48 protein-coding genes and 1 pseudogene (1 of these 49 running past the window's edge) are annotated in these 57,671 nt (G+C 65.2%); 21 read left to right on the top strand and 28 right to left on the bottom strand.

Annotation, left to right across the window (positions count from 1 at the left end; genetic code table 11):
- From CYJ10_RS22310 to CYJ10_RS22300, 3 genes are all read right to left on the bottom strand, one after another.
- Window positions 1-749 carry the beginning of a tripartite tricarboxylate transporter permease gene (locus CYJ10_RS22310; RefSeq protein WP_101683639.1) on the bottom strand. The gene continues 754 nt to the left of window position 1, outside the view, so 749 of the gene's 1,503 nt are visible here — the first part of the coding sequence; its start codon is at window positions 747-749; its stop codon lies beyond the left edge, outside the window.
- Between the two features lie 12 nt (window positions 750-761).
- Window positions 762-1,223, bottom strand: coding sequence for a tripartite tricarboxylate transporter TctB family protein (locus CYJ10_RS22305; RefSeq protein WP_101683638.1), 462 nt, complete (start codon window positions 1,221-1,223; stop codon window positions 762-764).
- Between the two features lie 213 nt (window positions 1,224-1,436).
- Window positions 1,437-2,177, bottom strand: a complete 741-nt coding sequence (locus CYJ10_RS22300) for a 2OG-Fe(II) oxygenase (protein ID WP_101683637.1) — start codon at window positions 2,175-2,177, stop codon at window positions 1,437-1,439.
- 479 nt (window positions 2,178-2,656) lie between these two features.
- On the opposite strand from CYJ10_RS22300, the gene fur reads away from it, so the two are divergent.
- On the top strand, window positions 2,657-3,124 hold the full coding sequence (gene fur, locus CYJ10_RS22295) for a ferric iron uptake transcriptional regulator (protein ID WP_101683636.1): 468 nt from the start codon (window positions 2,657-2,659) through the stop codon (window positions 3,122-3,124).
- Window positions 3,125-3,233: 109 nt separating this feature from the next.
- Complete coding sequence (locus CYJ10_RS22290; protein WP_101683635.1) at window positions 3,234-3,635, top strand: hypothetical protein; 402 nt, start codon at window positions 3,234-3,236, stop codon at window positions 3,633-3,635.
- A gap of 25 nt (window positions 3,636-3,660) precedes the next feature.
- On the opposite strand, the gene CYJ10_RS22285 is transcribed toward CYJ10_RS22290, so the two are convergent.
- Window positions 3,661-4,572: a DMT family transporter gene (locus CYJ10_RS22285; RefSeq protein ID WP_101683634.1), complete on the bottom strand. Its 912-nt coding sequence runs from the start codon at window positions 4,570-4,572 to the stop codon at window positions 3,661-3,663.
- A gap of 537 nt (window positions 4,573-5,109) precedes the next feature.
- Here CYJ10_RS22285 and CYJ10_RS22280 point away from each other — a divergent pair.
- Window positions 5,110-5,439 (top strand): PadR family transcriptional regulator, encoded by a 330-nt coding sequence (locus CYJ10_RS22280; protein WP_101683633.1) that lies wholly within the window; start codon window positions 5,110-5,112, stop codon window positions 5,437-5,439.
- Window positions 5,440-5,940: 501 nt separating this feature from the next.
- On the opposite strand, the gene CYJ10_RS22275 is transcribed toward CYJ10_RS22280, so the two are convergent.
- Window positions 5,941-8,784 (bottom strand): bifunctional diguanylate cyclase/phosphodiesterase, encoded by a 2,844-nt coding sequence (locus CYJ10_RS22275; protein WP_101683632.1) that lies wholly within the window; start codon window positions 8,782-8,784, stop codon window positions 5,941-5,943.
- 359 nt (window positions 8,785-9,143) lie between these two features.
- Between CYJ10_RS22275 and CYJ10_RS22270 the strand changes: the two genes are divergently transcribed.
- Window positions 9,144-11,132, top strand: coding sequence for a sensor domain-containing diguanylate cyclase (locus CYJ10_RS22270; RefSeq protein WP_101683631.1), 1,989 nt, complete (start codon window positions 9,144-9,146; stop codon window positions 11,130-11,132).
- A gap of 71 nt (window positions 11,133-11,203) precedes the next feature.
- Here CYJ10_RS22270 and CYJ10_RS22265 read toward each other — a convergent pair whose 3' ends face one another.
- Window positions 11,204-11,575 (bottom strand): hypothetical protein, encoded by a 372-nt coding sequence (locus CYJ10_RS22265; RefSeq protein WP_101683630.1) that lies wholly within the window; start codon window positions 11,573-11,575, stop codon window positions 11,204-11,206.
- A 240-nt stretch (window positions 11,576-11,815) separates the two neighbouring features.
- On the opposite strand from CYJ10_RS22265, the gene CYJ10_RS22260 reads away from it, so the two are divergent.
- From CYJ10_RS22260 to CYJ10_RS22230, 7 genes are all read left to right on the top strand, one after another.
- Complete coding sequence (locus CYJ10_RS22260) at window positions 11,816-12,166, top strand: four-helix bundle copper-binding protein (RefSeq protein WP_101683629.1); 351 nt, start codon at window positions 11,816-11,818, stop codon at window positions 12,164-12,166.
- A 180-nt stretch (window positions 12,167-12,346) separates the two neighbouring features.
- The gene (gene fumC / locus CYJ10_RS22255; RefSeq protein WP_101683628.1) at window positions 12,347-13,750 is read left to right on the top strand and encodes a class II fumarate hydratase; all 1,404 of its coding nucleotides are present in this window, start codon (window positions 12,347-12,349) and stop codon (window positions 13,748-13,750) included.
- Window positions 13,751-13,852: 102 nt separating this feature from the next.
- Window positions 13,853-15,505: a sensor histidine kinase gene (locus CYJ10_RS22250; RefSeq protein WP_101683627.1), complete on the top strand. Its 1,653-nt coding sequence runs from the start codon at window positions 13,853-13,855 to the stop codon at window positions 15,503-15,505.
- Complete coding sequence (locus CYJ10_RS22245) at window positions 15,486-16,166, top strand: response regulator transcription factor (protein ID WP_101683778.1); 681 nt, start codon at window positions 15,486-15,488, stop codon at window positions 16,164-16,166. Before CYJ10_RS22250 ends, CYJ10_RS22245 begins: the two co-directional genes overlap by 20 nt.
- 229 nt (window positions 16,167-16,395) lie before the next feature.
- On the top strand, window positions 16,396-16,893 hold the full coding sequence (locus tag CYJ10_RS22240) for an SgcJ/EcaC family oxidoreductase (RefSeq protein WP_101683626.1): 498 nt from the start codon (window positions 16,396-16,398) through the stop codon (window positions 16,891-16,893).
- Window positions 16,894-17,145: 252 nt separating this feature from the next.
- Window positions 17,146-17,757 (top strand): response regulator transcription factor, encoded by a 612-nt coding sequence (locus CYJ10_RS22235; protein ID WP_257993462.1) that lies wholly within the window; start codon window positions 17,146-17,148, stop codon window positions 17,755-17,757.
- 623 nt (window positions 17,758-18,380) lie between these two features.
- The gene (locus CYJ10_RS22230) at window positions 18,381-19,457 is read left to right on the top strand and encodes a porin (RefSeq protein ID WP_101683624.1); all 1,077 of its coding nucleotides are present in this window, start codon (window positions 18,381-18,383) and stop codon (window positions 19,455-19,457) included.
- Window positions 19,458-19,460: 3 nt separating this feature from the next.
- On the opposite strand, the gene CYJ10_RS22225 is transcribed toward CYJ10_RS22230, so the two are convergent.
- On the bottom strand, window positions 19,461-20,129 hold the full coding sequence (locus tag CYJ10_RS22225; RefSeq protein WP_101683623.1) for a DsbA family oxidoreductase: 669 nt from the start codon (window positions 20,127-20,129) through the stop codon (window positions 19,461-19,463).
- A 149-nt stretch (window positions 20,130-20,278) separates the two neighbouring features.
- On the opposite strand from CYJ10_RS22225, the gene CYJ10_RS22220 reads away from it, so the two are divergent.
- Window positions 20,279-20,473, top strand: coding sequence for a DUF1059 domain-containing protein (locus CYJ10_RS22220; RefSeq protein WP_101683622.1), 195 nt, complete (start codon window positions 20,279-20,281; stop codon window positions 20,471-20,473).
- A 108-nt stretch (window positions 20,474-20,581) separates the two neighbouring features.
- Here CYJ10_RS22220 and cyoD read toward each other — a convergent pair whose 3' ends face one another.
- The 4 genes from cyoD to cyoA are packed head-to-tail and all read right to left on the bottom strand — an operon-like array spanning window position 20,582 to window position 24,640.
- Window positions 20,582-20,959 (bottom strand): cytochrome o ubiquinol oxidase subunit IV, encoded by a 378-nt coding sequence (gene cyoD, locus CYJ10_RS22215; protein WP_101683621.1) that lies wholly within the window; start codon window positions 20,957-20,959, stop codon window positions 20,582-20,584.
- A complete protein-coding gene (gene cyoC / locus CYJ10_RS22210; RefSeq protein WP_101683620.1) occupies window positions 20,959-21,651 on the bottom strand; it encodes a cytochrome o ubiquinol oxidase subunit III in 693 nt (230 codons plus the stop codon). The genes cyoD and cyoC overlap by 1 nt, the downstream gene beginning before the upstream one ends.
- A gap of 2 nt (window positions 21,652-21,653) precedes the next feature.
- On the bottom strand, window positions 21,654-23,654 hold the full coding sequence (cyoB, locus tag CYJ10_RS22205) for a cytochrome o ubiquinol oxidase subunit I (protein WP_101683619.1): 2,001 nt from the start codon (window positions 23,652-23,654) through the stop codon (window positions 21,654-21,656).
- 5 nt (window positions 23,655-23,659) lie between these two features.
- A complete protein-coding gene (cyoA, locus tag CYJ10_RS22200; protein WP_257993461.1) occupies window positions 23,660-24,640 on the bottom strand; it encodes a ubiquinol oxidase subunit II in 981 nt (326 codons plus the stop codon).
- 125 nt (window positions 24,641-24,765) lie between these two features.
- Between cyoA and CYJ10_RS22195 the strand changes: the two genes are divergently transcribed.
- Window positions 24,766-26,187, top strand: coding sequence for an aminotransferase-like domain-containing protein (locus CYJ10_RS22195; RefSeq protein WP_374703294.1), 1,422 nt, complete (start codon window positions 24,766-24,768; stop codon window positions 26,185-26,187).
- Between the two features lie 10 nt (window positions 26,188-26,197).
- Here CYJ10_RS22195 and CYJ10_RS22190 read toward each other — a convergent pair whose 3' ends face one another.
- Entirely contained in the window at window positions 26,198-27,952 is a 1,755-nt protein-coding gene (locus tag CYJ10_RS22190) for an OPT/YSL family transporter (RefSeq protein ID WP_101683617.1), read from the bottom strand.
- Between the two features lie 383 nt (window positions 27,953-28,335).
- On the opposite strand from CYJ10_RS22190, the gene CYJ10_RS22185 reads away from it, so the two are divergent.
- On the top strand, window positions 28,336-29,271 hold the full coding sequence (locus tag CYJ10_RS22185; RefSeq protein ID WP_101683616.1) for a 2-hydroxyacid dehydrogenase: 936 nt from the start codon (window positions 28,336-28,338) through the stop codon (window positions 29,269-29,271).
- Here the strand turns inward: CYJ10_RS22185 and CYJ10_RS22180 are convergent, their stop codons facing one another.
- From CYJ10_RS22180 to zwf, 5 genes are all read right to left on the bottom strand, one after another.
- Window positions 29,272-30,606 carry a sensor histidine kinase gene (locus CYJ10_RS22180; RefSeq protein WP_101683615.1) on the bottom strand — a complete coding sequence of 445 codons (1,335 nt, stop codon included), beginning with the start codon at window positions 30,604-30,606 and terminating at the stop codon, window positions 29,272-29,274.
- Window positions 30,606-31,334, bottom strand: a complete 729-nt coding sequence (locus CYJ10_RS22175; protein WP_101683614.1) for a response regulator transcription factor — start codon at window positions 31,332-31,334, stop codon at window positions 30,606-30,608. Before CYJ10_RS22175 ends, CYJ10_RS22180 begins: the two co-directional genes overlap by 1 nt.
- A gap of 18 nt (window positions 31,335-31,352) precedes the next feature.
- Window positions 31,353-32,336: a glucokinase gene (locus tag CYJ10_RS22170; protein ID WP_101683613.1), complete on the bottom strand. Its 984-nt coding sequence runs from the start codon at window positions 32,334-32,336 to the stop codon at window positions 31,353-31,355.
- Window positions 32,337-32,364: 28 nt separating this feature from the next.
- The gene (pgl, locus tag CYJ10_RS22165; protein WP_101683612.1) at window positions 32,365-33,054 is read right to left on the bottom strand and encodes a 6-phosphogluconolactonase; all 690 of its coding nucleotides are present in this window, start codon (window positions 33,052-33,054) and stop codon (window positions 32,365-32,367) included.
- A 105-nt stretch (window positions 33,055-33,159) separates the two neighbouring features.
- Window positions 33,160-34,608, bottom strand: a complete 1,449-nt coding sequence (gene zwf, locus CYJ10_RS22160) for a glucose-6-phosphate dehydrogenase (protein WP_101683611.1) — start codon at window positions 34,606-34,608, stop codon at window positions 33,160-33,162.
- Between the two features lie 334 nt (window positions 34,609-34,942).
- On the opposite strand from zwf, the gene edd reads away from it, so the two are divergent.
- Complete coding sequence (gene edd, locus CYJ10_RS22155) at window positions 34,943-36,769, top strand: phosphogluconate dehydratase (protein ID WP_101683776.1); 1,827 nt, start codon at window positions 34,943-34,945, stop codon at window positions 36,767-36,769.
- Between the two features lie 90 nt (window positions 36,770-36,859).
- On the opposite strand, the gene CYJ10_RS22150 is transcribed toward edd, so the two are convergent.
- The 5 genes from CYJ10_RS22150 to CYJ10_RS22130 form a co-directional block, all read right to left on the bottom strand.
- Window positions 36,860-37,792: a mechanosensitive ion channel family protein gene (locus tag CYJ10_RS22150; RefSeq protein WP_101683610.1), complete on the bottom strand. Its 933-nt coding sequence runs from the start codon at window positions 37,790-37,792 to the stop codon at window positions 36,860-36,862.
- 184 nt (window positions 37,793-37,976) lie between these two features.
- On the bottom strand, window positions 37,977-38,873 hold the full coding sequence (locus CYJ10_RS22145) for a helix-turn-helix transcriptional regulator (protein ID WP_101683609.1): 897 nt from the start codon (window positions 38,871-38,873) through the stop codon (window positions 37,977-37,979).
- 168 nt (window positions 38,874-39,041) lie between these two features.
- Window positions 39,042-40,337, bottom strand: a complete 1,296-nt coding sequence (locus tag CYJ10_RS22140) for an MFS transporter (RefSeq protein WP_101683608.1) — start codon at window positions 40,335-40,337, stop codon at window positions 39,042-39,044.
- A gap of 191 nt (window positions 40,338-40,528) precedes the next feature.
- The gene (locus tag CYJ10_RS22135; RefSeq protein ID WP_101683607.1) at window positions 40,529-42,121 is read right to left on the bottom strand and encodes a peptide chain release factor 3; all 1,593 of its coding nucleotides are present in this window, start codon (window positions 42,119-42,121) and stop codon (window positions 40,529-40,531) included.
- Between the two features lie 128 nt (window positions 42,122-42,249).
- Entirely contained in the window at window positions 42,250-43,245 is a 996-nt protein-coding gene (locus CYJ10_RS22130; protein WP_101683606.1) for a YihY/virulence factor BrkB family protein, read from the bottom strand.
- A gap of 103 nt (window positions 43,246-43,348) precedes the next feature.
- Between CYJ10_RS22130 and CYJ10_RS22125 the strand changes: the two genes are divergently transcribed.
- Window positions 43,349-43,714 (top strand): hypothetical protein, encoded by a 366-nt coding sequence (locus CYJ10_RS22125; protein WP_146002097.1) that lies wholly within the window; start codon window positions 43,349-43,351, stop codon window positions 43,712-43,714.
- A gap of 884 nt (window positions 43,715-44,598) precedes the next feature.
- Window positions 44,599-44,934 (top strand): hypothetical protein, encoded by a 336-nt coding sequence (locus CYJ10_RS22115; RefSeq protein ID WP_101683603.1) that lies wholly within the window; start codon window positions 44,599-44,601, stop codon window positions 44,932-44,934.
- A 173-nt stretch (window positions 44,935-45,107) separates the two neighbouring features.
- Here CYJ10_RS22115 and CYJ10_RS22110 read toward each other — a convergent pair whose 3' ends face one another.
- From CYJ10_RS22110 to CYJ10_RS22100, 3 genes are all read right to left on the bottom strand, one after another.
- The gene (locus CYJ10_RS22110) at window positions 45,108-46,481 is read right to left on the bottom strand and encodes a sigma-54-dependent transcriptional regulator (RefSeq protein ID WP_101683775.1); all 1,374 of its coding nucleotides are present in this window, start codon (window positions 46,479-46,481) and stop codon (window positions 45,108-45,110) included.
- A gap of 128 nt (window positions 46,482-46,609) precedes the next feature.
- The gene (locus CYJ10_RS22105; protein WP_101683774.1) at window positions 46,610-47,083 is read right to left on the bottom strand and encodes a hypothetical protein; all 474 of its coding nucleotides are present in this window, start codon (window positions 47,081-47,083) and stop codon (window positions 46,610-46,612) included.
- Window positions 47,084-47,699: 616 nt separating this feature from the next.
- Window positions 47,700-49,061 (bottom strand): NCS2 family permease, encoded by a 1,362-nt coding sequence (locus CYJ10_RS22100; RefSeq protein WP_101683602.1) that lies wholly within the window; start codon window positions 49,059-49,061, stop codon window positions 47,700-47,702.
- A 312-nt stretch (window positions 49,062-49,373) separates the two neighbouring features.
- Here CYJ10_RS22100 and CYJ10_RS22095 point away from each other — a divergent pair, with 312 nt between their 5' ends.
- Complete coding sequence (locus tag CYJ10_RS22095) at window positions 49,374-49,577, top strand: cold-shock protein (protein WP_101683601.1); 204 nt, start codon at window positions 49,374-49,376, stop codon at window positions 49,575-49,577.
- Between the two features lie 1,630 nt (window positions 49,578-51,207).
- Entirely contained in the window at window positions 51,208-52,302 is a 1,095-nt protein-coding gene (locus CYJ10_RS22090; protein ID WP_101683600.1) for a replication protein RepA, read from the top strand.
- Between the two features lie 126 nt (window positions 52,303-52,428).
- On the opposite strand, the gene CYJ10_RS22085 is transcribed toward CYJ10_RS22090, so the two are convergent.
- Window positions 52,429-52,632, bottom strand: a complete 204-nt coding sequence (locus CYJ10_RS22085; protein WP_042880443.1) for a cold-shock protein — start codon at window positions 52,630-52,632, stop codon at window positions 52,429-52,431.
- Between the two features lie 415 nt (window positions 52,633-53,047).
- Here CYJ10_RS22085 and CYJ10_RS22080 point away from each other — a divergent pair, with 415 nt between their 5' ends.
- The gene (locus tag CYJ10_RS22080; protein ID WP_101683599.1) at window positions 53,048-53,704 is read left to right on the top strand and encodes an AAA family ATPase; all 657 of its coding nucleotides are present in this window, start codon (window positions 53,048-53,050) and stop codon (window positions 53,702-53,704) included.
- A gap of 5 nt (window positions 53,705-53,709) precedes the next feature.
- The gene (locus CYJ10_RS22075) at window positions 53,710-54,726 is read left to right on the top strand and encodes a ParB/RepB/Spo0J family partition protein (protein WP_101683598.1); all 1,017 of its coding nucleotides are present in this window, start codon (window positions 53,710-53,712) and stop codon (window positions 54,724-54,726) included.
- 2 nt (window positions 54,727-54,728) lie between these two features.
- Here CYJ10_RS22075 and CYJ10_RS22070 read toward each other — a convergent pair whose 3' ends face one another.
- Window positions 54,729-56,357, bottom strand: a complete 1,629-nt coding sequence (locus CYJ10_RS22070; RefSeq protein ID WP_101683597.1) for a phage integrase family protein — start codon at window positions 56,355-56,357, stop codon at window positions 54,729-54,731.
- Window positions 56,358-57,542: 1,185 nt separating this feature from the next.
- Window positions 57,543-57,671, bottom strand: a pseudogene (locus CYJ10_RS22065) (hydrolase); the annotation flags it as partial.

Genomic DNA, 57,671 nt, shown 5'->3' with positions numbered 1-57,671 from the left:
ATCATGCGCTTGAAGTCCTCGCGCGTCGGGAACAACCCGGTAACCTTGTCGGTAAAGGTCTCGCGCGTTTCCTTCTGCTCAAGGTTGGCGATGATTTCGGCAAACCCGAACAGGCCCATGGCCAGCGCGGTGATGCTGATGCCGTCGGTCAGCTCCGGCACATCGAACGAAAAGCGCGCGGCACCCGAGTTCACGTCAGTGCCAATCAGGCCCAGCAGCAGGCCCAGCACGATCATCGCAACAGCCTTGACCAGCGATCCGGACGCGAGCACCACGGCGCCGATCAGACCCAACACCATCAGCGAGAAGTACTCGGCCGGCCCGAACTTGAACGCGAGTTCGGACAGCGGCGTGGCAAACGCCGCCAGGATCAGCGTGGCGACGCTGCCTGCAAAGAACGACCCCAAGCCAGCCGTGGCCAGCGCCACGCCGGCGCGGCCGCGTCGGGCCATCTGGTAGCCGTCCAGCGTGGTGCACACCGACGACGACTCGCCGGGCAGGTTCACCAGGATCGCGGTCGTGGATCCGCCATACTGAGCGCCATAGTAGATGCCCGCCAGCATGATCAGCGCCGCCACTGGCGGCAGCGAGTACGTGACCGGCAGCAGCATGGCGATGGTGGCCAGCGGCCCCAGGCCCGGCAACACCCCGATCAGCGTGCCCAGCACACAGCCAAGGAAAGCGTAGGCGACGTTCTGCAGCGACAGCGCCGTGGAGAATCCCAGCGCAAGGTGGCTCAACAGTTCCATGATCGTCCGTCCTCAGTTCGTCAGGAATGCCGGCCACACCGGCATCTGCAGGTTGATGCCGTAGACGAACGCGACCGTGCTGATGATCACCAGCACGACGGCGTTCGCGCACGCCCCCTTCCACGTGAACTCATGGCTCGCCATCGACGACGTCACCACAAGCACTAGGACGGACAACACCATGCCCAGCGGCTTGAGCACCAGGCCGAACAGCACCACCGACCCCAGGATCCACAACAGCGTCTTGATGTCCCACCGTGCCACGCGGTCTGAATCGCCCTTGTTCGACGTGGCGCCGATCGCCACCGCGGCGCCGAGCAGTGCCAGCACGATCCCCAGCCAGAATGGAAAGTAGCCCGGCCCCATGCGGGCAGCCGTTCCCATCGTGTAGCCGTGGGCGATGAATGAGAATCCCAACCCGACAGCGATGAACATCAGCCCGGACAGGAAGTCCGTCTGTCTCCGTATTTGCATTTGTCTTCCCCGTTTTGTCTACGCACCGGTTCCGTCTTTCGCGGGATTGCCAGTGCATGAGGTTCGAGACGATACATCATGCTGTGATGTATTTGGACAAGGCTACGGGAAATCCCCGAGTCATTTTCGGGTGATCGGTGTCATTGAATTTTTTACATCATTCTGTGATGTAATGATGCACGGCGGGTGCCACCATCATCGGACCCCACGCCGTCAGGTCGCGTCGTGGAAGATGATGCCCAGCGTCTGGCGGCGGCCGGTGTGCAGGCGGCTGACGCCGTGCCGCAGATTCACGCGATAGGTCCCCCGCGTGCCCTGAACCGGCCGCTGACTCACGGCAAACACCACCGCATCGCCCTTGCCCAGCGAGACCACTTCGGCCCGCGACTGCATGCGCGGCCGCTGCTCGGTCATCACGAATTCGCCGCCGGTAAAGTCCTTGCCCGGCTCGGATAGCAGAATCGCCGCCTGCAGCGGAAACACGTATTCGCCGTACAGGTCCTGGTGCAGGCAGTTGTAGTCGCCCGCCTCGTACCGCAGCAGCAGTGGCGTGGGGCGCAACTGGCCGGCGCGATGGCAGCGGGCCAGGTAGTCGGCGTGCGCGGCCGGGTAATCGACGTCGATACCCATCGCCGCGTTCCAGCGGTTGGCGATCGGCGCCAGATGCGGGTAGAGCGCGGTACGCAGTGCTTCCACGGCGTCGGGCAGCGGATAGGCAAAATACTTGTACTCGCCACGGCCAAAGCCATGCCGGCGCATATCGATGCGCGAGCGGTACAGCGCATCCTGCGGATAGAGCGCGGCCAGTGCGTCGCACATCGTTGGCGCAATCAGCCCCCGGATCGCCGCGCAGCCAAATTCGTCAAGATCGCAGCCAATGCCGGACCAGTCGAGCGCATCGATAGTGTGCCGGCTGGCGGGGCGGATGGGGGTCGGGGTCTGTTCGGTCTTCATGTCAAAGCCACTTCCGGAATCAGGGACGAAAATTTTCCTTGTAATGAGATCGATTCCCATTTACTATCCAACCACTGTCTGACGTACGGCATCGCCGAAACCGGACAGCGCAGTACAGATTGCAGGGCGTGGTAGCGATGCCGATCGATACGGCGCCCGATACCGTCTTTTGTGGGGACCGCTCCGAGACACGGAGCGTTTGGTAGTAGCCAGTTGCAGGAAGATCGGGAAAACATCCAGACCCCGTTTTCCCGATCGCGTCATCCTGCAGCAAGCCAGGCCACCTTTTTATTCCGCGCGCCATGCAGGCACAGCGCGCCGTCCGGAGCGATCCGACTTGATCGATCCGACGCTTCCCGCCTGCTTCCGCCACGATCCGGCGGAAGGTCGGCCGGCCGAGGGCGCCGGCCCCAGCTTTCCGCCGTTGATCCACCGCCCGGAGTATTAACCGTGCGTCCCAGTGGGGCGCGAGCCGCCGCATGACTACTTCCACAGTGAACTCCGAAGCCGTACCACTCAAGCGCGCGGGCCTGAAAGCCACGTCACCGCGCATGCACGTGCTGGAAGCGTTCCGCAATAGCGACCGTCGCCACCTGAGCGCGGAAGATGTCTATCGGATCCTGCTCGATCTCGATGTCGATGCGGGCCTGTCCACCGTCTACCGCGTGCTTAACCAGCTGGTGCAGGCCAATATCCTGCTGCGTCACAGCTTCGAGGCGGACCATGCCGTATTCGAGCTCAACGAGGGCGGCCATCACGACCATCTGATCTGTATCGGCTGCGGCGTCGTGGAAGAATTCAGTGACGAGGGCATCGAGGCGCGACAAAAGCAGGTGGCCGCTCAGAACGACTTCGTCCTGCGCGAGCACATGCTGGTGCTCTATGGGCTGTGCCCCACCTGCCAGCAGTCGGATGTGGAAACCGCCACTGGTATCCTCCGAAAGTAGCGCGGACGTTTCTTACACAAACACGAAGTGCTGTTACAAAGGCGTGCAATCGGTAATACGCCAGATGGGTAGAGTGGAGCCATAGCAGCTCACCCACTGGTGATTTACGATGAACAAGCGCCCCCTGTATCTCTCCCTTCTCGTTGCCGGCGCCGCCGCGCTGGCCACTTCCACTGCCGCCATGGCCCGCGTCGATGTCGACGTGAATTTTGGCGTGCCCGTTGCGCCGGCTCCGGTCGTCGTGGCGCCGGCCCCGGTCTATGTGCAACCCCAGCCCGTCTATGTCGCGCCGCCGCCCCCGCCGCCGGTGGTCTATCGTCCCGCGCCGCCCGTGATCGTTGCCCCCGCACCCGCCGTGGTCATCGGCTGGCATAACGACCGCTACTGGGACGGCCGCCGTTGGTACGACCGCCGTGAATATCAAGCCTGGCACGATCACGGCCGCGGCCCCGACCACTACCGCGGGGATGACCACTATCGCGGCGATGACCGCGGCTACTACCGCCGCTGATCGCGGGTGATCGGCCAGCGTTGCATCATGATCGCGCCACGGCCGGCGCAGGCGCTGGCGTGGCGGGTCGCAGCACCAGCCAGACCGCCGCGCCAATCAGCAACATGCCGGCCGCGTGCGCCCAGGACAGCATCTCGCCCAGGAACATCCAGCCCCAGACGATGCCGAACGGCGGGATCAGGAATGTGACGGTCAGCGAACGCACCGGTCCAAGATCGGCGATCAGCTTGAAATAGAGAACGTAGGCGATGGCGGTGCAGAACATGCCCAGGCCAAGCATACCCGCCCAGACGCCCAGGCCCGCGGCCGGCAGCGTGTTCTCCCGGATCAGCGCCGCCACGCTGAACGGCAACAGGAACAGCGTGGCACCGAGCAGGCTGCCGCCCGCCACTAGCCGGCTGTCCAGCCCGCCGCGCGCGGTGATCCAGCGACGCGTCAGGAATCCGGCCAGCCCGTAACAGGACGTGGCCACCAGGCACGCCAGCGCCCCCAGCAGCACATCGTGCGAAAACACTACCGGCCCCGTACGGGTCAGCACCGCCACGCCGCCCAAGCCCAGCAGCACCCCCGCCGCCTTGGCGCGGGTTAGCCGTTCCGCAAAGAACAGCGACCCAATGACCACGCCCATCAGCGGCGTCATGGCGTTGAAGATGGCCGAATATCCAGCCGGTAGCCACAACGCGGCAACGGAATACATCACAAACGGGATACCGGAATTGATGATGCCCAGCATGACCACAGCCGGCCACTTGCCTTGCATGCCCCATTTCAGGCCAAGCATGGGCAGGCAGGCCGCCAGCGTCACGGCGCCGATCAGCACCCGGAAGAAGGCAGTCGGCAGCGGCCCCAGCACGGGGGCCGCGATGCGGATGAACAGAAAGCTGGCTCCCCAGATGGCGGAGAGCAGCAAAAGGCGAAACAGGTCGGCGGGCTTCATCAGTTCAGTTGAGGCAATGATTGGATTCAGAGATGGCAAACCGTTGCAGTAATGCGACAAATGCTGCACTTCGCACAGCTTCGCCACGATTTCGGCGCGGGTTCATGACGGTCATTTCAGCGCAAAACCACGCCCATGGCTGGCTGGAAGCGGACATGCGCCACGGAAAGCGTGTACGGCCAAGTGACGAAAAACCGGTCAACTCACGCCCAAGAACGGGGCAATAGCGGCGTATGTTGCATCTTCGCCGCAATATCGCTTTCTAATGCCTTACAGATTCACCCCCCCATGGTAGGGGGCACTACCACAGCGCGTGACATCGCGTATTCAGTTCCATTAAAATCTGCCCTGCGCCAGAGTTAATTGACCCCTCCGACGCATTCCCGACAAGCCGCCAGGCAACCCTGGCGGCTTCTTTTTTTTTGGCGTCGAGAATCACGTATCGTAGCGACTACGGAGCGTGCAAGGGGATGGGGCGCTTCGTTCACGTTGCATTTCCGCGTCAACCGCTACCCCTGGTTTTGCGTTGCCTGCCACATGAAACGACAGTTCCTCGGCTTGCTAGCCCGCGTCTACGTCATGCAATTCGCCATGGAGGTGCCTGCCACCGTGGCCATGCTTGCAGAAATGCTCATGGAATACGGATTCCAGGTAGACATCGGCACCGTACGACCTTTGCTGCGCGCACTGCAGATGGAAGGCTATCTTGAAAGCGTGCTGCGCGATGGTATCGGGCGCGTCTACCTGCTGACAGAGCAGGGTCGCGAAGAACTGGCGAGCAGCCGGTCGCGCATCGACGATCTGTACCGCCGCCTGCACAATCCCACGGGGATCGGAGAACCGGCCGCTGTCACCTCGAACACCTGAGCTCCCCCGCTCGCACCAAAACCCGGCCGCGCGCCAAGCGCCCGCCGGGTTTCTTTTTTGCCGGAGCGTACCCGTTTCTGCGTGCCTCTGCGTGCCGTCCTGGGTTGCCGAAACGCCTCGCCCGAAGCGTCAGGCGCAGGCGGCCATCAACCCAGCAGCGCCACGCAACAGACGAAAGACAGCCACAGATGCCTGCGCTCGGCTGGCGCCATGCGTTGCATCTCGAAGCGCTCGATCCGTGCGCGTCGCGGCATGCATCGTGTCAGCGCGCGCCCCACGGCCCCGATCCTGCCTAGCGTCTTTCTCATCATGGCGACCCCTCCTCATGGCTGGCGAGCTGTGATGGTCCTGCCGTGCCCGCCCCTTGCCCATGGAATACCTTGTTGGCGCATTATTGGCGATTTTGCGACCCGCAATGTCCCGAGGTGACCGGGCTTTTGGCCGCAAGCGAGCCGATTGAACGCATGGCGCCGGGGCCGCGATGACGCTGACACAGAAAGTTCACGCCGCGTCGGCAAACCCCTTGCCGCCCAGCAGGATCTGGCGCAGTGCATCGAGTCCCACGGGCTGGCAGAACAAGAAGCCCTGCACGGCATCGCAGCCTTCGCCGCGCAGAAAATCGAACTGGGCCTTCGACTCGACACCCTCCGCCACCACCTGCAGATGCAACTGGTGGCCCAGCGCGATGATCGCGGCAGCCACGGCGCGGTCGTGCCCCGGCATGGCAAGGTCATCGACAAACGACTTGTCGATCTTCAGCTTGCTGATCGGCAGCCGCGTCAGGTAACCCAGGCCCGAATAGCCGGTGCCGAAGTCGTCGATTGACAACCCCACACCAAGCTGCCGCACGCGGCGGAACGTCTCGATGGTCTTTTCGCCGCCGTCCACCAGGATGCCTTCCGTGACTTCGATCGTCAGGCTCGCCGCCGGCAGTCCGGCGGCCTCCAGGGACTGCGCCACCGTTTCCGGAAAATTCGCCTGCCGCAGTTGCAATGGCGAAATGTTGACGGCCACGTCGATGTCGACGCCCAGCGCGGTGCGCAATGACTGGATCTCGCGGCAAGCCGTGGCCAGTGTCCACGCGCCCAGCGCGCCGATCAGGCCGCACTGCTCGGCAACGGGGATGAACTCGGCCGGGCGCATTGGGCCCCGTTCTGGCGTTTCCCAGGCGATCAGGGCTTCCACGCCCACCACGGCGAGGGTGCCAACGTCGACGATCGGCTGGTAGCGCAGCCGGAACTCCTGCTCGGCCAGCGCGCGGCGCAGCAGCGCCTCGATCGTGAAGCGGGCCAGCGACGCCTGCGCCATCTCCGTGGCAAAGCGGCGCAATTGCGCCCGGCCGTCCTGCTTGGCCGCGTACATCGCCGAATCGGCCGACTTCATCAGGTTGGTCAGCGTGTCGCCATCGTCGGGATAGACGGCCATGCCCAGCGATGGCGTCACGCGCAGCGACTGCCCCGCAATCTGCAGGTCTTCCGATACCCGCGCCAGGATCTTGGCCGCCGCCAGTTCAGCTTCGCTGTCATCGCGCAGCCCGCCCATCACCACCGCGAACTCGTCGCCGCCCATGCGCGCCACCACGTCGCGCGGACGCACCGCGCCGCGGATGCGGTCGGCGATGGTGCGCAGCACGTCGTCACCCACCGGATGCCCCAGCGTTTCGTTGATGTGCTTGAAGTGGTCCAGGTCCAGCAGCAACAGCGCCACGCGATGGCCGTGGCGGCGCGCATCGGCCAGCACCGCCTCGGTGCGCGCGTTCAGCTCGGTGCGATTGGGCAGGCCCGTCAGTGCGTCGTGCTGGGCCAGGTGCCGGATGTATTCGTCCACGCGGCGGCGTTCGGTCAGGTCGTGCGCTATCGCCAGGAAACCGCCTTCGGTACTGCCGTCGGCCAGCGCCGTCACCGTCAGATGCACCGGCAGCCGCGAGCCACCCTTGCGCAGGTAGGTCCAGTCGCGGCCGTCGGTCACGCCCAGGCGGGCCTTGGCCACCAGCGTCGGCAGCCCCGGCTCGACGGTCTCGCCGATCTCGCTCGACAGTTCGCGCGCATGCGCCGCCACCTCGTCGGCATCGTGCAGGCTGGCGTAAGGCACGCGGCCGACCAGTTCCGACTCGGCGTACCAGAGCATGCGCTGCCCGGCGCGGTTGAGGCCCGTGACCATGCCGTAGGCATCGAACGTGATGACGCAGAACGGCGCGTGGTCCATCAGCCGCGCATAGCGCAGGCTGGCGGTGGCCGCGCTTTGTTCGGCGCGCGCGAGGCTTTCGCGCAGGCCGGCCGCCACCACGTTACCGGCCTGTCCGGCCAGCGATGCCTGCCGGCGGGCGTCGCGCCGCTCCCGTGCCAGGCGGAATGCCAGCCATGCCATCAGCCACGTGGCCAGCGCGCCCAGTGCCAGCACGCGCGTGCCGTAGCGGCCGGCGTGCGTGGCCTCGAAACCGGGCCGCGTGGCCGCGTGCAGGGTCCAGTTCGCCCCGGCAAACTCGATTTGCCGTTCGGCCTCGATCATCGGCTTGCGGTGGTCGTCGCGGCGTTCGGCCTCGGGTGCACTGCCGGACAGAAGGCTGCCGGTGGCGGCCGAGGGCCCTTCAAACAGCGTCAGCACCAGATCGGCCGACGCACCGCCGCTCACGCCGCGCATCAGGTCGCCGAGCCGCAGCGAGACGTACACCACGCCAGACAGCGCATCGCGCCGCTCGGCGGCCGTGGCCGACGGTACGCCGGCTGGAAACACCGGCGCGTACAGCAACGCGCCGCGTTGCGGCACCTGCGCTTCCACTTCGCGGATCAGGGCCAGCCCTGGGGTCAGCCTGGGCTGGCCGCTGTCGCGCGCCGCTTCGAGCGCCGCACGGCGAGCCGGGTCGCTGAGCAGGTCGAAGCCCAGCGCCCGGGCGTTGCGACCGCTGGTGGGCTCGTTGTAGAGAATCGGGGCGTACTGCGCCCGGTCGACCGGCGGATAGACCTCATAGTCGCTCACGCCATCGGCATGGGCCCCAGCCACCACGCTCGCCAGTTGTGCCCGCGGCACGAGCAGCGCATAGCCGATCGACTGCGTGCCGATTGGCAGCTCGTCGAGCTGGGCCGAATACAGATAGTTGCGCCACTGTGTGCGCGTGGTGTTGCCATTCGCGGCCATCAGCGCGGCGGCCCCGCGCAGCAGGCGTTCGTTTTCCTGCAGGCGGTCCGTTAGCGCATCGGCGGTACGGCCCAGCAGCGCGCCTACGTCCTGTTCGGCCACCCGGCGCTCCAGCCCGGTGGCCACGCGCCACGCCCCCGCCGTCAGTAGCCCCCCCCCTGCGGTAACCAGCAGCGAGAGCACGACGGGAGACAGCAGGCGCAATTTCATGAATGGGAAGGGGCGGAGATACACGGGGCGCCCGCCATGCCGGGCAATCCTGGCGCATACATTACGTAACATGGACCGCCGCACTATAACCCGCCGACCTGGCGCCGCACAGTGGCGCCACGCACACATGCGCGGGCCCTTCCCGGCGCGGACGGGCGCCCGTATCACGGGATTGTCAAACCCGAATTGCCCGGGCTGACCCAAACGGGTGTGCCGTGATACCTTTCGGCTGCCTTGGCGTACCCTTGCACTGGAATGTGCAGGCGCGTGCTCCGAGACCTGACGCCCACGCCTTTCGGCCGCCCTGCCCGCAGACATTCCGCCCCCCGCGCTTCCGTGCCGGCTTCGTACCTGAACCCATGCCCCGATTCCTGCCATCGCTCAAGGCGCGCATTGCGCTGATCACCACGGTGCTGGCCGCCGTGCTGGGCACCGGCATCGTGCTCGGTTCGCTCTACTACGCCCACCGCGACCTGGAGGATGTGCTGCAGAACCAGCAGGAGTCGATCGTCAAGCTGTCGGCCGACCAGCTTGATACCGCCATGGAAGACCGCATCGTGATGCTGACCCACCTGGCGCCGCAGCTAAGCGGGCCGCTGGCGGCGGCGCATGGCATGTCGCCCGACGCGCTGCGCGACCGGCTCAAGGACGTGGTGACCCGCACCGTGCCGATGCCGGAGGCGTTCGATTCCGTGCTGGTGGCCGATGCCGACGGCGCCTTGCTCAATATGGGCGGGGCGGCCCCGGCCGACATCAGCGACCGCGCCTACTTTCGCGAAGCCGCGCGCACGCACAATGTGGTGGTGGCGGCGCCGTTGCGGGCGCGCACCGATGGCTCGATGGGTGCGCTGCTGGCGGTGCCGATCCTGTCGCCATCGGGTACGTTCATGGGGCTGGTGGCCGGCTGGCTCAACCTAGGGCACTCCAACTTCCTGGTGGAGATCGGCCATAGCCGGCTGGGCATCACAGGCTTCTACTGCCTGGTGTCGGCCGGGGCGGCACCTGTGTACATCCAGCACCCCGACCCCGCTCAGGCCCACCAGCCGGCCAGCGCCGCCGGCAACACCTGCGGGATCGACGACCATGCCGCCCCGCTGGAATTCCTGGCCCCGACGCGCCCGGTGATCGCGCGGCGGCTCATGGCCACCACGGGGTGGGAACTGGTGGCCGTGCTGCCCGCGCACGAAGCCTACACGCCGCTGCGGCAACTGCAGCGGCGCTTCCTGATGATGTCCGGCATCGTGCTTGCCGTGGTGGCCCTGCTGATCTGGCTGGCCGTGCGCAAGCTGCTGACGCCGTTGTCGCGGCTGCACCAGGTGGTGCGCGACAGCGCCAGCGACCTGGACGCCTTCGAGCGGCTGCCACAGCGGCCCCAGCGCGACGAAATCGGCGACGTCACGCGTGCCTTTATCCGCCTGATGCGCGACGTGCGCCAGCGCGGGCAGCAGCTGGCCCGCAGCGAACGCCGGCTGCGCGCCGTGACCGATACCCTGCCCGCGCTGCTGGCCTTCATCGACAACGACGAGCGCTACGTCTTCAACAACGCGGCCTATGAAAGTGCGTTCGGATTGTCGGTCGAGCAGATCCGCGGCATGACCGTGCGCGAACTGCTGGGCGAGGAACGCTACCTGCGCGCCCGCCCGTACCTGCAGCAGGCGCTGGCGGGCAGCGTGGTGAGCTTCGAGGGCGAGTACGTGTTTCCGCACCACCACTGGATGGAAACCAGCTATCGCCCCGAATGGAGCGAGGACGGCAAGCAGGTGGTGGGCGTGCATATCCACGTGCTGGACATCACGCAGCGCAAGCTGGAAAACCAGCGCCTGTCCCATCTGTCCCGCACCGATCACCTGACCCAGCTGCAGAACCGAAGCGCGTTCGAGGCGCACCTGCGCGACGCCATGACCCTGAGCCGGAACGAGGATCGCCTGATGGCGCTGCTCTACCTGGACATGGACCGTTTCAAGGCCGTGAACGACATCCACGGCCATGCCACCGGCGATCTGCTGTTGCAGTCATTTGCCTTGCGGCTGCGCCGCTGCGCGCGCAAGCAGGACCACGTGGCCCGCCTGGGCGGCGACGAATTCGCGGTAATCCTGTCGGATATCGAAACCCCCCAGGCAGCGCGGCGCGTGGCCGAGGCCATCCTGGAGTCGGTGGGCCGGCAGTTCTATTTCGACGGGGTCGTTACCGATGTGGACGTCAGCATTGGCGTGGCCCTGTACCGGGGGGCGCCGCTCAGCGAAGAGGCGCTGATGCGCATGGCCGACGTGCTGCTGTATCGCGCCAAGGCGCTGGGCCGGGGCCGATACGAAATCGGCCCGGCGGAACTGCTGAAAGTGGAAGCCTGACTGGCTGCCAGCGCAGGTGAGTGCCGACTTTCGGCGCTGAAAGCCGCCACCGGGGCAGCGTCAGTGCCTAGTCAGTGCTTGGTGGATTCGTCGGACGCATCCGACGCCTGCGGGGCGTCGGCGTCGAACGGCACGTGGCGGCCGTCCGCCGACTGGTAGCCGAGCTTGGCGTTCTCGCCCATCATCCGCTCGTAGGCCAGCATGGCTTCAGCCACTGCCTTCGATTCGCCCCGGAACACGACCACGTCGTTGCCGCAATTCGGGCACTGGCCGCCGAACACTGCGTCGATGCCGTGCAGGCCCGGTGCGGGAATCGCATCGAAATTGGTGAATGCGGTCTTGCAAGATCCGCAGACCAGCTGTGCAGGCCGCAGCGCGTCGATCCGTGCCCGTGCCTGCTGTTCCCGTTCCTCGGGCGTACCCCGCCGTTTTGCCTCACCCATGATGCTGTCCTTTCCACTGGCGGATTGTGTCAATCACTGCCTTCTGCGCGCTTCGTCGGCTATCCGCCATTTCGGAGCGGCCATGAACGCCACAGAATTGATGCAGTGGCGGCCATTGTAGAACAGTCCGGCGCGGCGCCGTGAACGGGGTGCCCCAGTCCGGCGGCCCGGCATGGTCGCGGTACGCCTGCTATTGTGGATAACGGTTGCCTACCCCTTATCCCCCCTAGGAGGACACCGATGATTCGACCCACCGTGAAGGAAAACTTCAACCGTTACGCCGACTGCATTGCCGCGTGCAATGCCGCCGCCGCGGCCTGCCTGAAGTGTGCCGCTGCGTGCCTGGAAGAGCCCGACACGAAGAAGATGACCCGCTGCATCGCGCTGGATATGGACTGCGCGGGCATCGCCACCCTGGCCGCGTCGTACATGCTGCGCAACAGCGAATTCGCGCCGCTGGTCTGCGAGGACTGCGCCGAAGTGTGCAAATGGTGCGCCGAGGAATGCGAGCGCCATGACCATTGGCACTGCCAGGAATGTGCCAAGGCGTGCACCGCCTGTATGGAAATGTGCCTGAAGATGACCGCCTGACCCCGTCGCCCGGTTTGATCGCCCTATAGATCGACTCGGGCATTTCGACAGGCAACCGCCGCCGGCCGCGCTCGCAAGCACACGCCGGCGGCAGGGCTATGCGGCGCATATGTCACCGGACGGCTATCCTCTAGGTCTGCTCAGGTTCAGTTGTGATCTCTTTCCTGAAGGAGTCAGTCCATGTCCGAGAAGTCCACCGCCACCCGCATCGAGAAAGACAGCCTGGGAGACGTTGCCGTCCCCGCCGATCATCTCTGGGGTGCGCAGACCGAAAGGTCACGTCAGAATTTCCGCATCGGCAGCGAGAAAATGCCGCCCGCCCTGATCGAGGCGTTCGCGGTCCTGAAGCTGTGCGCCGCGCGTGCCAACCGTGAACTGGGCGTGCTCAAGCCGGAGGTGGCCGACGCCATCGAAAAGGCCGCCGAGGAAGTGATCGCCGGCAAATGGCCCAACGAGTTCCCGCTGGTGGTCTGGCAGACCGGTTCCGGCACGCAGACCAACATGAACCTCAACGAGGTCATCTCGAATCGCGCCATCCAGATGATGGGCGGCGAGGTCGGCAGCAAGAAGCCGGTGCACCCGAACGACCACGTCAACGCCAGCCAGTCGTCGAACGACAGTTTTCCGACGGCGATGCATATCGCGGCCACACGTGCCATCCAGCAGACACTGTTGCCGTCGCTGGAGAAACTGCAACAGACCTTTGCAAAGAAGGTGGAAGCCTTCTCCGATATCGTCAAGGTCGGCCGCACCCATCTGCAGGATGCGGTGCCGTTGACGCTGGGCCAGGAATTTTCTGGCTACATGACGCAGGTGGCCGATGCCCAGTCGCGCCTGCAGCAGGCCATGCTGCGCGCGATGCCCGTGCCGCAGGGTGGCACCGCCGTGGGAACGGGCCTGAACGCGCCACAAGGATTCGCCCCGGCATTCGCCCGGGCGCTGGCCGCGTACACCGGCCTGCCGTTTGAACCGGCGCCGAACCGCTACGCACTGCAGGCCGCGCACGACGCACTGGCCGACCTGTCGGGCGCGCTCAATACCACTGCGTCGTCGTTCCTGAAGATCGCACGCGATTTCATGCTGCTGGGCTCGGGCCCGCGCGCGGGCTTTGCCGAGTTGCAATTGCCGGCCAACGAGCCGGGCTCGTCGATCATGCCCGGCAAGGTCAACCCGACGCAGGCCGAGGCGCTGGCCATGGTCTGTTGCCGCGTGATCGGCAATCACACCACGGTCACGCTGGCCAACAGCCTGGGCACGCTGGAGCTGAACGCGTACAAGCCGGTCATCATCTACAGCTTGTTGCAGTCAGTGACGCTGATGGCCGATGCCGCCGCCAGCTTCGCCGAGCACATGGTGGAAGGTGTGGAGCCCGATCGTGCCCGCATTCAGGAATTGCTGGAGCGGTCGCTGATGTCGGTGACGGCGCTGAACCCGCATATCGGCTATGACAAGGCTGCCGAGATCGCAAAGCTGGCGGTCAAGAAGAACCTGTCGCTGCGCGAGGCGGCCATCGATTCGGGCCACCTCACCAACGAGCAGTTCGACCGGTGGATTGACTTCAAGGCGATGACCAAGGAAGTCTGATTCCGAACCACGGAGGCGAAGCGGAACGGCTGGCTGCGTTCCGCGGTCTATGCGAAACCCTGGCCGCGCGGCGCAATGCCGCGCGCAACTCAAGATCCTGCCATGTTCCGCTTCCGCCTTTCTCTTGCCTTTGCCCTGCTGGTGGCGCTGGTCTGCATTCAGGCCGGCTTTGTCTACTGGGGCGCCAATCGCGTCAACGACTACGCGCAGCACAGCCGGCTGGCCAGCGACATCCTGTCCGAACTGCTGGACCTGTCCGCCAACAAGCAGCGCCTGCGGGTGTGGGCATCGCAGCGGCTGATGAATGCCGACGCGGCGCCCGAGGTGCGTGATCGCCTGCTGGACACCATGAAGCGCGGCGCCGCCCGCCTGCAGGAGCTTGCGCAGCGTGACATCGTGCTGTGGAACGAGATCTCCGCGCTCGACGGCGTACCCATCCCGCCCGAGGTCAACGCCCTGGCCAGCATGACGGACCTGCTCGGCGACAACATCCTCGCCGTGGAAAAGCGGCTGATGGCGCTGCAGCCGTTGCCGCGCGACGCCGACTTTGGCGGCGTATGGCAGGAGCTGAACGACGTCTTCGACAAGGCGCGCGGCCGCGATTTGAGGGAACTGCTATATGGCGCGATCGATCGTCAGCGCGCCGCGGTGCCGTTGGCGCGGGCAGCCACCGAGCGCGGCCTGGACACGGTGCGTGCGCAGGCCTTTGGCATGGCGGCGGTCACGCTGCTGGCCGCCATCGTGCTGGCCTGGCAGCTTGGACGCCGGCTCAAGCGCCCGCTGGACCAGTTGCTGGAAGGCGTGGGCGCGCTGCGGGCCGGCGCACTCGACTATCGCCTGCCGATCCGCTCGGGCGACGAATTCGAGCACGTGGCCGAGGGTTTCAACGCCATGGCCGCCGAACTGCAACAGCACCGTAGCGATGCCGACGCGGCACGGCGCCGGCTGGAAGACGCCGTGCAGGCGCGTACGGCCGAACTGAGTTCCGCGCACGAAGCGCTTCAGCGTATCGACCAGCGCCGCCGGCAGTTGTTTGCCGACCTGGGGCATGAGCTGCGCACGCCCACCACCGCCATCCGGGGCGAGGCCGAAATCGCGCTGCGCGGCGGCGAAAAGCCGGCGCAGGAATATCGCCACGCCTTGCAGCAGATCGTCGGCGCCGCCGAGCAGTTGACCGGTCATATCAATGATCTGCTACTGATTGCCCGTGCCGAAGCCGACCAGCTCGTGATGCAGCCGCTCAGCGTGGCGCTACTGCCATTGCTGCAGGACGCCGCGGACTTTGCCGATGCGCTGGGCGCCGAGCATGACGTGCGCATCGCGCTGCAATGTCCCGACGCGGCCAGCGACATCACGATCATGGCCGATGCCGACCGGCTGCGGCAGGCCATCGTGATCCTGCTCGACAATGCCATCCGCTATTCGCCGCGCGGCAGTACCGTCTATCTGCGCTGCCAGGCAATGCCTACCGGCGTGCGGATTGAAGTGGAAGACCACGGCATCGGCATCGATGCCGACGAACTGGCGCAGGTCTTTGAGCGTTTCGTGCGGGGTCGGCGTGCCCGAGCGCATCGGGCCGACGGTACCGGCATCGGCCTGTCGATTGCGCAGGCCATCGTCCAGGCCCATCATGGCAACATCACGCTGACCCAGGTCGACCCGCACGGCACGCGTGCATGCATCGAGATTCCCGGCAGCCCCCATCCCGTTGTCACCGCCAATGCCACCGCACGCCATGAACATCCTGGTCATTGAAGACGACGCCCGCGTGGCGGATTTCCTGGTGCGCGGCCTGCGCGCCGAGGGCTACCTCGTCCAGTTGGCGCGCACCGGCCCCGAGGGCCTGGACATGGCGCGCCGAGGCGATGCCGCGCTGTTGCTGCTGGATCTGATGCTGCCGGGCATCAACGGCCTGGAGCTTTGCCAGACGTTGCGGGCCGAGCGCAATCACGTGCCGATCCTGATGCTGACCTCGCTCAGCGACGTGGGCGACCGCGTGGCGGGCCTGCGGCTGGGCGCCGACGATTACCTCACCAAGCCATTTGCGTTCGAGGAGCTGCTGGCGCGTATCGAAGCCCTGCTGCGGCGCGGCCGGGAACAACAGCCCAAGGCCCAGCAACTGCAGGTGGCCGACCTCGTACTCGACCGCGAACGCATGCAGGTTTCGCGCGGCGGCAATGCCATCACGTTGACCGCCAAGGAGCTGGCCTTCCTGGAGCTGCTGATGAGCGCCCCGGGACGCGTGTTCAGCCGCGAGCGCATTCTGTCCAACGTCTGGGGCGCCAACGAAGACCCGCTGACCAATATCGTCGATGTCTATGTGCGCCGCCTGCGCGGCAAGATCGACGACGGTCACGCGCTGCCGCTGCTGAAGACCGTGCGCGGGCTGGGCTACCGCATCGACGATACGCCCTGAGCCCTGAGCCCTGAGCCCTGAGCCCTGAGCCCTGAGCCCTGAGCCTAGGGTGCGCACATTGCAACACCGCTGCGACACTTTGTTCATCTTCCGTTCATCTTTCCGTCAGGCTCGCTTCATCGAACACGCCGGCTGCGGTTAACGTTGGCGCCCGAGAATAAACCTGTGCCGATTCACCGGCGCCGCACCCGCAAAGGTGCGATGACGAGTCTGATCACAGGAAACTTCGATGAAATACGTGGGTGCCGCTTCTCTTATCACCGTCGCCGCAGGCGTTCTGTTTGCTTCGATGCCCGCCACCGCACAGACTGCCGCCCAGGCGCCAGCGCCGCAGGCATGTGCGCCCGCGACCGAGCAGCAGATCGCCGGCCTGTTCGACCGCTGGAACGACTCGCTTCGTACCGGCGACCCGGACAAGGTGGTGGCCAACTACGCGCCCGATGGTGTGCTGCTGCCCACCGTATCCAATCAGGCCCGTAACACCCCGGCCGCCATCAAGGACTACTTCGTCAAGTTCCTGAAGGGCAAGCCGCAGGGCACCATCGATAACCGCTTCATCCGGATCGGCTGCAACGTGGCGCAGGACGTGGGCACCTACACCTTCCGGTTTGCAGATGGCAAGACCGTGCACGCGCGGTACACCTATGTGTATGAGTGGCAGAACGGGAAGTGGCTGATTGCCCACCACCATTCGTCGGCCATGCCCGAGCCTGTGACTGCACGCTGACCGCCCTGATGGACATAAGGACAAGGCGCCGGAGCGTATCCGGCGCCTTTTTTTGGCGTATTGGCGATCTGCCAATGTCCCTCGCCCCTGCTTGAAGGACATGCCGCGCCCGACGGATCGCTATTCGACGAAATTCGGCGCAATGCACTTGCACTCGGCACAATTCGAGTTAGTTCCATAGGCGGACATCCGACTGCTAAGCAGACTCGTCGGATTGAATTTGCGCCTCGCACTATGACAACCATACGTGTCATGCCGGCTGAAGATCATCCATTTGTTGTGTTCGGCCTGCGCGAGATGCTGGGCAAGCGGCTTGACTTCAAGGTGGTTGCCGAGGACACCAACCCGCACTTGCTGCTCGACAAGCTGGCACATATCGAATGCGATGTGCTGATCACCGATTTTTCGAAGTCCTGTGACGACGCCCCGGACGGGCTGGCACTGCTGCATTCCATTCGGGTGCGGTTTCCGAATGTTCGGATCGTGGTGTTGACCATGCTCGACAATCCCGGGCTGCTGGGCAGCATGCGCAAGGCCGGGGAGCTTTCGCTGCTGAACAAGCGCGACGGCTTACAGGAGTTGCCCAATGCCATCATTGCCCCCTTCCAGCGGCGCGAGCAGGTCAGTGCATCGGTCAGGGAGTCACTCGCCAGGCTTGGCACGGGCAATCCGGAAGCTATTGCCATTGGCAAACTCAGTCCGCGGGAAATCGAGGTACTCCGGCTTTACGTCGGCGGGATGACCACCTCGGACATTGTCCGGCACCAGAACCGCAGCATCAACACCGTCAGCACCCAGAAGCACAGTGCCAAACGCAAGATCGGCGTGAAGAACGACGCGATTGGGCAGGGGCTGAAGGCATAGTCGATCTCCTAAATCGGCACCGCAAAAAAAGCCCCCGAGCCGCGACGTACCGGCCTGAGGGTGGGAAGTGGGACTCGCGGCCGAGGGTCAATGAAGCCGCGATGTCAGGGGCCGGGGAGGCCCTTGACGAAACAGGCTACCGGCAGCCGCGCAGATCTGACATGGAAGGATTTCAAAAAAATCCGCTCTCCTCTGCGGGACAGCACGACGATTTTGAGTGCAGCCAGCGTTCAGGACGATGTGCCTTGGGCGCTGCGTTTGAGTCGTCAACCGCCCATGCGGTAAACTACGGCCCTTCGTCGCACCCGGCATGGCCAGCAGATGCCCTATCAGGCACCGGCCATCGCCGCTGTCGAAGCGGGTGTGACGGATATCCATCAGGGCCTTGCGCCCGCCCCTGGCTTGCCTGCGCCTTGCTCGCAGCATTCGCCTTCCCAGACTTCGACCCTCGATCCGGGCCCTGCGCCCTCGGCTGCATGTGGCGGCCGTATCCCGGATAACACCCCGCGTGCCTTCGCCCGAAGGACTTCCGCGCGGGACTGGAACCCCTCAGGTACTTGCCTGAACTGACCCTTCCCGACGCATGCGCGCGCCGGGCGGATCCGTATTCCGGAGGACAATTCGTGAAGAAACCAGCCAGCCTTTGGCTGCTAGCGGCCGGGCTGTTGCCTTGCGTCGCGTACGCCGACCCTGGCGTGACCCTGTATGGCATCGTCAGCTCGGCGGTGCGCTATACGTCGAATATCGACGCTCGACATCACGACCAGCTGGCCCTGGTATCGGGCGGCATGGTGGGCAGCCGTTTCGGCCTGAAAGGCTCCGAGGATCTCGGCGGCGGCAATCACTCAATCTTCCAGCTGGAATCGGGCTTCGGCAGCGACACTGGCCAGGTGGCCTACAACAGCTTCTTCGGACGCCAGGCCTGGGTGGGTCTGAACGGCGACTGGGGCAGCCTTACGTTCGGGCGGCAGTACAACGCGCTGAACAACATCGGCTGGGCGTTCGATCCGCTGGACCAGGGCTGGGGCAACTTCTGGTCCGACCCGCTCTACATCGGCGGCGACATCTTCTTCCAGGACTACCGCATCAACAACAGCGTGGTGTACCAGCGCACGGTGGGGCCGCTTTCGGTGCAGCTGGACTACGGCGCCGGCGAGCAGCCGGGTAGCATGAACCATGGCACCACGCTGGGCGGTGGGGTGAAGTACAGCCAGGGGCCCCTGGCGCTGGGCGTGGCGTACGACCAGCGCCGCAGCGACGACGGCAGCAACACGGTGCGCAACTACTCGGTGGGTGGCTCGTACTCGATCGGCAAGGCCACGGGCTACGTCGGCCACATGGGGCGGCGCGAATCGGCCACACAGGCGCGCTACAACATCTCGTTCGTCGGCCTGGGATATCAGCTCACGCCGGCGCTGCATCTGTCTGGCGCCTACTACCGCTACCAGCAGTCAGGCGACGTGACCACCCAGTTCCAGGACACACCTGTCCACCTGGGTGGCGGCAATGCAGACAGCGTGGCCTTCGTGGCCGACTATGCGTTCTCCAAGCGCACCAGCCTGTACCTGGAGACCGACGTGGTGCATGCGCGCGGCGGCACAGTGGGACGCGAAACCGAATACTGGGCCGGCACCCCGGTGACCGACGTCAGCCGCAGCACGCGCGTTGGCGTGATGGTCGGCATGCGCCATCACTTCTGATGGTCAGGCACCCGGGGCGCCCTTCCCTTCGCTCGCTTCCTTGGCGATTTCGCGGATGGCCTGCTCGAACGCCTCGACCGGCTGGCCGCCAGTCACCAGGTAGCGGTTGTTGAAGATCACCGAAGGCACCGACTGGATGCCCATGCCCTGGTATTCGCGCTCTTCGTCGCGGACTTCATCGGCATAGGCGTCGCTGTCCAGCACCTTGCGGGCTTCGGCGGCGTCCAGGCCCACCGACTGCACCGCCTCGAGCAGCACGTCGTGGTTGCTGGGGTCCTTGCTGTCGCCATGGTAGGCCTGCAGCAGCGCCCGCTTCAGCGGCAGCTGCTTGCCCTGCGTGGCCGCCCACTGCAGCAGGCGGTGGGCATCGAACGTGTTGTAGATGAAGTTGCGCGGACCGAACGTGAAACCCACGCTGGCGCCGCGCTCTCGGATCATCTTCTGGGTCTCGGCGATCTGTTCCGGCGTACGGCCGTACTTCCTGGCGATGTAGTCGAGGACGGGCTCGCCTTCGGGCCGCATCTGCGGATTGAGCTCGAACGGGTGCATCACCACCTCGGCATCCACCACGTCGCGCGTACGCTCCACCGCCTGCATCAGCGACGACAGCCCGATGGCGCACCAGGGGCAGGCGATATCCGAGACAAAGTCGATGCGGAGTGATTGAGTCATGGCTTTCTTCCCGTGGGCTGGTAGGGGGACAAACGGCGTAAAGGGCGACAGGGTAGCCCGTTTTGTCGATGACTGCAGGCGGCCGCGCAATCACCCTGCGCCCTATACTGGATCAGGCGCGCCCTCCGCGCGCGCCAGGAGGGCCTGCCATGGGACGCAAATACATCGATTGCCGCGACTATCCCAGTGATACGCACTGCACGGTCGCACTGAGCGCCGACACCGAGGACGAGCTGTTGGAAGCCGCGGTACAGCACGCCGTCCAGGTGCATCAGCACCAGGACACCCCCGAACTGCGCTCGCAGCTCAAGACCCTATTCAAGGAAGGTGCCCCGCCTGCGTGATCGCCCCGCGCGGCGGACTTGCGCGAAACGCAAAAAAGGACAGACCGTGCGGGGGCACGTCTGTCCTGTCAAGAAACCGGTCCCAGCCCGAGTCCGGTTACAGATGCCTCAGCGGCCCGCGCCTGCCCCAGCGGGCATGGACTGCATCGGCATCATGTTCAGATTGGCGTTGTGCATGACCCACAGCGATCCCGATACGACGATGGCGATCAGGAACACGGTACACGCGAAGATCGCCGTGTTGCCGCGCTGACCTTTGCGCGGCCCCAGGTGCAGGAAGAACACCAGTTGCACCAGCAGCTGCGTGACGCATAGCGCCACGATCAGCGCCAGGCCCGCGCGCGGCGTCAGCACCCGGCCCATCACGGCCCCGAACGACAGGAAGGTCAGCACCAGCGACAGCGCGTAGCCGATCAGGTGGCTGCGCAGGCTGCCGTGCGCGGCGTTGTGGGTGTGATGTTCGTCGGCAGTATGTGGATGGGACATCAGAGAAACTCCCGCAGGTAGACGACCGTGAACACGAAGATCCACACCAGGTCCAGGAAATGCCAGAACAGGCTCAGGCAGGCCAGGCGGCGGCGCACCACGGCGTCGAGCCCGAACACCTGCACCTGGTTGACCATCACGATGATCCACAGCAGGCCGGCGCTGACGTGCAGGCCGTGGGTGCCCACCAGCATGAAGAACGCCGACAGGTAGGCGCTGCGGTTCGGGCCAGCGCCTTCGTGCAGCAGTTCTTGGAATTCGTAGACCTCCATGCAGACGAAGGCCGCGCCCAGCGCGAAGGTCAGCACCAGCCAGCGGATCACCGCCTGCGGGTTGCCCTGGCCGTTCTTGCCTTCGTGCAGCTTCAGCATGGCCACGCCGAACGTCAGGCTGCTGGTCAGCAGCAGCATGGTCTCGCCCAGCACGAAGCGCAGGTCGAAGAGTTCGCGGCCCGTAGGGCCACCCGCCGTGCCGTTGAGCAGCACGCCGAACGTGGCGAACAGTGACGCGAAGATCAGGCAATCGCTCATCAGGTAGATCCAGAACCCCAGCTTGAGGGTGGATTCCGCCTGCTCGGCGTGATGGGCGTGATCGTGTGCGTGATCGCGGGCGGCTTCGTGCCCGTGGGCATCCGGCGCGGCACCGGGCGGCAACGCGGCTGCGTCACCGCGCAGTTTCAGGGTCGTCGTCATGATCAGTTGGCCCCCTTCAGATTCGCGGCGGGTTGCGTACCCAGCAGCGCAAAGCGGGCGCGCTCGATGCGCTCCACTTCGGCGGCGGGCACGTAGTAGTCCACGTCACGGTCATAAGCGCGGGCGATGAACGTGAAGATCATGGCGGCCAGGCCGAAGCCAGCCATCCACCAGATGTGCCAGACCAGCGCGAAGCACAGCACCAGCCCGAACACCGACACCAGAAAACCCGTCGACGTATTGCGCGGCATGTGGATGTCCTCGTACTGCGCGGGCGGCACGTAGGCGGTGCCCGCTTCCTTGTTGTCCCAGTGCTGCTCCAGCGACGTGATCTTCGGCACATGCGCGAAGTTGTAGAACGGCGCCGGCGATGCCGTGGCCCATTCCAGGCTGCGGCCGTCCCAGGGGTCGCCGGTCACGTCCATGTTCTGCTTGCGGTCGCGCACGCTGACGAACAGCTGCCACAGGATCGCCAGGATGCCGCAGCCGATGACCACGGCACCGACCAGCGCCACGATCAGGTACGGCTGCCAGTCCGGGTTGTTGTAGTGATTCATGCGGCGCGTCATGCCTTGCAGGCCCAGCGCGTACAGCGGCATGAAGGCCAGATAGAAGCCGATCAGCCAGCACCAGAACGCGACCTTGCCCCAGAACTCGTTCAGCGTGAAACCGAACACCTTCGGGAACCAGAACGTCATGGCGGCCAGGCAGCCGAACACCACGCCGCCGATGATCACGTTGTGGAAGTGGGCGATCAGGAACAGGCTGTTGTGCAGCACGAAGTCGGCGCCCGGCACGGCCAGCAGCACGCCGGTCATGCCACCCACGGCAAACGTCACCATGAAGCCGATGGTCCACAGCGTGGACGAATGGAAGCGGATGCGCCCCCGGTACATCGTGAACAGCCAGTTGAACAGCTTCACACCGGTGGGGATCGAGATGATCGACGTCATGATGCCGAAAAACGCGTTGACGCTGGCGCCCGATCCCATCGTGAAGAAGTGGTGCAGCCAGACGAAGAACGACAGCACGCCGATCGACGAGGTGGCGTACACCATCGACGTATAGCCGAACAGCGGCTTGCGCGAGAACGTGGAGATGATCTCCGAGAACGCACCGAAGCACGGCAGGATCAGCACGTAGACCTCCGGGTGGCCCCAGATCCAGATCAGATTCACGTACATCATGGCGTTACCGCCCAGCTCGCTGGTGAAGAAATGCATGTCCAGGTAGCGGTCGGCGGCCAGCAGCGCCAGCGTGGCGGTCAGCACCGGGAAAATGGCGACGATCAGGATGTTGGTAATCAGCGCCGTCCACGTGAACACGGGCATCTTCATCAGGTTCAGGCCCGGCGCGCGCATGCGCAGGATCGTGACGATGAAGTTGATGCCGGTCAGCGTGGTACCCAGCCCCGATATCTGTAACGACCAGATGTAATAGTCGACCCCGACAGTCGGGCTATACCCCAGCCCGCTCAGCGGCGGATAGGCAACCCAGCCCGTGGCGGCAAAGTCGCCGACGAACATCGACATCATGACCAGCACCGCGCCCATCGCCGACATCCAGAAGCTCAGCGAGTTGACGAACGGGTAGGCCACGTCACGCGCGCCGATCTGCAGCGGCACGATCACGTTCATCAGGCCCAGGATGAACGGCGTGGCCACGAAAAAGATCATGATCACGCCGTGCGCGGTGAAGATCTGGTCGTAGTGGTGCGGCGGCAGGTAGCCAACCGCCTCACCCACGGCAACGGCCTGCTGGGTGCGCATCATGATGGCGTCGGCAAAGCCGCGCAGCAGCATGACCAGCGCCAGGATGATGTACATCACGCCAATGCGCTTGTGGTCGACCGAGCAGATCCACTCCTTCCAGAGGTAGCTCCACTTGTTGTAGTACGTGATGGCACCCAGCAGCGCCGCGCCGCCAAGCATCACCACCACCAGCGTGCCCATGATGATGGGCTCGTGCAGGGGTATGGCGTCGAGAGAGAGTTTTCCGAACATGATGATTAGCGCTCCAGCGTCGTCTGCTGCGCCGGGAGCGGCGGCATGTTGGCGCCGGCAATGGCGCCGAGGGTCACCGGGCTGTCCGCACGGCAGATCTCGCCGTTGCTGGCCATGTACTGGTCCACCACGCCCTGGAACAGGCGCGGCTCGACCTTGGCGTACGCCGTGACAGGGTTCTTGCTGCTGGGTTGCTCCAGCTTGCGGTAGGTCGCTTCGTCGAGCGTATGGCCCGAGGCGCGGGCGCGTTCGATCCACGCGTCGAAGTCGGCGCGCGACGTGGCGATGGTGCGGAAGTGCATGTCCGAGAAGCCCGACCCGCTGTAGGCAGCGGAGCGGCCATCGAACACGCCGGTTTCATCGGCAATCAGATGCAGCTTCGTCTGCATGCCGGCCATCGCGTAGACCATGCTGCCCAGGCGCGGGATGAACAGCGCGTTCATCGTCGACTCGGCCGTGATGCGAAAGTTGATCGGCGTACCCACGGGGATAGGCAGCTCGTTCAGCGACGCCACGCCGTACTGCGGATAGATAAACAGCCATTTCCAGTCGAGCGCGACGACATCCACCTCCACCGGCGCCACCTTCGACTCCAGCGGACGGAACGGGTCGAGCTTGTGCGTGGTGTCCCAGATGATGATGCCGAGCAGCGCCACGATCACGCACGGGATGCCCCACACGACCACTTCGATCTTTGTGGAATGCGACCAGCGCGGCGCGTACTCGGCCTTCGTGTTCGTCTCGCGATAGCGCCAGGCGAACACCAGCGTCAGGATGATCACGGGAATCACCACCAGCAGCATCAGCGCCGTGGCCAGCACGATCAGGTTGCGCGTCTGCACGCCTATCGACCCGCTGGGATTCAGCAGGTCCCACGAACAGCCGGTCAGGATCAGGGGCGTGACGGCATACAGCCACGCACGGGGGGAACGTAGGGACGGGGGGCGCCGACGCACGCGTCTGGGGTCGGCTGGTTGCTCACGCATTTCAACACCTTCTTACAGGGGCACAGGCGGGGGTGGCCCAGACAACATCCCGGTATTTGTATGGATTTGCCTGAGTTGCACGGCATGCTAAGGTAAGACAACACCCATACAAGATGAGGCTTGTCTTGCGTACAACGAAGTCGTTGCATCCCGCGCCGCTGCATCCGAACCTGGAAGACAAACCCGGCTGGATCGGCGCATTCGCCGCCGCCGGCGGCCCGCGCTACATCCAGATCGCCGGATTCCTGGAGCGCGCGATGGCCGATGGCGTGCTGGCACCGGGGGACCGCCTGCCGCCGCAGCGCGAACTGGCGGCGCTGCTCGGGGTGGATCTGACCACCGTGACCCGGGCGCTGGCCGAAGCGCGCCGGCGCGGGCTGGTCGAGCCGCGCGGATCGCTCGGCACTTTCATTGCGGCGCCCGCCTTCGAGCTGGCCCAGGCCGTGGACCTGAGCATGAATGTGCCGCCCCCGCCGGAAGGCATCGACTTTGCCGACGTGCTGCGGCGCGGGCTGGCACAGGTCACGCTGCGCGCCGATGCCAATCTGCTCATGACCTACCAGCTTGGCGGCGGAACGATGCCCGACCGCGCGGCCGGCGCGCAGTGGCTGGCGCCGATGCTGGGCGATGTCCCGCACGACCGCGTGATCGCCAGTCCGGGCGCGCAATCGGCGCTGGCGGCGCTGATGCTGTGCCGGACCACGCCGGGGGCGGCGATTGCCGCCGAGCCGCTGATCTATCCGGGGGTACGTGGGGCGGCCGCCGAACTGGGCCGCCACGTGGTGACCATCGCCACCGACGACGACGGCATGCGGCCCGATGCGCTGGATGCCGCGTGCCGCACCGGCAATATCCAGCTGATCTACCTGAACCCGACGCTGCAGAACCCCACCACGCACACGATGCCAGAGGCGCGTCGCCACGAGATTGCGCGCGTGGCCCGGCAGCATGGCGTGCTGATTGCCGAGGACGATCCCTACTGGCTGCTGACGCCCGACGCCCCGCCACCGTTGGCGGCCATCGCCCCGGCGCAGACGGTCTACATCGCCACGCTGGCCAAGTGCCTGAGCCCGGGCCTGCGCACCGCCTACGTGGTGGCGCCCGACCGCGAACTGCAGGAGTCGATCCTGGCGGCGCTGCGCGCCATCACGCTGATGGCATCGCCAATTGCCACGGCACTGGCCACGCAATGGATTCGCGACGGTTCGGCGGCCGACCTGCTGGCGGGCATCCGCGCCGAAGCCGCCGCGCGGCAGCAGATCGCCCGGCAATGGCTGGCCGCCAGCGGCCCGTTTGCGCCGTCAGGCATCCACGTCTGGCATCCATTGCCCAGCTACTGGTCGTCGGCCGGCTTCAGCCGCGCCGCGCAGGACGAATCGCTTCGCGTCACCGCATCGGACGTGTTCTACGACGGCGCCACGCCGCCCAACGCCATCCGCATCTCGCTCGGCGGCGTGGCCGAACGCACGCAGTTGTCGATGGCTCTGAAGAAGCTGTCCGGCCTGCTGGCGCGCAAGCCACCCAATGCGTCGATGCCGGTGATCTGAGGCCGGCAGCCTAGGCCACCACCGCCAGCAACCCCGCAATGCCGAAGCCGAGCGCGACCAGTGCGTCGCCGGCAATGAGTCCGCCGCCGATCAGCGATGTGGTGCTCATGTCCTCTGGCAATGCGGCGTCCTTCGATGCCGGGAGCTGGCGGCTTTCCGCCAGGCTGGCGACCACCCCGCCGGCGGCCATCCAGGCAGCGGCTGGCAGGTTGACGAAGCCGCCGAACGACGATGCATAGGGCGACGGCAGCACCACTGCGTCGAGTATGAAATCGCACGCACGGCCGGTGCGGCTCCGGTCGGCAAACCGCCGGTAGCACGCCGACGCAAAGATGGCCTTGCGCAGGATCTCGGTAGCCAGCCCGACGACCACGCCGATCCACACGGCCAGCCGCTGGTAGGGCCGGTCCTCGGTCATGCTGCGTAGCGCGCCGACGATCTTGTAGGTCATTGCCGACGTCCAGCGCGCGGGCTGCTGGTCGGCCGGCAACACCGTCTGGTCGAGGCGCAGCACCGGATAGGCGTCCATGAACAGGCGCGCCAGCAGCACCGCCAGAATCGCCCCCGCCACGATGCCCGCCACCTGGTAGCCAAACTGCACCATGCGATTGGTGCCCAGGCGCCAGCCCGTGGAGCGGTCCTGCTGCATGTCGCAGGCTTCCGCCGTCGACACAAGCAGCACCGTGGCGGCGATGAGGCCGATGTGCGGCTCGCGCAGGCCCACGGCCGCCATCAGGATCACGGTCAGCACGAACGCCGACGAGATCGGGTTCTGGTCGACCATGCCGACCGAAATGCCATTGACCAGCGCGAAGATCAGCACCAGCCCCACGGCCATCAGCTGGTAGCCCACCGGCTGCCCAAACCACGCCGCACCGGCAGCCACCACCGCCAGCCCCCAGACCACGACCCACGCCACGATCCAGCGCTGCGGCATCGCTGGCGTATGGCCCGATGCGTCTGACGTCCCACGCGCCTGCTGTCGGGCCCGTTTCCAGGCACGCCCCAGCAACAGCAGCACATCAACGGCCGCCGCCCCCATGATCATGCCCAGCGCAAACAGGAACGTGATCTTGCGGTAGGGGTCACCGGGCGCGAGCCAGCCGATCGACACAAAATACGGCGTCAGCGCCCAGCCCGCCAGCCCGCCGACCAACGCGGCGATGCCGATGCGCGCACCGACGATCATGCCCGCGCCGAACGTCGATGCCGACAGGTCGATGGCCCCGAGCCACGCGATGCGGGTGGCTCCCACGCTGGCCAGCGCGCCCAGCCCCATCCCGCCAGCCAGCCGCGCAATCGACCGGCGCAGCAGCACGGGGTCGGTCAGCGCGCGCAGGATATTGGCCACCGCCAGCCCGGACGGGAACGTGAGCTGCATGCGATCGACCAGCAACGGCGTGTAGAGCATGCCCACGCCCACGCCGTACATGCCGATGCACAGCATGTAGCCGATCAGCTGCCACAACGGCGGCTGCGCCATCCCCATCCAGCCCATGGCCTGGATGACCACCACCATGCCGCCCATGCCGGCCACCGAGGCGGCCGCGGTCTGGATGTAGTTGGCACCGTGGCGGCCTGCGGCGCCGTACCCGGCCGTCACTGCCGATCCGAGGATGCCCGCCAGCACCTGCCCGCCCACGAAGAACCCGAGCGACAGGTTCATATAAGCCGCCGCAATGCCACCCAGCGGCCCGAGCACGAGCATGCCGGCGGCGCCAAGCAGCGCGTGGTATTGCCAGGTGTCGGGAGCGGGCAGTCGCATGCGGGTTGAAGGTTGGCGTAGTGGGTGTGGATGCGCTTGCCCTCTCCTCCGCCCCTCTCCCGCAGGCGGGACGAGGGATAAACCACGGGCAACTGAATCGCCTTCGGTTGGCTCCCCTCTCCCGCGACGCGGGAGAGGGGTTGGATGAGAGGACGGGCCTGTCCATCACCAGAACGCCCAAAGCGTACCCATTTCTGCGTGATTTCCCCAGCGGAAAATCGCAGAGCGTACCCGTTTCTGCGTGCGCCGCCACGCGGTGCCGGGCGACTGATAATCGCCCAGAACCGCCAGGCGGTCCCGAGCAGGCCGGGGCATGCGGGCATAGAATGTGGCGTCGGCCTGGCCGACCTCCACAACAAAATCTCCTTGTCTCGCTGTCACGCATGAAGCCCGCCCTGCTCGTTCTGGTCCAGCTCGAACCGGACCACCTCGCCCTTGTTTCCCAGCAATACGACGTTGTCTACGCGCCCAGCGCCACCCAGCGCACCGAGGCCATCGCCAGTGCCGGCGGCACGTTCCGCGCCGTGCTGAGCAACGGCACCACCGGCATCACCGCGGCCGAAATCGATGCCATGCCCAGGCTGGAACTGGTCTGCGCGCTCGGCGCCGGCTACGAGAACATCGACATCGCCGCCTGCCGCGCGCGTGGCATTGCCGTGGGCAATGGCGCGGGCACCAACGACAGTTGCGTGGCCGATCACGCCATGGCGCTGCTGCTGGCCACCGTGCGCCGCGTGCCGGCGCTGGACCGCGCCACGCGTGACGGGGTCTGGCGCAACACCATTCCGCTGCCGCCCAACCTGTCGGGCAAGCGGCTGGGCATTGTCGGCCTAGGCACCATCGGCCGCCGCATTGCGCAGCGCGGCCAGGGCTTCGACCTGGAGATCGGCTATCACAACCGCCGCCCCCGCGCCGACGCGCCGTTCCAGTACTTTGCCGATGTGATGGCGCTGGCCGAGTGGGCCGACTACCTGGTCATCGCCACGCCGGGCGGCGCCGAGACGCGCCATATGGTCGACACCCCGGTGCTGCGCGCGCTGGGTCCGGCTGGCTACCTGGTCAATATCGCGCGCGGCAGCGTGGTGAACACCGCGGCGCTGGCCGATGCGCTCCGTGCCGGCGAAGTTGGCGGTGCGGGCCTGGATGTCTATGAAAGCGAGCCGAAGCCGCCGGTCGAGCTGTTCGATTGCCCCAACGTCGTGCTGACGCCGCATGTGGGCGGCTGGTCGCCCGAAGCGGTGCTGGCGTCGGTGACCCAGTTCATCGAGAACGCCCGCCGGCACTTTGCCGGCGAGCCGCTGGTCGCGCCCGTGAACTAGCTAGCCCACGGCCGGGAAGACCACGCGCACGCGCAGCCCGGGCGCTGCGTCTTCCAGCGCCACGCGCGCGCCATGGGATTGCGCCACTTCGTCGACGATGGCCAGTCCCAGTCCGCTGCCCCCCGTGGGTGCGTCGGGTACGCGATAGAAACGGTCGAACACGCGGGCGCGCTCGTCGGCCGCAATCCCCGGGCCGTTGTCGGTCACCACCAGCTCGATGCCCTGCGCGGTGTGCGCCACGTCCACGTCGATGCGGCCGCCACGCGGGATGTAGTGCAGCGCGTTGTCCACCAGGTTGGTCAGCAGAATGCGCAGCGCATCAGCATCGCCCCGGATCGTGACCGGCCCGTTGGCGCCGCTGTCCTCCAGCCCCAGGTCGATGTCGCGATCGATGGCCGCCTGTGACATCTCGACCACCACATCGCCGGCCAGCACGCGCAGGTTGACCGGCTCGTGCGGCGGTGGCGCGGCCCCCGGCTCCTGCCGCGCCAGCGTCAGCAACTGGGCCACCAGGTGCGTCAGCCGTTCCAGCCCCTGGCGCAATTGCCTGACCGCGTCCTGGCGGGCCTCGGGGTTGGACGCGCGCTCCACCAGTTGGGCCTGCAATTGCAGCGCGGTCAGCGGCGTGCGTAGCGCGTGGGCGGCATCGGCCACGAAGGCGCGCTGGGTGTCGATGGCATGGGCCAGCCGCGCCAGCAGCTGGTTCAGGGCGTCGGACAACGGCGCGATTTCGTCGGGCATGTCGCGCACGGCCAGCGGCGCCAGCGTGTTGGCGTCGCGCGCCCGCACTTCGGTGGCGATCTCGCGCAGCGGCCGCAAACCGCGCCCCACGGCCATCCACACCAGCCATGCCAGCAGGGGCAGCAGCAGCAGCAGCGGTGCCACGGTACGCAGCGCCATATGCGCAGCCAGCGCGCGCCGCGCGCTAAGCGGCTGCGCGATCTGCACCACCGTCGGCCCCAACTGCACGCTGTAGATCCGCCATTCGCCCGAATCGGTGCGGGCATCGGTAAAGCCCAGTTCCGCGCGCTGTGGCAACGCCGGGTGCGAATGGGACAGATACAGGCTGCGCCCGGAGCCATCCCAGATATGGATCACCACGTCCTCGTCGGCGTGCAGAAGATCGGCGCCCGTGGCGCTATCGGGCTCGAACGGGGGTGTCACCGGCGCGCTGAACTGGCTTGGCAGCGCGGCGGCCACCTGCTTCATCTGGTAGTCGAACAGCGCGTTGGCTTCCTGTCTGGCCTGGCCGTAGATCAGCCCCGTGGCCACGGCGATGCCGGCCGCCAGGCCCGCTGCCAGCCACCACAGCAACGTACGTTGAATCGAGCGCATCAGTCCGGTGTTCCTTCCGCGCGGTCTGCGCCTTCCGTTGCCCTGCCGTCCAGCTGCGGCATCAGGTACCCCACGCCCCGGATATTGCGGATCAATGCCGCGCCAAACTTGCGCCGCAGCGCGTGGATATAGACCTCCACCGTGTTGCTGCCGACCTCGTCATCCCAGCCGTAGAGCCGTTCCTGCAACTGCGGCACCGACCAGACCTTGCCGGGACGGGCCATCAACGCGGACAGCAGCGCGTACTCGCGCGCCGACAGCCGCACCGGTGCGCCGGCCTGCGTGGCTTCGCGTGTGGCCGGGTTGAGCACGATATCGCCATAGCGCAGCACAGGCTCGGCCCGCCCTTCCGCGCGGCGCGCCATCGCGTGCATGCGCGCCACCAGCTCCTGCAGGTCGAACGGCTTGATCACGTAGTCGTCGGCCCCGGCGTTCAGGCCGGCCACACGGTCGGCCACGGCGTCGCGGGCCGTGACGATCAGCACGGGGGTGCGGACATTGCGCGCCCGCAGCGTCTTCAGGACGTCGAGCCCCGAGCGGCGCGGCAGGCCCAGATCCAGCAGCACCAGGTCATAGCCGCCATCGGCACGCGGGCCGTGCTGGTCGGACGCGGCGTCCAGCCCAGCGTCGCCATCGGTCACCCAGTCTACCGTGAAGCCCTCCTGGCGCAGCGCCACCTTCACGCTCTCGCCAATCATGGCGTCGTCTTCCACCAGCAATACACGCATGTTCGTCGGGATTCAGGATTAAGCGCGGCGCATGTCGCCTTCGAGCCGGTCTGCCAGGGCGCGAGCCAGGCCGGGCAACGCCGGGAATTCCGCCGCGATCACGTAGACCGGGATATCGGCCAGGTACTGGCCCATGCGGCCCTTGTCGACAAAGCGCGCGTTGAACGGCGAGGCGTGGAATGCATCGACAAAGCGCGGCACGATGCCGCCGCCGATATACACGCCGCCACGCGCGCCAAGCACCAGCGCGATATCGCCGGCCACCGAACCCAGCAGGCCGCAAAAGGCATCGAAAGCGCGGCGGCACAGCGGGTCATTCTGCTTCAGGGCGCCCTCCGTGACTTGCGCCGGCGTCAGCGGTTCGGCAAGAAGCGTACCCATTTCTGCGGACAGCGCGACATGGATATGGGAGAGGCCCATGCCCGACAACAGGCGCTCGGCCGACACCCGGCCAAGCTGGTCATGCGCCGCGCGCCACGCGATCCATTCGTCGTCGGTGACAGGCATCACCTCGATATGGCCGCCCTCGCCGGCCAGCGCCACGGCACCGCCACCGGGCGCCGGAACCAGCCCGGACACGCCCAGCCCCGTGCCTGGCCCGATCAACGCACGCGGCGCGGTGGCCACGGCACTGCCGGGGCGCACCTGCACGAGGTCGCCAGCGGGCAGATGCGGCAGCGCCAGCGCCAGCGACGTGAAGTCGTTGATGGCCACCAGTGTTTCCAGGCCCAGCGCCTGGCGCATGGCCTCGATCGAGAACGCCCAGTTGTGGTTGGTCAGCTTGACGTGGTCGCCGGTCACCGGGTTGGCCAGGCCGATGGCCGCGTGGCCGGGGCGCTCGCTATCGGCCAGCGTCGACATGTAGAGCCGCATCGCCGCTTCCAGCGACGCGTGATCGGCGACCTTGTAGGCCGTGACCTTGCCAATTCGCATCGGCGCGGTTTCCAGGGCGAAGCGGACATTGGTGCCACCGACATCGGCAAGCAGGCGCGGATAGGTCATGGCAGAAGCAAGGTTGCGGAATGGCGCGTCATTGCGCCTCGGTCCGGAAGATATCGATGCCACGCCGGTGGCGCGCCAGCACCACGCTGACCGGCAGCGCCGGCGTGGGCGCCTGCAGCGCGCGCTCCAGCACGGCGTTCTTTTTATCGCCGGTGATCGCCAGGAACGTGCGCTCGGCCGCCAGCAGCGCAGCCAGGTTCAGCGTCACGCGGGCATGGGGCGCCATCGACGGATGCGTGACCAGGTAACGCGGTTCGGGCTCCGACAGGGCAGTCTGCAGTTCGGGCGCGTCGGGGAACAGCGACGCCGTATGGCCGTCGTCGCCCATGCCCAGCACCACCACATCGGGCTGCTGGAACGACGCGTTGAGCCGCTGCACCGCCTGCAGCGGTGCGGCTGCCTCTGCCTCATCGCGGATCAGCGGCGCCCAGCCGGCCACGCTGGCCCCTTCGCGCAGCAGGTGGTGGCGCACCAGCGCCCCGTTGCTGTCGGGATGGTCGGGCGGCACCGCGCGTTCATCCACCAGCGTGACCGTCACGGCTTCCCAGCGGATTGGGCGATAGCGCAGCCGCTCGAACATCGGCACCGGAGACTTCCCGCCCGACACCGCCAGCACGGCCCAGCCCTTGGCCTTGACGACGAGCTCCAGCGCGTGGCTGACCGAGATCGCCAGCGACTCGGCCTGGTCCATCAACGTGGCATGTTCAAACTGGCGCATGGCAATGGCTCCTGTCAGTCGGCGGTGGATCGGTTCGGAACGGGGCTTGTGGCTTGTGGCTTGTGGCTTGGGTCTTGGGTCTTGGGGCTTGGTCTTCGACAGGCGTTAAACTTCCTCGTGCCAGAGCGCGCCGTCGCGCGACATCAGCGCGGTGGACGCCGCCGGGCCCCAGGTGCCGGCCGTGTACTGCTTGGGCGGCACGGTGCTGGCGTCCCAGGTATCGATGATCGGCTCGACCCAGCGCCACGCCTGCACCTGCTCGTCGCGCCGCACGAACAGGCCCAGCCGGCCGCGAATCACGTCCAGCAGCAGGCGCTCGTAGGCCCCGGCGCGGCGTGTCTTGAACGAATTGGCAAAGTCGAGATCGAGCGAGGTGGGCGTCAGTTCCAGCGTGTCGCCGGCCTGCTTGACCAGGAAGTACAGGCGGATGCTTTCCTCGGGCTGCAGCCGGATCACCAGCCGGTTCTGCGGCGACAAACCCAGCGGCTTGGGAAAGATGGCGTGCGGCACATCGCGGAAATGCACCACGATCTCGGCCACGCGCGACTGCATGCGCTTGCCCGTGCGCAGGTAGAACGGCACCCCCTCCCAGCGCCAGTTGGCGATCTCGGCCTTGATAGCCACGAAGGTTTCGGTATGGCTGTCGGCGGCAATGCCCTGCTCTTCCAGATAGCCCATCACCGGCTTGCCGGCGATCGCGCCCGAGCGGTACTGGCCGCGCACGGTCTTCTCGGCCACGTCGGCCGGCTGGATCGGCTTGAGCGCCTTCAGGATCTTGATCTTCTCGTCGCGGATCGCGTCCTCGCTGAGACTGGCCGGCGGCTCCATCGCCACCATGCACAGCAACTGCAGCAGGTGGTTCTGCACCATGTCGCGCAGCGCGCCGGTGCGGTCGTAGAAGTCGCCGCGCGTTTCCACGCCCAGTTCCTCGGCGATGGTGATCTGCACGTCCTGCACCCATTCGCGGCGCCACAGCGGCTCGAACAGCGCGTTACCGAAGCGGATCGCCATCAGGTTCTGGACCGATTCCTTGCCCAGGTAGTGATCGATCCGGTAGATCTGGTCCTCGGCAAAGTACTGCGCCACGGCCGCGTTGATGGCCTCGGACGACTCCAGGTCGTGGCCAAGCGGCTTCTCCAGCACCACGCGCACGTTGGGCGTGTTCAGGCCGGTGCGGGCCAGTTGCTCGCAGATGGGGACGAAGATGTGCGGCGCGGTGGCCAGGTAGCAGACCACCACTTCGGGCTTGCGGGCCAGCACCTTCTCGGCCAGCGCATCGAAGTGGGCCGGCTGGCGCGCATCGGCCTGCACGTAGCAGATGCGGTCCAGGAACGATGCCCAGGCCTCGGGCGGCGCGTGTTCCAGGCCGGGGCGCACGGTGTCTTCCAGCGTGGCCTTGTACTGCTCGGTGGTCTGCGGATGGCTGCCGGTGGCCAGGATGCGCGCCGACGGATGCAGCACGCCACAGCGGTGGGCGTCAAAAAGGGACGGCAGCAGCTTGCGCCGCGCCAGGTCTCCGGTGCCGCCAAACAGCACCATGTCGAAATCGGGCATGCTCACCCTGGGCTCCTTGCGGGATATTTGCTGCGCGCGGATGCGTGCGGAATGCGTGGGGAATGCGCGCCCCGGCATCTACTCAGTGCCGCCGGGCGGCGCATTGGTTCCAGTGATGTTACGTCACTCATGGCCGCTTGGACAGGCGCGGGCGCCGCCAGGCGGAATAGGCGTACCCATTTCTGCGTGCCGCCGGTGTGACCCAAAGCCGATGCGGAACATCCTGGCCGATCATCGATCCCACCTGCTGATAGCCAATGGCGATGACGCCGCGATGACGGTGACGTCCGGATTTTTCGGCTACGCTGAAAAGCGCCCCACAGGAGATCTGCTTATGCCCCGCCACCCCGTACTGGAGAAGGTCACGGCTCGCATCGTGACCCGCAGCGCCACCACCCGCCAGGCCTATCTGGGCCGTACCCGCGCCATGGCCGGCCAGAAGGTCGAGCGCGCCAACATTTCGTGTACCAACCTGGCCCATGCCGTGGCCGCCATGCCCGACGATGCCAAGATCCGGCTGAAGGCACAGGAACGGCCCAACCTGGCCATCGTGTCGGCCTACAACGACATGCTGTCGGCCCACCAGCCGCTGCAGGCCTACCCGCAATGGCTCAAGGAAGCCGCGCTTGAAGCGGGCGGCACCGCGCAGTTCGCTGGCGGCACGCCCGCCATGTGCGATGGGGTGACGCAAGGGCAGGACGGCATGGACCTGTCGCTGTTCTCGCGCGACGTGATCGCCATGGCCACCGCCGTGGCGCTGTCGCACCAGATGTTCGACGGCGTGCTGTGTCTGGGCGTATGCGACAAGATCGTGCCCGGGCTGGTGATGGGCGCTCTCTCGTTCGGGCACCTGCCCGCCGTGTTCGTCCCCGGCGGCCCGATGACCACGGGCATGAGCAACGACGAGAAGGCCCACATCCGCCAGCTCTATGCCGAAGGCAAGATCGACCGCGCCGGCCTGCTCGAGGCCGAGACAAAGTCCTATCACGGCCCCGGCACCTGCACGTTCTACGGCACGGCCAACTCGAACCAGATGCTCATGGAAATCATGGGCCTGCACCTGCCGGGCACGGCCTTCATCAATCCGAACACACCGCTGCGCGAGGCGCTGACGCGCGAATCGGCCCGCCAAGCGCTGCGCCTGGTGCACGGCGGCGAACGCTACACGCCGATTGCCGAGGTACTGGACGAACGCGCGTTCGTGAACGGCATCGTCGGACTGGTGGCCACGGGTGGGTCCACCAACCATACGCTGCACCTGATCGCCATGGCCCGCGTGGCCGGCATCCAGCTGACGTGGGACGACTTCCACGAACTGTCCGCCACCGTGCCGCTGCTGGCGCGCGTGTACCCAAACGGCAAGGCCGACGTGAACCAGTTCCAGGCGGCCGGCGGGCTGTCGCTGGTGATCCGCGGCCTGCTGTCGCTTGGGTTGCTGCATGACGACGTGAACACGGTGGCCGGCCGTGGGCTCGCCCACTACATGCGCGAGCCCGCCCTGCGCGATGGCAAGCTGACATGGGTCGACGGCCCGGAAAAGTCCCTCGACGACACCATCGTGCGCACGGCCGAAGCGCCGTTCGCGCCCGACGGCGGCATCAAGCTGCTGGACGGCAAGCTGGGCCGCTGCGTGATCAAGACATCGGCGGTCAAGCCCGAGCACCAGGTGGTGGAGGCGCCGGCCATCGTGTTCCATCACCAGGACGACGTGCTGGACGCCTTCAAGCGCGGCGAACTGGAGCGCGATTTCGTGGCGGTGCTGCCGTGGCAGGGGCCGGCCGCCTGCGGCATGCCCGAACTGCACAAGCTCACGCCCACGCTGACGCTGCTGCAGGATCGCGGGTTTCATGTGGCGCTCGTCACGGACGGGCGCATGTCGGGCGCATCGGGCAAGGTGCCCGCCGCCATCCACGTGTGCCCCGAGGCATTGGCGGGCGGCCCCATCGGCCGGGTACGCACCGGTGACCTCGTGCTGGTGGACGCGCCGGCCGGCGTACTGACCGTGAAGGTCAGCGATGCCGATTGGGCGGCCCGCACCCACGACGTGCCCGACCTGACGGCCAACCGCCACGGCGTGGGTCGCGACCTGTTCGGCGGCTTCCGCAAGCATGTAGGAACGGCCGAAACGGGGGCGTGTTCGCTGTTCGCGGACGAGGGCTGAGCGTCTCCCCCTCTCCCACTTGTGGAAGAGGGGGAGAAACCACCGGGAAATCAGAAAAGCGTACCCGTTTCTGCGTGCCTGCCTCTCGCCTCAATTCGGCCGTCCCGACCCCGGCGGCCTTGCCCGATAGGCCCTGCCACGGGCGTCGCCCTGGCCGGCTTCGGCGGTATCGGCCATGTCGGCATCGTCCAACTCCGGCACGCGCACTTCCTGCACCGGCACGGCAATGCGGCACCCGGCCCCTTCGACCGTGGCTTTCAATTTGGCGTAAAGCCCAAACTGCACGCTCCAGAAATCGTCGTTCGACGTCCAGTAGCGCGCGTTCAGCGTGACGCCGCGCTCGGTGTAGCGCACCGCCATGACTTCGCGCTTCGGCTGCGGCAGCAGGCGCTTTTCGCTGTCGAGCATGGCGGCCAGTGCATCCAGACCGGCCTGGATCTGGCTGTCGAAGGTCACAGTGACCTCCATGTCCATGCGGCGGGTGGGATTCTCGCTGTAGTTTATGATCGCGCTGCCCCAGATCTTGCCGTTGGGCACGCGCAGGCATACGCCATCGAACGTCTGCAGTTCGGTCATGAAGAGACCGGTCTCGCGCACCGTACCCGCCACGCCCTGCGCGTCGATGTACTGGCCCACGCGAAACGGCCGTAGCAGCACCAGCATGATGCCCGCCGCGATGTTCTGCAGCGTGCCCTGTAGCGCCAGGCCAATGGCCAGCCCGGCCGCGCCAAGCATCGCGATGATGCTGGCCGTCTGCACACCGAACTGCGACAGCACCAGCACCACGGTCAGCACGCGGATCACCCATTGCACGATGCTGGCCAGCATGGGCCGAAGCGTATCGTCGACATGGGTGTGCTGCAGCGTCTGCCGCAGCCCCCGGGCGGCCCGCGCGGACAGCCACCATCCGATGATCAGGATGGTCAGGGCGGCCATACAATTCAGGCCCTGGCTGACGGCGAACTGGGTCAGGTAGGCCCAGGTGGCTTCCAGCTTAGCGTGGTCGATGAGGTTCAGGTCCATGCGTTCGGCTCCGGGCGTCAGACCCCGAAAAACTTGCGAAGGACGTGCCAGCCGCAGCACACGGGCGGCAAAAGCGTACCCGTTTCTGCGTGGGGCCCGGCAGCGCAACGGCTGCCGGGGATGACCCCGTTGACGCACCTTGGGCATCACAACCGCAGCCGATAGAGCGCTCGGTGTGCAGGATTTACAACTTGCCGGAAATTCCTGCCGCCGCGCGCCATTGGCCCGGCGTGACGCCGAAGGCCCCGCGAAAGCGGTTGCTGAAATGGCTGGCCGAGGCAAAGCCGGCGCGGCTGGCCACCTGCTGCAGCGACAGCCGGCCGTCGTCCAGCAGCGAACGCGCGCGGTCGAGCCGCGCCCGCATGACCCAGGCGTGCGGCGCCATGCCGAACGAGACCCGGAACATCCGCGCGAAGTGGAATTCCGACAGGCCGGCCAATGCGGCCAGCGCGCCCAGGGTCGGATTTTCGGCAGGGTGGGCATGAATCCAGTCCGCCACGTGGCGTCTGGCCTGCGCCGACAACCCGCCGCGCCAGTTCGTCGAGGGCTTGCGCGCACCGTGCGACAGCAGCAGGTGGGTCACGGCCTGGTGCGCCATCGCGTTACCGACCATGCGGCTGTCCGGGTCCTGCCAGTCGAGCGCCACCAGCTGGCGCGACAGGGCCACCAGCCCTGCATCCTCGGCGAACAGCCGGTCCTGCAATTGCAGGGCCCGGGGCTCCGCATCAAGTACGCGCACGCAATGCCAGGCCAGGTGTTCCGGCTGGAAATAGAGATGCAGGAAGCGCTGCGTGCCGCCCACATGCCAGGCCGATTCGTGCCCGGCCGGCAGCAGGCACAGGCGGTCGGGGCCACCCTTGCGATCCGGCGCGTCGCGGCGATAGGTGGAATAGCCGCCTTCCAGGTACACCGACATCGTGTGGTGCCCAGGCTGGGCGTAGGCGGTGTCGTCGTGGCGGTTGCGCCAGAGCGCCAGCCCCAGGCCATCGCCCAGCACGCAAGCGCGCTCCAGCGACGCACGCGATTGTGCGAGCGCGGAAAACACAGCGTTGTCGGTGAGCGGCTGAAGGGTGTCTGCCATGGTGTGACTCTAATCCAATCCGGCTTGCCTGCGGATGGCCGTGTGAGCCCGCCTCCGCACGGTTTGCGGCGCCGCAGAAACGGGTACGCTCGGGGGTACGTCCGGGGTGCACTCCAGCATGCAAAAAGGGCGGCCAGGCCGCCCTTTGATGGTTCGTGTCGCGCGGAATCAGCGCGCCGGCGCCGCCTTGTTTCCGGCACCATCCGACGCCTGGGGGCCGGTCGGATGGTCGTGCAGGCGGTCGCGGTTGGTCAGCATTGGGAACAGTTTCATCCAGGCCGCCACCACCAGGATCGTGCCGGCGCCGCCCAGCAGCACCGCACCCACCGGCCCGAGCAGCGCGGCCGTGACCCCCGACTCGAACTCGCCAAGCTGGTTGGATGCGCCGATGAAGACCGAATTGACGGCGCCCACGCGGCCGCGCATGTCGTCAGGGGTATCGAGCTGCACCAGCGTCTGGCGCACGACCACGCTGATCATGTCCGACGCGCCCAGCACCACCAGTGCGGCCATCGACAACGGCAGCCACTTCGACACACCGAACACCATCGTTGCCACGCCAAAAATGGCCACCGCGCCAAACATCACGCGGCCCACGCGGCGGTTCAGCGGATGCCGGGCCAGCCAGAGCGCCGTCACCAGCGCCCCGATGGCCGGCGACGATCGCAGCAGGCCCAGGCCCCACGGGCCGGTGTGCAGGATGTCGCGCGCATAGATCGGCAGCAGGGCCGTGGCGCCGCCCAGCAGTACCGCGAACAGGTCCAGCGACACCGCGCCCAGCAGCACCTGGTGGCCGCGGATATAGGCAAAGCCGGCGAACAGCGTCTTGATGCTGACCGGCGCGGTCAGGCGCTGCGCGGCCTGGCGCAGCTTCAGCGTGAACACCAGCACTGCGGCGATGGCAAACAGCACGGCACTGATCGTGTAGACCACGCCCGCACCCGCCACATAGGCAAACCCGCCCAGCGCCGGGCCGATGATGATGGCAGTCTGCGCGGCCGAACTGGCCAGCGCAACGGCACGCGGCAACTGGCGGGGCGTGACCACGCTGGGCAGCAGCGCCTGCAGCGTGGGGGTCTCGAAGGCCCGGCAGCCGCCAATGGCCGCCACGAAAAAGAAGATGTGCTCGCTGGTGACCCAGCCCGAGAAACTGGCCACGGCCATCGACGCCGCGATCACGGCTTCCAGCATCTGGCAGGTCCGCACGATGATGCGGCGGTCGAAGCGGTCTGCCACGTGTCCGGACATCAGCAGCAGCACGATGGACGGCAGGAACTGCACCAGCCCCACCATGCCCAGCATGAACGGATCGCGTGTCAGGTCGTACATCTGCCAGCCCACGGCCACGGTGAAGATCTGGTAGCCAATGGTGGTGCAGAGCCGGGCAAACCAGAAATGCCGGAAGGCGGGATCACGAAAGACGGTATCCGGCTCGTCGGCCGGCAGCGCGGGGGCGTTGGACATGAGGCAAGAAGCGCCCTGAGGGCGCAGGAGGCAGGCAATGTACGCAGTCGCGTACAAAGGTCAGGATTCTAGCCCAGTCGGCGGCATTGCGCCGCGCCGGTGTTGTATCGTTGCCGACACAATGAAGTTATCAACACACCGCTTCAAGGCGCTCCCGACCCCGTCGCGGCATCGGGCCAGCGCCAGCGAGATCAGGCGATCTCGCGCGTTTCCAGGAAGCGGATGTTCGGGAAGCGCTCCTGCGTCAGACGCAGGTTGACCATGCTGGGGGCCAGGTAGACGTGATCGCCGGCACCGTCGATGGCCACGTTGTGGCCGTTCTTGTCGATCAGCTTTTCGATCTCGGCCGGATCGCCCTTGAGCCAGCGTGCCGTGGCGCATTCATGCGACTCGAAGATCGCATCGACACCGTACTCGTGCTCCAGGCGGTGCGCCACCACGTCGAACTGCAGCATGCCGACGGCACCCAGCACCAGTTCGTTCGACATCAGCGGACGGAACATCTGCGTGGCGCCCTCTTCGGCCAGCTGCTGCAAGCCCTTCTGCAGTTGCTTGACCTTCAGCGGGTTGTTCAGGCGCGCGCGGCGGAAGAATTCCGGCGCGAACGACGGGATGCCGGTGAAGCGCAGCGGCTCGCCCTCCGTGAACACGTCGCCCAGGCGGATGGTGCCGTGGTTCGGCACGCCGATGATGTCGCCGGCGTACGCTTCCTCGGTGGTGTTGCGGTCCTGCGCCATGAACGTGATGGCGTTGTTGATCGCCACGGTCTTGCCCTGCGACACGTGCAGCAGCTTCATGCCGCGGTCGAAGCGGCCCGAGCACACGCGCACGAACGCGATGCGGTCGCGGTGGCGCGGGTCCATATTGGCCTGGATCTTGAACACGAAGCCGCTGAACTTGCCTTCCTGCGGCTCGACGGTACGCGATTCGGTCGCACGGGCCAGCGGCGGCGGCGACAGTTCGCACAGCGCGTCCAGCAGCGACTGCACGCCGAAATTGTTGATCGCCGAGCCGAAGTACACGGGCGTCTGCTTGCCGGCCAGGAACGCTTCGCGGTCGAACGTATGCGACGCGCCGCGCACCAACTCGATCTCCATGCGCAGTTCGTCGGCCTGCGAACCCAGGATACGGTCGAGTTCGGGGCTGTCCAAGCCATCGAGCATGGCGGCGGTGCCCTTCTCGCCCTTCGGGTCGAACAGCTGCACCTTGTCGTCGATCATGTGATACACACCGCGGAAGGCCTTGCCCATGCCGATCGGCCAGGTCATCGGCGCGCACTGGATCTTGAGCACGTCCTCGATTTCGTCGAGCAGTTCGATCGGCGAGCGGCCTTCGCGGTCCAGCTTGTTGATGAACGTCAGGATCGGGGTGGCGCGCAGGCGGCACACGTTCAGCAGCTTGATGGTCTGGGCTTCCACGCCGTTGACGGAGTCGATCACCATCACGGCCGAGTCCACGGCCGTCAGCGTGCGGTAGGTATCTTCGGAAAAGTCTTCGTGGCCCGGCGTGTCGAGCAGGTTCACGATGTTCTCGGGCTCGTCCGGGCGCGACTGGTACGGGAACTGCATCACCGACGACGTCACAGAGATGCCCCGCTGCTTTTCCAGTTCCATCCAGTCGGACGTGGCGTGGCGGTCGGCCTTGCGCGCGCGCACTTCGCCGGCCACCTGAATGGCGCCGCCGAACCAGAGCAGCTTCTCGGTCAGGGTAGTCTTACCCGCATCCGGGTGAGAAATGATGGCAAACGTGCGGCGACGCGCAATTTCGGAAACGAGCGAACTCACGGCTTCTGGAATCGGGTAAGGGCGATGGGCGAAAGGCGCCCGGGCGGAGCGCTGGTGCCAGCGATGGCGGGCACCAGGGGCCTGGGAGCAACCCGGGACGCATCCCGGGGTCGGATTGGGGCGCTATTTTACCGGTTCGCGGTGCCGGCCGGGGCGTGAGGTGAGGAAGCACGGTTTTCGCGCGCCGGATCGTGCCCGCGCAGGCTGCCAAATTGCAACGCGTACTGCCGTGTCAGTTCGGCGCCGAAGAAGAAGATCTGTGCCGAGTAATACACCCATAGCATCAGCGCCACCACCGAACCCGCCGCGCCGTACGACGACGCCACGGCGCTGTTGCCCAGATACACGCCGATCAGGCGCTTGCCCACCGAGAAAAGCAGCGCCGTGATGATGGCGCCCATCAGCACGTCTTTCCAGGCGATCCGCACGTTCGGCAACATCTTGAAGATCGTGGCGAACAGGGCGGTGACCACGGCGAACGAGAACGCAGTGGAAATCACGTCGGCCACCGGGGCGAACCACGAGGCCGTCCAGAGTTGGCCCCAGAACCGGTTGACTACGGCCAGCGCCGCGTTGACCACCAGCGAGACCAGCAGCATGAACGCCAGGGCCAGCACGATGCTGAAAGACAGCATGCGCGTGCGCAGCAGCTTCTTCCATCCGGCCCCAATGGGCGGCGGCGCCTGCCAGATATCGTCGAGGCTGCTCTTGAGCTCGGCAAACGCGCTCGTGGCGCCGACAATCAGGATGCCGAACGCGATCATCGCCGCAATGCCGCTGCCGCCGGCGCGATGCGTGGCGGCGAGGATGCCCTGGATGGCCGCCGCACCCTGTTCGCCCACCAGGCCATTGAGCTGCGCGAAGATCTCGCCGCGTGCGGCTTCGGCGCCAAAGAACAGGCCGGCGATGGAAATGACCAGCACCAGGACCGGCGCCAGCGAGAACAGCATGTAGAACGACAGCGCCGCGCCCTTGCTGGCGGCGCGATGATCGAACCACGACATGATGGCGGCCGATACCACGCGCATGGTGCGGCTGCCGGTATGGCGATCTGGCAGCCAACTGCCGCGCCGGGGGCTAGGGGGCGATCGGTCGGGCTTCTCGGGCACGTGTTCTGGAGGCATGCCGGGGGCGTCCTTGAGTGACTGGCGTCGGGCTGATCTCAGGCCGGCCCGGTAAGGAAGGAAGGGGGGCCGGAGCCTCAAGCCCCTACCCCGAGTTTCCTCCGTGTGGCGCATCCTGTCTGTCAGCCGGCGTCTGAGGCGTACGTTCATCATAGTTCGCTTGACCGGCGGTGGAGACGTCTGCCTGCTACAGTTGATCAAGGCACACATGCCGGACACGTCGCGCCAGGTTCCTACGCTGACCGCGCTCGCCCGGCCCGAACAGGAGCCTTACGTGATCCTCACCTCGAACGGCCGGCCCCACGCCGTCCCGGTCTGCCTGATGCCTTGTCTGGTGCTCTGCCTGGCCATGTTGTCGGGCTGCGAACGCAACCAGCAACCGGGCCCAGGGCCCAAACCCATGTCGGGCAATGCCGCGACGACGCCTGCCGCAAACGGCGCCTCAGGGACGCAGGCCACGCCGCGCTAGGGGCGCACCGCCGCCGACATTCGCCGGCCACAGGCCGACGCAGGCCCCGAGGCGCACCCCCAGGCGTACCCATTTCTGCGGGCGGTTGGCGGTTTCAGTGATGCAACCGGATGCACGCGCCGGTGCGCGCACGATCCGCCTGTGCCAGATGCGCCATAAATTGGCCCCGCGTGGCACGTTCTGCCCCGAAAAGCAGACACGCGTGTATGTTTCGCGCCCCGATGGTTGTCTCGCTCCCACCCTGGCAGCCCTCTATGCCCCCTCAGCATGCTTGCGGCGGGCGCGATCCACGCTCGCATCGCGCCCCGCGCGTTTCATGACTGACCGGCCCACGGGGCCTGGCGTCCGCTTGTCGTAACAGCGGCGTAACCGATTGCCGCCGCCGGCGCGTCATGGCGCGCGGCATACAGCGTTCCGTCTCCTTGCAACCCTTGCAAAACAAGCGTTTACATACGATTGGCACACTTGTCGCTCTGTTGAGTCTGGGAGAAGTACGAGTCGAATAACAAAGATGGTCAGAACGCAGGAGAAAACACAGCCATGCGTCATCCACCAGCCCGAATGACGGCGCGCCGCCGCGCCTATCGGCTTGCGGGCCCGCCCCCGTCCGTCAGGGAATTGCTCTCGCCGCCCCTGCTTCCGTCTCCACGCCAGACCACGCGGCCCGTGACGTCGTTTTGCGCCGCGGCCCAGCGCAGCATGGCCGCGCCTGCCAGCCGGCAGCGCAACGGGCATCCCGGCTGCTGACCAATTTGGCCTGGCAAATGACGTGAAGCAGGCTTTCGGGTAAGCGTCCGTTGATTTTTGGCGCGCCCGCACCTAAACCGGTTTACGTGCTCCGTCCCCCGGCGGGCACCTTTTTCCAGCAAGGGAGGGAGCCACCCATGTACGCCAGAGTTTTCGCCGCCATCGCAGTGGCATTGCTCTCGACCGTAGCCACGCCTGCATTGGCGGGCAACTACGCCTATTTCGATCGGCCGGAGGATGCAAACCTGAACAGTCATGCGGCCGTCAGCAACGATATCTATGTGCGGGGATTCGGCTGGGCCTGGGGCGATGTCCGCTTCAAGCCTGACCAGACGCCGGCACAGCCCGCGCAACCGGCCGAACGGCAGGCGCGCGACTACATCACCGATCCGCACGACGTGTCGCCGGGGCGTCTGCAGCACGACGACAGCGCGCCCCCTCGCGGGCGCCGTGGAAAGATCAGCATGAGCTAGGCCGCTGGCCAGTCAGTTTGCGCGGGCCAAGCCGCGCCAGCCTTCCGCCGCTGTCCGGGCGAAAGGACGAAGGGGCTTCGGCGAGCGGACGTCGCCGGAGCCCCCTTGGCGCCACGTACAGATCGTGGCGGCTTGCCTGCGCCAGTCTTCCTTCGGTCTCGTTACCCTTCCCGCTAGTCTCCCGACGCCCCCGCCTGCAGGTCCACGCGGATGTTGTGCTTGTGCATCAGCCGGTAGAGCGTCACGCGCGAGACGTTCAGTTCACGCGCCGCCGGCACCACGTGGAACCCATGACTGGCCATCACCGTGCGGATGGCTTCGCGCTCGGCCTCCTCGCGAATGGCGTCGAGCGTCTTGCGCGGGACTTCCACGCCACCGTGCAATTGCAGATCCTCGGCGGTGATCTTGCGGTTGTCGGTCATCACGATCGCGCGCCGCACGCGGTTGATCAGTTCGCGCACATTGCCGGGCCAGCCGTATTGCATCATGCCCTGCGTTGCACACGTGGAGAACCCGCGGATGCGGCGATGCGCCTCGTGCCCATGTTCGGCCAGCACCGCGTTGGCCAGCAACAGGATGTCTTCGCCGCGCTCGCGCAGGGGCGGGATGGTGAGCGTCAGCACGCAGAGCCGGTGAAACAGGTCTGCGCGGAAGCGGCCATCGGCCTGCGCCGCCACCAGATCCACGTGCGTGGCGGAGATGATGCGCAGGTCCAGCGGAATGGACTGATGCCCGCCCAGGCGCGTGATCGTGCCCTGTTGCAAGAAGCGCAGCAGCGCCACCTGGCTTTCCAGCGGCAGGTCGCCAATTTCGTCCAGGAACAGCGTGCCGCCCTGCGCCTGTTCGATCCAGCCGATCTTGCGCTGGTTGGCGCCGGTAAAGGCGCCCTTCTCGTAGCCGAACAGTTCGGACTGCACCAGGTGCGACGGAATGGCGCCGCAGTTGATGGCCACGAACGGCCCCTTGCGCCGGCTCGATGCTTCATGGATGGCCTGCGCGGCCAGTTCCTTGCCGGTGCCCGACTCGCCCGAGATGAACACCGGCGCATCGTTATGCGCCACCTTGGCCAGCGACCGGAACATGATGCGCATGGGCTGGCATTCGCCGATCATCGGGCCACGCGTGGTCTGTTCCGGCAGGCGCGCCCCGTGCAGGCAAGCCATGCCGTGTGCGTGCTTGAGCGTGTAGAGCAGTTCGTCGAATGAAAACGGCGTGCGCACGTAGTCCACGCAATAGTCGCGGATCAGCCGTCGTACACGTTCGTCCTCGAGCATGGCCGTCGACGTGATGGCCACCCACATGACATGCAGATGCTGCAGACCCTGCTCCAGCTGGGTCAGCTCGGCGTCCGTATAAGGCGCCTGCAGGTCGATGATGCCGGCCATCGGCGCGCTGCCGCGCACCGCGCGCTCCAGGTCTCGCACCTGTTGCACGCGCCGGATCTCCCAGCCTGAGCCAAACTGGTTCGCACTGAAACCAAAATCTTCATAGCGCGACACGAGCACGATCTGTGCGGTGCGTGCCGGCGCCTTGCACAGTCGGTCCATGACGTTCTCCCTGACGTTGGGCTTCTTGTTGGTAGCAACGGAACCGGCGGCACGCGCGGCCGCGGGCCATTCGGCCCGGTCCGGTTCCGCTGGCTGCGCGGGCTGGCCCGCGCGCAACGTCTGGGGGATCACGGTGTGGACAGACTGCGTGATGGGTCTTCGAGCACGCTGACACGATCGCCGCCCGCGCACAGTTCGTCGCGGATGCGTCGGCGCACCATATCCTTTTCACGCATCAGCTCGATGTTTGGCGACTCCGGCTTCTGGCCCGAATACTGGTAGTACAGCGCCTTGTATGTAAGCTGGCTCAGGATCCATTCCTGCAACAGCACGCGCTGGCGACACAGTTCGTCGGCCAGCAGGCGATGGCGCTGCAACAGCCCTTCGACTGCGGCGCGCGTGCGCGGCGAGACCTCCTGGTCTGCGGCAAGCACGGCGGCAACGTCGGTGATGGCGTAGTCCTCGTGCCCTCGATCGCTCCCTTCATGCAGCGCGATTTCTGCGGAGGCTTCTCCCAGGGCTTTCCATTTGCCATGCACCGGCTGGCTGCCAGGCTGGTTGATGGGCCCGATGGCGGGACGCCGGATTTCTCCTGCGGTCATGATCTGTTCCCCGTTGAACAACATCCCCCGGCACTACACGTTCGCGTTTACCACTTTCTGTTCTGGATTTGAGCTGTCTTTGTCTGGTGCGCATGTTTGCCGCGCACTCTTTCTTTCGTGGTGGCGAAGCCGTCCTGTGGGGGACGGTCTCATCGTCGGTCGGCCCGGTTATGGTGCTGCCGTGGGCCTGGCCGCTTCTCTCGCGGGTGCGTTCGATGCGGGTCGACCGCGCCCGGATCCCGGAGTCAACAAAGGGCGCTCTTGCGCGCCCTCAAATTTTTGCCACGCCTCTAGTTCAGTGCATTTCACCCCTTTTGTCCAGCCCGGAATGTTGGCTTTCAGCCAAGTCTCATACTTTTGCATGAGACTTGAGAGGGGCTTTTGGACTCGCTTATTAGGTTAATGAGTCCTTACATTCGCCGCAGAAACGGGTACGCCGTCTACTTGCCCGACACCCGTTTGATACGCAGAAACGGGTACGCATACAACCAGCCTCATCCTCGGATGTCATCGTTTTCATTTTGAATGTCGAGAACGGCCCGCACCAATGAAAAAGGGATGGCGGTTCGGCCATCCCTTCTTGTTTCATGAAACCTGCACGGCGCGAGCCGCCGGTTTAGTGTCCGGGCAGATAGTAGAACTTGAACAGGAAGACCGCGGCGATGATCCACGCCATCAGCGGTACGTCCTTGGCGCGGCCGGTCAACAGCTTCAGCACGGCGTACGAGATGAACCCGAAGGCCACGCCGTTGGCAACCGAGTACGTGAACGGCATGGCCAGCGCCGTCAGTACGGCGGGCACGACTTCCGTGACATCGGTCCAGTCGATATCGATCAGTTCGCGCAACATCAGGCACGACACATACAACAGCGCCGGTGCGGTGGCATAGGCCGGAACCGTCCCGGCCAGCGGCGCGATAAACAGACACGCCAGGAACAGCACGGCCACGGTGACCGCCGTCAGGCCAGTGCGGCCGCCCGCCTGCACGCCCGACGCGCTTTCGATATAGGCGGTGATGGACGATGTGCCCAGCAGCGATCCCGCCATGATCGCGGTGCTGTCTGCCATCAGCGCCTTGTTCAGGCGGTCCATCTTGCCGGCCTTGAGCAGCCCCGCCCGGTTGGCCACGCCCATCAGCGTACCCGTGGCATCGAACAGCTCCACCAGGAAGAACACCAGCACCACGTTGATGATGCCAATCGACAGCGCGGCCGAAATGTCGAGCTTGAACAGCGTGGGCGAGATCGACGGCGGGGCCGACACCACACCGTGGAACTGGTTGCCCGCGAAGACAAAGCTGAGCACCGTGGTCAGCAGAATGCCGATCAGGATGGCGCCCTTCACCTTGAGCCGATCCAGCGCCACGATGGCAAAAAAGCCAATGATCGCCAGCACGGCCTGCGGCTGGTGCAGGTCGCCGATGGTCACCAGGGTGGCGGGGTTACCGGTAATGATGCCCGCGCTATGCAGGGCAATGATGGCCAGAAACAGGCCGATGCCGGCAGTGATCGCGCCGCGGATCGCCAACGGAATGCCCTTGACGATGGCTTCGCGTACGCGGAACAACGTCACCACCAGGAACAGGCAGCCCGAAATGAACACCGCCCCCAGCGCGGCCTGCCACGGCAGGCCCATGCCCTTCACCACGGTATAGGCAAAGTAGGCGTTCAGCCCCATGCCCGGCGCCATGGCAATCGGGTAATTGGCGTAGAAGCCCATGATCAGCGTGCCGATGGCGGCGGCCAGGCACGTGGCGACGAAGACGGCATCCTTCGGCACGCCGGCATCGCCCAGGATGCTCGGGTTCACGAAGATGATGTAGGCCATCGTCAGGAAAGTGGTCACCCCGGCCAGCACTTCGGTGCGCACGTTCGTGTTGTGCTCGCGCAATCGGAAAATGCGCTCTACAAGGCTCGACGGCGCCGGGTGGGATGCGGAATGGCTGGTTGGCCGTGGGGCCTGTTCAGGAGTGGACATGGTGTCTCCAGGTGCTCGAGCGACGCGTGCGACACACGTCGCCAGGTGCCGTGTTGACTCGACAATGCGGAAAAGGCCGGATCATCCCACAAGGCGCCAAGTGCATCCAGCCCGGGCCGGGGAATTCCCCGCCTTGACGAGACCGGCAATCCCCCGTATAAATCTCGGCCAGATTCAAGCGACGAGGCAACAGTTCATTCGTTAGCCAACGTCTTGGTACTTCGGTTGTCCATGGTGTCCTTTCCTTGAGTTGGCAATACGGTGGTGTGCGCACCATCGGTTTCTTTTTTATTTTTTTTGGAAAGCAATACCATGCAAACCGGTATCGTAAAGTGGTTCAACGACGCCAAGGGCTTCGGTTTCATCAAGCCGGACGCTGGCGGTGACGATCTGTTCGCGCACTTCTCGGAAGTTCGCTCGGAGGGCTTCAAGTCCCTGCAAGAAAACCAACGCGTGTCGTTTGAAGTGAAGAACGGCCCGAAGGGTCTGCAAGCGGCGAACATCACCCCGATGTAAGTCCGGGTCACGCGCGCTTCTGCGCGCGTCGAGCCAAAAAACCCGCCACCTCGGCGGGTTTTTTTTCGTCCCTTTGCAGCTTGCGCCCAGCGCACGTCGTCACGCGCCTCAGGCGCACAGGGCGCTTCGTCATCCGCCGCCGGCACACAGCCGCCACGCTGCTTCCGCTCTCCCTCCGATTCTCCTCGCAGCGGCTTGCGCGCCGGGCCAGTCTCCCTCACTCGGTTCAGCACTGACGCTTTCCGCCCTGCCCGACCTTCAACGCAGAAACGGGTACGCCCTTGATCCGTCCAGGCATACGCTCACTCGTGTCCACGCAGAAATGGGTACGCAGGCCTTTTGCCGCGCCGCAGAAATGGGTACGGTTCGCTGGAAGTAGATCACCGTGTCGCTTGATTGCGACACGGTTTGTGCAACGCAGAAATAGGTACGCTTTTCGCCCTAAGGTGGCTCATAAAGCGCACAGCCCAGACAGTTATCCTGCCTATAGATTGTGCAAAACGGTTTTCCCCGCAGAATTAGGTACGCTTTCGCATTTGCCAACGTATACGGGCAGGCGAAGGAGGGGCGGCGCAGAAACGGGTACGGTTTTCGGATCCCATCGACCGCAGAATCGGGTACGCAGGGGCTTGGCACGGGGCTTTTTTTCGACCGCGGCGGGCAGGCCAGTTCACCAAAACGACGCAGAAACGGGTACGCCCGCGGACCAGGCTTGGCTGACATTCATCACCCAAAGTACGGACTCGTTCCACGTATACGCGCGGCGGCAGACGATACGTATACGTGCCGCCTCGCCATCCCGCCCGATTTCTCTCGCAGAATTGGGTACGCTTTACCTCGGAGTGCATGGATTTCTGGACGCAGAAATAGGTACGCTTTCCCCAGTCAAAGGGCTTGGGCCTCATTGCCGCAGAAATGGGTACGCCGCAGAAAGAGGTTCGACGGACGCTTTTCGGAGCCTCAACCCTGTATACGCAGAATTGGGTTCGCTTTCGGAGCATTCGCACGCAGAATCGGGTACGCCCGGCCATTATTTCCGTGTGGCCTGACTGGACGGCGTACCCAATTCTGCGTGGATAAGCCACTGGTGCGCTGCAGTTCGCAACCAGCGAACGGGTGCCCGAGCTGCGGCGCGCAGAAACGGGTACGCTTCACCGGTCGTTTCCTGTGGAAAACCCTGTGGGATCAGTAACTTATCCCCGCAGATTCCGGTACGCCGTTTCCGCTGAAACGGGTTCGGTTTGTCGCAGATTCGGGTTCGGGCAGGCGCAGAAACGGGTACGGAATGCCGCAGAAACGGGTACACGGACACCCGAAAAAGGCTTTGGAATCAAGCGCCCAGACGCTCCGTATACGGTTTACGAGTAGTTAACCCGTATCGGTATCGTTTACTTGTAGTGGATGAGCTGCCAACCGTGGACAACCCTGCGGGGTTGCCCACCGTGTGGCTGCCATCCCACCAGTCGCCGGATACCCGGCCATGCAACCCAACCTGCTTGCAGGACACCCGGTGGTTTCAGAACCGACCTGAAACAACGCAGCGGGCAGATAAACACGTATACGTACCCGTTTCTGCGTGACAACGTATACGCGATCGCGTAAAAAGGCGGGTAATCCGAAGCCCATCAATATGTCGATCAAACGCTCTATGGCCTCCGAGGGGGAACGTACTGTCCTGGAAGCGGACGCGGAACCGTCCCGCATCATCATTCCGGGGAACGAGAACGTCCTCGCGCCGTCCGAGAAATTCCAGCGTCTCTTCGACGAAGCCCAAGCCATGGAGCGTGAAGACGCATGGCAAAGTGGCGAGGTCGGCTTCCTGAGCCGTGCCAGCGTGCAGGTGACCCTGCCGTATCGTGCACCAAAGGGCGCTCCGCCTGTCTGGACGCGCACCAGCGGAAATATTTCGCTGATGATCCAGCCGGGTTACTTCACGCAGCAACGGTCTGAGCGCGCATCGAATGGCCGGCAGAAGCTGGTTTCTGAAACCGTGTCGCTCGGGTACCCGTATGGATCGTACCCACGTCTGATGCTTGCCTGGATTGGCAAGGAAATCATGGCCAAGAAGAAGCGCGGCGAGTTCACAGGGACCGTGGAAGACCGCCGAATCTCGCTTGGCAACTCCTTGTCGGAGTTCATGTACAACCTGGGCATTCCGATGGCCACAGGTGGCAAGCGCGGCACGATGACGCTGGTTCGCCAGCAAATGATCCGGCTATTTTCGGCTACGATCGCCATCGTGCAGAACAAATCCGTGCCTGTGCCTAACCAGGCGCCCAATCACGAGCCCTTGTCGATCGACCGGGTCGGCTATCTGCTTGCCGACCAGCTGTCGACGTGGTGGGATCCGATGCAGCCTGGCCAAGGGTCGATGTTCGAGAGCTTTGTTGTGCTGTCGGAGCCGTTCTTCAACGAACTGGTCAACCGGCCTGTGCCGGTCGATATGCGGGCGCTTAAGGCGCTGAAGCAGTCGCCGTTCGCGCTCGATGTGTATTCGTGGCTGACCTATCGGTTCTTCACGATCCAGCGTCGTACGGAAATCCCCTGGGAAGCGCTGCAGATGCAGTTCGGGACGGAAACGGAGAGCGAACGCAAGTTCCGGGCGTTGTTCCGCAAGGCGCTCAAGGATGTTCTGGTCGTGTATCCCGGTGCAAAGGTCGATGCGGATTCGTCGAAGGCGCTGATCCTGCAGCCTTCACGTACCAGCGTGCGCAAGCTCGGATAGCCATCGGTCGGGTGCTACCCGTGTGGCGTGTGGCTGCTGAAAAGCAAGAAGGGCAAGCATGTGCTTGCCCTTCTTGCTTACCGGTCAGTCATCTCGACGACCGCCGGAGAACCGCAGTGGTTCGCTTCAGGCCGGCTTGATTGCCGAAGCCTGCAGGCCCTTCGGGCCTTGCTTGACTTCAAACGTCACGCGCTGGCCATCCTTCAGGGTCTTGAAACCCGCACCCTGGATCTCAGAGAAGTGGGCAAACAGGTCTGCACCGCCATCGTCTGGAGTAATGAAGCCGAAACCCTTGGTCTCGTTGAACCACTTGACCGTACCGGTTGCCATAAGAAAGTCCTTTCGAAGCAAGTTCGTTTACAAAACGCAAACAACCGTTCAAGCACGCTGGGGTCTCGTAGATACCAAACGGAAGTCAACGAGTTGAGACGACTTGACTCGACTGTAACGGGCATCATAGCCACATTGTGTTGCGGTGTCATGTGCGCGGTAATGCGCACTACCTTTACTTTAGGCGGATTCTCTACCGCTTTTCAAGAAGAAGAATCCCCAAAGTTGATATAGGCGGGTTTCTCCCACCCTTGGCACTTATGGTGGTCCTGGCTGCTCGGCGCCTGGCGTGCACAGCACATTCCAATTATTTTAATTTTCAAAAATGGGTTGTAGTGCACTGTGGGATTGGCTAAAGTTTCGCCTTGATTGAACACCATCATTCGCGCTTTCAGCGCTGAAAGTGAGGCCCCAAGTGGCAGCAAAAATTATCACCGTTTTCAACCAGAAGGGCGGCTGCGGCAAGACGACCGTTAGCATGCATCTCGCTGGCACATTGGGACTTCGTGGGGCCCGCTCGATGCTTGTCGACATGGACGAGCAGGGCACGGCCACCCGTTGGGCGGCACAGGCCAGCGACGAGCGGCCGTTTCCGGCTTCTGTCATTGGGCTGGCTCCCTCGGGCGGCGCGATGCATCGTGAAGTGCGCAAATTTGTGCATGACTACGACTACATCCTCATCGACTGCCCGCCGGCCGTGCACTCGGCCGCACCCTCGAGCGCATTGCTGATTTCCGATCTGGCCGTTATTCCAGTGGTACCGTCCCCGCCCGACCTTTGGGCCGCGGTAGCCGCCAAGACGCTGGCGCAGCACGCGCAGGTGCAGAACGAGACCCTGCAGATTCGCGTGATGGCGAATATGGTCCAGCGCCGCGTTTCCATCGCCCGGCAAGCCATCGAGATCCTTGGCGACGACGCCGACGTGCCGCTGCTGAATTCGATGATCGGCTCGCGTTCGGCGTTTCGAGAATGCCTGGCAATAGGCTGTACGGTTCATGGCGTGCCGGGTGCGCGCGAGGCGATCCAGGAAGTCGACATGATGGTGGACGAGATACTGTCCCTGATTGAGTAATACGAATGGCAACGAAATTGAAAAGTCTGAAGGCCGGCATGCTCGCCGGTATGGCCGCGGAGAAAACCCGCAGCGATGCGATCGACCGGTTCGCACGTGCGGAAGCCGCGTTGTCCGATCACCCGAATGGTCTGCTCCAGACTCAACGCCCCGGCGCACAGGTGGCCACTTTCAGCGCTGAAAGTACCGTCGCGAGCGTGGAAGGGCGACTGCTGATTCGTGTGCCTATCGCGAACCTGCACGACAATCCGTTCAACGCGCGCCGTATTTACGATCCGGCCGTTGTCCAGGAACGCGCCGCGTCGATCGCCACGCACGGGCAGAAGACGCCTGGCCTGGCTGCGCCAGATCCCACCCGGCCGGGACACTACATCCTGATCGACGGGCACTATCGCAAACGCGCCCTCGCGTCGGCCGGCAAGCTGGAGATGGAATGCTTTATCGAGGACGACCTCAGCGACCTCGATTTCTATCGGCTGTCATTCCTGCTGAACGAGCAGCGCTCGGATCAGTCGGCGCTGGATAACGCGATTGCGTGGCGCCAGTTGCTGGATGAAGGCAAGGTTCAGAAAGAGGAAGAGATTTGTGAGTTGACCGGGATGTCTGCCGGAACGGTGAACAAAACGCTGGCACTGCTGAAGCTGCCGGAATCGGTGATCGCCGTCATGCGCGAGCGCCCCAGCGCCATTGGCATCGCCGCGGGCTATGAGCTGACCCTCTATTGCAAGATTGCGGGTGAGGATCGTACCCGTGAGCTGGCCACGCGCATCATGAACGACGGCTTGTCGAGCCGCGAGGTGGAGTCGATCCGGAAGCATGCGCAGGAGGGCAAGTCCCGCAAGGTCAAGGAAATCAGTCGCCAGTATAAGATTCGCACCGAGGCAGGTCAGCTGCTCGGCACGATCAAGGAATGGGATTCGGGGCGGATCATGCTCGATGTCCAGCTGACGGATCGCAATGCCCGCGAGGACCTGCTGGAGGTTCTCAAGGCCCGCTTCGGCCTGGACAAGACCCTGCTCTGATCTCAGGCCAACCGCAGTTGCCGGGGTGTGAACCCCGCCGACACATCGTCATGCACGGCGGCAAAGCGCCGCCAACTGGAACGCAACAGCCGGTCCAGTCCGCTGGCCGAGTAACCGGCTGACTTCTCCGACCGCTTCGCTCGGCCCCGTTTGGTTTCAGGAAAACCGATCGGGGCGAGCAACGCCGCGTCAGCGATACCGCCTGACACGTGGCCTTCCCACTCGATTCCCCGGTCTCGCCAGTGCATCGCCAGCGCGTGCCAGACTTCGGCGCCCAGCTCCATGTCTCCCGCCCTTGCCGCGTTCTTCGCCGCAAGCGTCAGGCTGACAGTATTGAGTCCCCGCGCCAGATGCGCGAAGCGCAATTCCGGCAGCTCGACCACACGCAAACCATGGCGGGCGATCAACAAGGCGGCTGCAAGCGCCGCGCGTTGCTGCGGCGCGGGTGCGTCGTTGGCTAGCCAATTCAGAAATCGGCTAACCGGATTGGGCGAGGCGGTGTACGCACCTTCGGACGCGACCAGGTCGACATCCGTCAGCAGGGTTTCGCCCGACAAGGCGGGATTTGCGGCGATGACATTAAGCTTGACTTGGCCCGCGGTATCGCGTGGCCGCCGGGCGCGCCGACGCGGTACATCGTGGTGAAGGGCGCCAAGCAGTGCGCGGACAACGCGCAGCGAAGCTTCGCAGGAGCTGGTACGCAGCGGACCCTCGAACGGGCGCCAATGGGCCTTGTCGCGCGCGCTGGACGGGCCGCACCAGAAGTCGGCGGGCTGAGGATTGGCCAGAAACGATTGGTACGCCACCAAGTCTGCCGCAGTCAATGACCGCAACGAACGGCCCTGACGTGCCACCCACAATAGCACCCGTTCGGCTTCGCGCCGATAACTTTTCCATGTGTTTGGCGACGATTCCTTCGACCTGATCCAAGCCTTCACCGTACCCAGTTCTTCAGCCAGTTCCATTTCGTGCGCGCTATTTCCCGCAGATGGACGCATGGATTCCAATGGCACAGGGACACGCATGCCATGCCATAAAGATGCGCCTAAAAGCGGCGCACGAGTCATAAAATCAGCGTGCGCCTGCACGAACTCACGCAATTCGATGTCGAAAGTAGCTTGCTGAGCGCTGAGCCAGCGAACAATCGTCTCGCAGGATTTCTGGCCGATACGGGGGACATGGCGCCACCAGCCGCTGCCGCGGCGGTTCGCCAGGGCTACGAGGTCGGCGATGGTGTGGATGTTGGCCGCAGAGAGGCGCCTGGCCAGACTTGGTCCGAACCACAGCGACACGCGATGCGACGGGAGCGGGCGTCCCTGGCCCAACTGCTCGATCGATGACAGGGCTTCGACCCGCCGCGACATCCCGGTGTCAGACCGTCCCCGCAGCGCCTCGAACATTTCGGCGATATCCGGCCGATCATGCTGGAGCGCAAACTGCACCAGACGATCCCGTAACGAGAGAATGCGCTGGATGGCCTGATGCTCGGTCAGTTCGTCGTCATCGTCGGGATCCAGCAGGTAGCGGTTGGCGATCTCCAACGGTCGCATGCCCTGCGCATAGGCCCGAACCACGGCAAATTCGGTACGGGTCAGTTTGGTCGCAGCCAGCGTATCTCGCTCATCGGACACGGCTGCTCTCCCCAATATGTGCAATTTCAGGCTTATTTCTCAACGCCATGTGCCGCTGCTGCGCGTGTTGACCGGACCACGCTGCAGACGGCGACGCCGCCCGCCGGCCACGGCAGGTGCACGCGGGCGAACTCACGTAAGTGACTGATTTGCAACCAGAAGTTGTCATTCGAAATCTGAGCCGGCCCATTCTGCACATCAAAGTGCAATGTAAATTATTTTAATGCAAGCTGGCGCACATGGGGGAATTGGGGGCAACAAGGTGGCCTGCGCGCGGTTATTCATCACACGGTCCGTTGTATCGGGCCCACGTGGGGCGGCCAAGGGAATGTCGTGCTGGCAAATGGCGGAAGGGCCATAGCGGATGGCGCTGACGATACCAGAATCCTCGGGCGCTCTAAAGGCTTGTTACGCATCCAAAGCGCTGATCAAGGGGCGCGTAGCGCAGCACAGCGGGCAGAGGAACCGCCTGGCGACCCGGCGAAGGCCCAGCACTTGCAAGCGCCCATCTCGGCATTGCTGCCCGCACGGGCCATTCACGCCATTGCACCTGTCCAGCGCCAACGCTTCGACAAGAATCCAGCAAATGAATGTGGGGAGGCTTCTACTGACAGCCTCCATTCGTCCCGCGTGCTGCGTCGGAGGCGTTTGCATGACAGCCAGGCCATGCAAGTGCGGTTTCCATACACGCGGGCAGGGCGCTAAGCCGGTCACTGGGAGGGCGCGCCAGCCACATCCAGCGAAGGCATGAAGTGCGCCTGAGGCCCTCGCCAACGACAAAAAATCGTTTGTGCACGCGTGATTCCGCACCATTGATTTAAAAGGAATTTCATACGCAGCAGTGAGTACGCTTTGTGTGCCGCAGCTGTGAATGTTGGCTGCCAAAGTGCATGGCCCGCGCGTCCCTCAAAGTGCAACGGGCGTATACGTATGCGCGTATACGCGCGCAAGCGCGTTTCACGCGCATGCATCCGGCTCGACGCCCGCAGCCAAAAAATTGGCAAATCACACATCATTCGCTCGAATGATTTTTGACGGGTTCCAGATCGATCTCACTACTAATCCACCGAATAAATTGCGCGAAGCGAACACGGGCACGCCAGCGCCATCCGATGAGGGATGGCGCTGGCGTGCCCGTGTTGTGTGGTGCGTTGTGTGGGGTGGATAGGGACTAGCGTTTGCCCATTAGTACTCGATCACCGGCGCATGCACCGGGGCAATCGACGGGTGCGCGGTCTGCGTGCGCTGGGCGGCCTTGTGCACCATCGTGTAGGCGTAGTCGATGCCCATGCCGTAGGCGCCCGAGTGTTCCTT

The organism is Cupriavidus pauculus (assembly GCF_002858765.1).
Lineage (GTDB): Bacteria > Pseudomonadota > Gammaproteobacteria > Burkholderiales > Burkholderiaceae > Cupriavidus > Cupriavidus pauculus_B.
Note: the sequence above shows the minus strand (reverse complement) of the source record. Positions and strands in the feature narration are given on the sequence as shown.

Bases quoted from the DNA above. Each gene is read 5' to 3' on its own strand.
- CYJ10_RS22265 (WP_101683630.1), bottom strand. From the start codon at position 11,575: ATGGGTGAGGCAAAACGGCGGGGTACGCCCGAGGAACGGGAACAGCAG.
- CYJ10_RS22100 (WP_101683602.1), bottom strand. From the start codon at position 49,061: ATGTCCACTCCTGAACAGGCCCCACGGCCAACCAGCCATTCCGCATCC.
- CYJ10_RS22240 (WP_101683626.1), top strand. From the start codon at position 16,396: ATGAAATACGTGGGTGCCGCTTCTCTTATCACCGTCGCCGCAGGCGTT.
- CYJ10_RS22115 (WP_101683603.1), top strand. From the start codon at position 44,599: ATGTACGCCAGAGTTTTCGCCGCCATCGCAGTGGCATTGCTCTCGACC.
- CYJ10_RS22225 (WP_101683623.1), bottom strand. From the start codon at position 20,129: ATGACTCAATCACTCCGCATCGACTTTGTCTCGGATATCGCCTGCCCC.
- CYJ10_RS22110 (WP_101683775.1), bottom strand. From the start codon at position 46,481: ATGGACCGACTGTGCAAGGCGCCGGCACGCACCGCACAGATCGTGCTC.
- CYJ10_RS22105 (WP_101683774.1), bottom strand. From the start codon at position 47,083: ATGACCGCAGGAGAAATCCGGCGTCCCGCCATCGGGCCCATCAACCAG.
- CYJ10_RS22170 (WP_101683613.1), bottom strand. From the start codon at position 32,336: ATGACCTATCCGCGCCTGCTTGCCGATGTCGGTGGCACCAATGTCCGC.
- CYJ10_RS22075 (WP_101683598.1), top strand. From the start codon at position 53,710: ATGGCAACGAAATTGAAAAGTCTGAAGGCCGGCATGCTCGCCGGTATG.
- CYJ10_RS22180 (WP_101683615.1), bottom strand. From the start codon at position 30,606: ATGCGCTCGATTCAACGTACGTTGCTGTGGTGGCTGGCAGCGGGCCTG.
- fur (WP_101683636.1), top strand. From the start codon at position 2,657: ATGACTACTTCCACAGTGAACTCCGAAGCCGTACCACTCAAGCGCGCG.
- CYJ10_RS22245 (WP_101683778.1), top strand. From the start codon at position 15,486: ATGAACATCCTGGTCATTGAAGACGACGCCCGCGTGGCGGATTTCCTG.
- CYJ10_RS22275 (WP_101683632.1), bottom strand. From the start codon at position 8,784: ATGAAATTGCGCCTGCTGTCTCCCGTCGTGCTCTCGCTGCTGGTTACC.
- cyoC (WP_101683620.1), bottom strand. From the start codon at position 21,651: ATGACGACGACCCTGAAACTGCGCGGTGACGCAGCCGCGTTGCCGCCC.
- CYJ10_RS22305 (WP_101683638.1), bottom strand. From the start codon at position 1,223: ATGCAAATACGGAGACAGACGGACTTCCTGTCCGGGCTGATGTTCATC.
- pgl (WP_101683612.1), bottom strand. From the start codon at position 33,054: ATGCGCCAGTTTGAACATGCCACGTTGATGGACCAGGCCGAGTCGCTG.
- edd (WP_101683776.1), top strand. From the start codon at position 34,943: ATGCCCCGCCACCCCGTACTGGAGAAGGTCACGGCTCGCATCGTGACC.
- CYJ10_RS22280 (WP_101683633.1), top strand. From the start codon at position 5,110: ATGAAACGACAGTTCCTCGGCTTGCTAGCCCGCGTCTACGTCATGCAA.
- CYJ10_RS22175 (WP_101683614.1), bottom strand. From the start codon at position 31,334: ATGCGTGTATTGCTGGTGGAAGACGACGCCATGATTGGCGAGAGCGTG.
- CYJ10_RS22270 (WP_101683631.1), top strand. From the start codon at position 9,144: ATGCCCCGATTCCTGCCATCGCTCAAGGCGCGCATTGCGCTGATCACC.
- zwf (WP_101683611.1), bottom strand. From the start codon at position 34,608: ATGCCCGATTTCGACATGGTGCTGTTTGGCGGCACCGGAGACCTGGCG.
- CYJ10_RS22235 (WP_257993462.1), top strand. From the start codon at position 17,146: ATGCCGGCTGAAGATCATCCATTTGTTGTGTTCGGCCTGCGCGAGATG.
- CYJ10_RS22090 (WP_101683600.1), top strand. From the start codon at position 51,208: ATGTCGATCAAACGCTCTATGGCCTCCGAGGGGGAACGTACTGTCCTG.
- fumC (WP_101683628.1), top strand. From the start codon at position 12,347: ATGTCCGAGAAGTCCACCGCCACCCGCATCGAGAAAGACAGCCTGGGA.
- CYJ10_RS22220 (WP_101683622.1), top strand. From the start codon at position 20,279: ATGGGACGCAAATACATCGATTGCCGCGACTATCCCAGTGATACGCAC.
- cyoB (WP_101683619.1), bottom strand. From the start codon at position 23,654: ATGTTCGGAAAACTCTCTCTCGACGCCATACCCCTGCACGAGCCCATC.
- CYJ10_RS22250 (WP_101683627.1), top strand. From the start codon at position 13,853: ATGTTCCGCTTCCGCCTTTCTCTTGCCTTTGCCCTGCTGGTGGCGCTG.
- CYJ10_RS22290 (WP_101683635.1), top strand. From the start codon at position 3,234: ATGAACAAGCGCCCCCTGTATCTCTCCCTTCTCGTTGCCGGCGCCGCC.
- cyoD (WP_101683621.1), bottom strand. From the start codon at position 20,959: ATGTCCCATCCACATACTGCCGACGAACATCACACCCACAACGCCGCG.
- CYJ10_RS22095 (WP_101683601.1), top strand. From the start codon at position 49,374: ATGCAAACCGGTATCGTAAAGTGGTTCAACGACGCCAAGGGCTTCGGT.
- CYJ10_RS22300 (WP_101683637.1), bottom strand. From the start codon at position 2,177: ATGAAGACCGAACAGACCCCGACCCCCATCCGCCCCGCCAGCCGGCAC.
- CYJ10_RS22285 (WP_101683634.1), bottom strand. From the start codon at position 4,572: ATGAAGCCCGCCGACCTGTTTCGCCTTTTGCTGCTCTCCGCCATCTGG.
- CYJ10_RS22140 (WP_101683608.1), bottom strand. From the start codon at position 40,337: ATGTCCAACGCCCCCGCGCTGCCGGCCGACGAGCCGGATACCGTCTTT.
- CYJ10_RS22130 (WP_101683606.1), bottom strand. From the start codon at position 43,245: ATGCCTCCAGAACACGTGCCCGAGAAGCCCGACCGATCGCCCCCTAGC.
- CYJ10_RS22150 (WP_101683610.1), bottom strand. From the start codon at position 37,792: ATGGACCTGAACCTCATCGACCACGCTAAGCTGGAAGCCACCTGGGCC.
- CYJ10_RS22185 (WP_101683616.1), top strand. From the start codon at position 28,336: ATGAAGCCCGCCCTGCTCGTTCTGGTCCAGCTCGAACCGGACCACCTC.
- CYJ10_RS22145 (WP_101683609.1), bottom strand. From the start codon at position 38,873: ATGGCAGACACCCTTCAGCCGCTCACCGACAACGCTGTGTTTTCCGCG.
- CYJ10_RS22260 (WP_101683629.1), top strand. From the start codon at position 11,816: ATGATTCGACCCACCGTGAAGGAAAACTTCAACCGTTACGCCGACTGC.
- cyoA (WP_257993461.1), bottom strand. From the start codon at position 24,640: ATGCGTGAGCAACCAGCCGACCCCAGACGCGTGCGTCGGCGCCCCCCG.
- CYJ10_RS22190 (WP_101683617.1), bottom strand. From the start codon at position 27,952: ATGCGACTGCCCGCTCCCGACACCTGGCAATACCACGCGCTGCTTGGC.
- CYJ10_RS22085 (WP_042880443.1), bottom strand. From the start codon at position 52,632: ATGGCAACCGGTACGGTCAAGTGGTTCAACGAGACCAAGGGTTTCGGC.